A 56917-nucleotide genomic window follows, 5' to 3' on the forward strand; every position below is an offset into this window, starting at 1 on the left:
TGTCGCCGGTCAGGCGGCTGATGAACGCGGCGATGCCGAGCAGCACGACGAAGGTGAGCACGCTTTGCGGCTCGCCGATGGTGAAGGTGTAGATCGGTGCGAGGAAGAAGAAGTTGAACGCCAGCGCTGCCATCACGCCCGCAGCCAGGCCCGGGCGCAGGCCATAGCGCCGCGCGGCGACGATCACCGGCAGCAAATAGATCAGGTCAGTCGCACCCACCCCGACCATTGGCAGCACGAGGCGGGCAAGCACGGTAGTGAGCGCGACCAGGCCGGCGACATAGAGATAGACGATCGGCCCTTCGTCATCGCCGCGCACGCGCTGCGGTCGACCGACAGCGACGTCTCCGGTGGCGGGGATGACGTGGACCGCGAGCCCCGCCGCCTCGCGCAGCATGGTGGTGACGACCGATCCGTGGCGCAGCTCGAACCACCAGCTGCGGCGTGACTTGCCGATCACCAGCTGCGTCGCGCGCATTGCTGCGACCTGTGCGCGCAGCCCGGCGATGACGTTTTCGGCCGGCACGGTGACGATCGTCGCGCCAAGCCCGGCAGCGAGCCGCAGCGTGGCGGCGAGGCGCGCCTTGGCGGCATCGTCGAACGTCTCCGCGCGCGGCGTTTCGATGAACACCGCGGTCCAGGGCGCGTGGAGCGCATCAGCGAGCCGCTTGGTGGTGCGCACCAGCGCTTCGCCGCCGGGCAGCTCGTTGAGCGCGACCAGCACGCGCTCGCCCGCGGCGAAGGTGCCGGGTGTGGCGCTCGCGTCGAGATGCTCGAGCATCTGGCGGTCGACGGTCTGCGCTGCGCGGCGCAGCGCCATTTCGCGCAGCGCGGAAAGATTGGCTTTGGAAAAGAAATGGCCAAGCGCGCGGGTCGCCTCGGCCGGGATATAGACCTTGCCGTCTTTCAGTCGCTCGATCAGCTCGTCGGGCGGGATGTCGACCACTTCGATCTCGGCATCCTCGAGCACGCTATCGGGCACGGTCTCGCGCACCCGGACATGAGTGAAGCTCGCGACCACGTCGTTGAGGCTCTCGACATGCTGGATGTTGAGCGTGGTGTAGACGTTGATGCCGGCATCGAGCAGCTCGTCGATATCCTGCCAGCGTTTCGGGTGACGGCTGCCATCGACATTGGAATGAGCGAGTTCATCGACCAAGGCGAGTTGCGGGCGGCGCTCGAGCACCGCGTCGATATCCATCTCGGTCAGCGCCTGGCCGCGATAGTTTATCGACCGGCGCGGGATCGTCTCGAGCGGCGTGACCAGCGCCTCGGTCTCGGCGCGGCCATGGGTTTCGACGATGGCGAGGACCACGTCCATGCCGGCCCGGGCCCGCGCCGCGCCTTCGCTCAGCATCTCATAGGTCTTGCCGACGCCGGGGGCGGCGCCGAGGAAAATCTTCAGCGCACCGCGCGCCTCGCGCTGCGCGGTGCGCAGCAACGCGTCGGGGGAGGGGCGGGTGGGGTCTTTCACCACCTTAGCCCTTCCCCGGCGAAGGCTGGAGCCCCAGTCGCGAAGCAGAAGTGATCGGGCGCTGCGTTCATTTCATCGGCGTTCCGCGGCTGGGCCCCGGCCTTCGTCGGGGAAGCAATAAATTGGCAGCAGGAAGCTAGGAGCATGTTGCCGCGAACGCCACGCCGCGCAGGCAATCTATATGGAATCTTAATGCGATCGCCGCGCATTCGCCCGCGCACCTTAATGCCCCCCGCGCCTATCTGCCTTGCCGAGCCGGCGAGTCCCACGCCGCAACAAAGGCAAATTCCATGACCGATCTTCTATGGCTCGGCGCGCTCGCCGGGCTGGTCGCGTTGACCCTGGCCTATGCCCGTCTGTGCGACGAGGCCTGAGCCGATGACGCTGCACCTCATGCTCGCCGCGGTCACTGCCGCCGGTCTCCTCCTTTATCTCGTGGCCGTACTCCTGCGGTCCGAGCGTTTCTGAACGGAACAGCGCCATGACGCTTCAGGGCTGGGGGCTGATCGCCCTTTTCATCATCATCCTATGGGCGCTGGCCAAGCCGGTCGGGCTATGGCTGTTCGCGCTCTATGAAGGGCGGCGCACGGTGCTGCACCGCGTGCTCGGGCCGGTCGAGACCGGCTTCTACAAGCTTGCCGGGATCGACCCTAACGCCGAGCAGAGCTGGCGGCGTTATGCCGTGCATATGCTGGCGTTCAACCTGGCGCTGCTGTTGCTGACCTATTTCGTGCTGCGATTCCAGGATCTGCTGCCGATGAACCCGCGCGGATATGCCGGGATCGCGCCCGACGGCGCGTGGAACATCGCGATCAGCTTCACCACCAACACCAACTGGCAATGGTATTCGGGCGAAGTCGCACTGTCGAACTTCAGCCAGATGTTCGGCCTGACGATCCATAATTTCCTGTCGGCATCGACCGGCATCGCGCTCGCCTTTGCCCTGTTCCGCGGCTTTGCGCGGCGCGAGGCGAAAGCGATCGGTAATTTCTGGGCCGATATGACGCGCGTCACGCTCTACCTGCTGCTGCCGATCTCGACCGTCTATGCGGTGTTCCTGATCGCCAGCGGCGTGCCGCAGACTTTTGCGCAGAGCGTCGATGCGACCACGCTGGAAGGCGTGAAGCAAGTCATCGCGCTGGGTCCGGTGGCGAGTCAGGAAGCGATCAAGATGCTCGGCACCAATGGTGGCGGCTTCTTCAACGCCAACTCCGCGCATCCGTTCGAAAACCCCACCGCACTGACCAACCTGGTGCAGATGCTGTCGATCTTCCTGATCGGCTTTGGCCTGACCTGGACCTTCGGCAAAGCGGTCGGCAATACGCGCCAGGGCTGGGCGATCCTCGCCGCGATGACTCTGTTGTTCCTTGCCGGCACCACGGTCGCTTATTGGCAGGAAGCGGCGGGCAACCCCGTGCTGCATCAGCTTGGCGTGGCCGGCGGAAACCTTGAGGGCAAGGAAGTGCGCTTCGGCATCGCCGCGTCCGCTCTGTTCGCCACCGTCACCACTGCCGCGTCGTGCGGTGCGGTCAATGCGATGCATGACAGCTTCACCGCGCTCGGCGGAATGATCCCGATGATCAACATGCAGCTGGGCGAGATCGTGATCGGCGGCGTTGGTGCCGGCATCTACGGCTTCCTGCTCTTCGCCATCCTCGCGGTGTTCGTCGCCGGGCTGATGGTCGGGCGAACGCCGGAATATGTCGGCAAGAAGATCGAGAGCAGAGAGGTCAAGCTCGCTGTGCTGGCCATCGCCGTGCTGCCGCTGATGATCCTGGGCGGTACCGCGATCGCCTCGGTGGTGACCGCCGGGCTGGCCGGGCCGCTCAACAAGGGGCCGCATGGCTTTTCGGAGATCCTCTATGCCTTCACCAGCGCGGTCGGAAACAATGGCTCCGCCTTTGCCGGCCTGTCGGCGAGCACGCCATTCTACAATGCGATGCTCGGTATCGCGATGTGGGTTGGGCGGTTCTTCATGATCGTGCCGATGCTGGCGATCGCCGGCAGTCTCGCCGCGAAGAAGGTCACGCCGCCGTCGTCGGGGTCGTTCCCGACCACCGGGCCGCTATGGGTCGGACTGCTTGTCGGCATCATCCTGATTCTGGGCGGTCTCACCTTCCTGCCGAGCCTCGCGCTCGGTCCTGTTGCCGATCATCTCGCGATGATCGGCGGCCACCTCTCCTGAGAGAAGCGACAACCATGTCCGCATCAACCTCCACCCCGCACTCCATCTTCACCGCGAAGCTGCTGGTCCCTGCGATCGGCGACTCGTTCAAGAAGCTCGATCCGCGCGCGCTGATCAAGAATCCGGTGATGTTCACAACCGCTACGGTCGCGACCCTGCTCACCGTGCTGCTGGTCACCGGTGGCGAGCCGCTCGGCACCTTCTTCCAGGTCCAGCTGATCATCTGGCTCTGGCTGACCGTGCTGTTCGGCACCTTTGCCGAGGCGCTGGCCGAAGGGCGCGGCCGGGCACAGGCCGCGTCGCTGCGTGCGACCAAGGCCGACCTCACCGCCAAGCGCCTGCTCGGCGTGGGCGAGACCTGGGGGCTGATCGCGGCGCATCGGCTCGAAAAGGGCGATGAGGTGCTGGTCGAGACCGGCGACCTGATCCCGGCTGACGGCGAAGTGATCTTCGGCGTCGCCAGCGTCAACGAGGCTGCGATCACCGGCGAAAGCGCGCCGGTGATCCGCGAGGCGGGCGGTGACCGCTCCGCCGTCACGGCGGGCACGCGGGTGCTCTCCGACAGCATCAAGGTACGCGTCACGGCCGAGCCGGGCCAGGGCTTTCTCGACCGCATGATCGCTCTCGTCGAGGGCGCCGAGCGGCAGAAGACACCGAACGAGATCGCGCTGACCATCCTGCTCGTCGGCCTGACGATCATCTTTCTGATCGCGGTCGGCACGATCCCCAGCTTCGCCAATTTCGCCGGGGGCCAGGTGCCGGTGGCGATCCTCGCTGCGCTGCTGATCACGCTGATCCCGACCACCATTGCCGCCTTGCTGTCGGCGATCGGCATCGCCGGGATGGATCGGCTGGTACGCTTCAACGTGCTCGCCAAGTCGGGCCGCGCTGTCGAGGCCGCAGGCGATATCGACGTGCTGCTGCTCGACAAGACCGGCACGATCACCATTGGCGACCGCCAGGCGAGCGAATTCTATCCGGTCGGTGGCACCAGCGTCGACACGCTGGCCGGCGCAGCACTGCTCGCCAGCTTTGCCGACGAGACGCCCGAAGGTCGCTCGATAGTCGTGCTCGCGCGCGGCAAATATGCCCAGCGGCTCGATGCGCTGCCCGAAGCGGCGACGATCATCCCGTTCACGGCGCAGACGCGCTTTTCCGGGGTGAAGTTCGGCGAGAGCGTGGTGCGCAAGGGCGCGGTCGATTCGATCCTGCGCGCCGATCCCGGCCTTGGCGACACGCCCGCCGCCAACGAACTGCGCCGCGTGACCGAAGAGATCGCACGCTCGGGGGCGACGCCACTGGCGGTATCTCGCGACGGCGTCCTGCTTGGTGCGATCGCGCTTAAGGACGTGGTCAAGGCGGGCATTCGCGAACGGTTCGGCGAACTGCGCCAGATGGGCATCCGCACGGTGATGATCACCGGCGACAACCCGCTGACTGCCGCCGCGATCGCCGCCGAGGCCGGGGTCGACGATTTCCTCGCCGAGGCGACGCCGGAGGACAAGCTCGCGCTGATCCGCAAGGAACAGCAGGGCGGGCGGCTGGTCGCGATGTGCGGCGACGGCACCAACGACGCGCCCGCACTGGCTCAGGCCGATGTCGGCGTAGCGATGAACACCGGCACCCAGGCTGCGCGCGAGGCCGGCAATATGGTCGATCTCGACAGCGATCCGACCAAGCTGATCGAGGTGGTGGGTCTCGGCAAGCAATTGCTGATGACGCGTGGTGCGCTGACCACTTTCTCGGTTGCCAATGATGTCGCGAAATATTTCGCGATCATCCCGGCGATGTTCGTCGCGCTTTATCCCGGGCTCGGCGTGCTCAATGTGATGGGCCTGGCCACGCCCGAAAGCGCGATCCTGTCGGCGATCATCTTCAACTCGCTGATCATCCCGCTGCTCGTGCCGCTCGCGCTGAAGGGCGTGACCTATCGGCCGATGCCGGCCGGGCCGCTGCTCGCGCGTAACCTCGCCGTCTACGGCCTGGGCGGTCTGATCGCGCCGTTCATCGGGATCAAGCTGATCGATCTCGCCGTCACCGCTCTCCACCTCGCCTGAGGATTCACGTCATGCTTACCGATATCAAAACCGCCTTGCGCCCCGCGCTTGCCTTGACCCTCGCCTTCGCGCTGTTGCTCGGGGTCGCCTATCCGCTGGCGCTGACCGGCATCGGCCAGGGGCTGTTCCCCGCCCAGGCCAATGGCAGCCTGATCACCGAGCAGGGCAAGGTGATCGGCTCGTCGCTGATCGGCCAGGGCTTTGCCAGTCCGCGCTATTTCCATGGCCGCCCGTCCGCCGCCGGCAAGGGGTATGACGCCAGTGCCTCGTCCGGATCGAACCTCGGCCCGGCAGCCCAGGCGCTCAGCGACCGCGTCACCGCTGACGTCGCTGCCACTCGAACTTCACCGGGGTCCTTGGTTCCCCCTGACCTGGTGACCACTTCCGCCTCGGGGCTCGACCCCCATATCAGCCCCGAGGCGGCTTTTTATCAGGTGGCCCGAGTGGCGCAGGCGCGGGGTCTCGACCCGGCCAAGGTTCGCGCCCTGGCGCAGGAGCGGGTGGAATATCCGCTGTTCGGTTTCCTCGGCGAACCGCGCGTCAATGTCCTCGAACTCAACCGCGCGCTCGACCGGACGCACGCAGGAGCCTAACAAGGGGGCATGTCGATCATGCCCAAGATCCTGATCGTCGAGGACGACACGCATATCCGCCGCCTGTTGCGTGTGGCGGTCGAGCGGATGGGATGGCAGGTCGGCGAGGCAGCGACGGCGCGCGAGGCGCTATCGCTGCTCGACATCGACAAGCCGGAGGTGGTGTTGCTCGATCTCGGCCTGCCCGACCGCGACGGGCTCGAGCTGATTCAGCTGATGAAGAAGCGCGGGGCGGCGGTCCTGGTCGTCTCCGCGCGCGACGAGACGGCGGAAAAGGTTGCGGCGCTTGACCTCGGCGCCGACGATTACCTGACCAAGCCATTCGACACCGACGAACTGCTCGCGCGCATCCGCACGGCGCTGCGCCACCACCGCCGCGACGAAGCCGAGCCGGTGCCGGTGCGGGCGGGCGATGTGACGATCGACCTGGCGATGCGCCGCATCGACCGCGCCGGGGAGGAAGTGCATCTCTCGCCCAAGGAATATGGCGTGCTCGCAGAACTGGCCAAGCGGCCGGGGCGGATCATCGGCCATAGCCAGTTGCTGCGCGAGATCTGGGGCGCGGCGCATGAAACCCAGGTCGATTATCTGCGTATCGTGATCCGCAACCTGCGGCTCAAGCTGGAGGCGGACCCGGCGGCGCCGCGGCTGATCGTCAACGAGCCGGGGGTTGGGTATCGGCTGATCGTCAGAGAGTGAGGCTGGATCAAGATCCCGTGCCGAAGCTTCCAGCCCCGTGGAAGATCGGATTACAGTCGTGCGATTTGATGCGCCCAAGCGCCTTCGCAAACCAACCTTAGCGCGTTTCCAATGTTGTACGGCGCAACACCGCCGACAATAATCTGTGATGTGAGGCCAACTTCATTACCCGGCGAGCAGTGCATGGCGAGCATCTCAATACTGCCTGACGGCAAAAGGTCCACGTCAATGACGATTGAATTTTGATGAAAATCTAAAAAATCTCTTGCGCCGATTTCTTCGAGATAATCCATTTTCTCGTGATTTAATAACGGCTCCTGCCAGTTATTGACAAGAAGGTCCAAAATAATATTTCCAATATAGTCGTCAGATACTTGTCCAGATACGCATTCGCGTGGCCCATATTTGGAGCCGGTACTTCCATTTGATGGATTATGCCTCTGGATCAGAAAATCCAGCCTGTTATACTGATAAATGAGCAGTGCTCGGTTATGGGCGTTGTGGTCTTCGCTCATCCAGCAGCCTTTGGTTGAGATCAAATCCTGAAAAGACCACCTTCTTGTTCGAATGACTCGGCGTTCGCAATGCGCAATGGCAGGCGCAGCGGCCTTAGCTTGTTTCTGGCCGATATAGCTCACACTCGCGCCCCGGGTGGCAATGAGCGATCTTTCCACAACAACGGTGCCGGCTTGCGAGCACCTGTTCCCGGCCAGTTGCAGCCATCGACGCCAACTGCGATGCTCACGCTATGAAAGAAGTCATAGTCGATTGCTCCGGTATTATATCATCCGATGAGCTTTGGCAGCGCTACATCGACGCCGCGCAGCCCGAAAACGCGTCAATGTTTGGGCGCAATCTCGATGCTTTTGGGGATGCGGTTGAAGGCAGGGGGCCGGGCTGGCCCGGTGAAATAATGCTTACTTTCAAGCACTCCGAGCAATTGCGGCCTTTGCGAATGCGAGGCGGGAACGGCTCATTCCTCGACGCTCTCAAGGGCATCGCAGATCGATCATCGGTGGTTAAAATAGATTTTGCTTAGGAATGCCAACAGCGATGAGCATCGGCCAAAGCACCCAATCGGATAACTGCCCATGAATACCATCCACAACATCGTCATCCTCACCGGCGCGGGCATCTCCGCCGAGAGCGGCATCGCCACCTTTCGCGGGCCGGGCGGATTGTGGGAAGGGCACCGGGTCGAGGATGTGTGCACACCCGAGGCGCTGGCGCACGATCCGGAGCTGGTCCACCGCTTCTACGACTTGCGCCGCGCGGCGCTGGATGATGTCGTGCCCAATGCCGCGCATGACGCGCTGGCGCGGCTCGATCGGGAATGGCCGGGCGAGTTGTTGATCGTCACGCAGAATGTCGACGATTTGCATGAGCGTGCCGGGGCGACGCGCATGTTGCATATGCATGGCGAGCTGAATTCGGCGCTGTGCGCGGCGTGCGATGCGCGGGCTGAGTGGCGCGAAAGCCTGCCGCCGGGGTCGGTGTGCACCGCGTGCGGGACGGCGGCGCTTCGGCCCGACATCGTGTTCTTCGGGGAGATGCCGTATCGGATGGAGGTGATCGAGCGCGCCTTGTCGCGCGCCGATCTGTTCGTGTCGATCGGCACCTCAGGCGCAGTCTATCCCGCCGCCGGGTTCGTGCAGACCGCGCGCTACCATGGGGCGAAGACGCTGGAGCTCAATCTGGAGCCATCGGCGGGGAGCGTCTATTTCAACGAGGTTCGCATGGGCGCTGCCGGCGTGCTGGTGCCGGAATGGGTCGGGGAAATGCTGGGCTCCTAAATCCTCCCCGGCACGGGGAGGGGGACCGCACGCTTCTTCAGCGTGTGGTGGAGGAGGTTCTCCTCAAGCACAACGCTGCCGGCCTACCCCCTCCATCAGCTGCGCTGATCCCCCTCCCCGTGCCGGGGAGGAGTGAAGGATCAATCGACCCAGTCGAGACCCATGTCGCGATAGACTTCGCGCTCTTCATCCCAGCCCGGCTTCACCTTCACATGAAGGTAGAGATGCACCGGGCGGCCCATGATCGCGGCGAGCTCAGTGCGTGACCGCGCGCCGATTTCCTTGATCCGCGATCCGCCCTTGCCGAGGATGATCGCGCGTTGGGTCGGGCGCTCGACCAGGATCTGCTGGTGGATCTCGACCGACCCGTCCTCGCGCTCCTTATACTGCTCGGTCTCCACCGCGCTGGCATAGGGGAGCTCGGCATGGAGCTGGAGATAGAGCTGTTCGCGCGTGACCTCGGACGCCAGACTGCGCTCGGTCGCGTCGGACACCTGGTCCTCCGGGAAATGCCATGGTCCTTCGGGCATCGCTTTCGCCAGATGCGCCTTCAGTTCGACCAGCCCGTCGCCGGTCGTCGCGCTGACGAAGAAGGTCTCGGCGAAATCGACTTGCGCGTTGAGCTTCTCCGCGTGAAGCAGCAGCTTGGCCTTGTCGGCAAGATCGACCTTGTTGAGGATCAGGTATTTCGGCTCACTGCGATCCTTGATCGACTCCGCGATATCGGTGACCTTCGCGCCGAGACCGCCCTTGGCGTCGACCACCAGCGCAAGCACATCGGCGCCCTCGGTCCCGCCCCACGCGGCCGAGACCATCGCGCGGTCGAGCCGACGTTTGGGTTCGAAGATGCCGGGCGTATCGACCAGCAGCAGCTGCGTCTCGCCATCGATCGCGACACCCATCAGCCGCACGCGCGTGGTCTGCGCCTTGGGACTGACGATCGCGACCTTCTGCCCGACCAGCGCATTGACGAGAGTGGACTTGCCTGCGTTAGGTGCGCCGACAACGGCGACGAGGCCGCATTTTTGGGTGGTTTCAGTCATTTTGCCTCGGTGAGTGGCGAACATGCCCTTCGACAGGCTCAGGGCGAATGGAGGAAGCTACTCCAGTTCCAAATCCCGTTCGCCCTGAGCCTGTCGAAGGGCTTCTCTCGTCCTGATGATTGCGTGCGAGTATAGAAAGTCGGCCCCAATCACCAGCAATCAGCGCTTCCTTCTTGGCGCGGGTCCAGCCCTTGATACGGCGTTCGGCTTCCAGCGCCTCGATGCGGGAGGGGAAGTCCTGGCTCCAGACCAGCGTCACGGGCCTTCGCTTTTGAGTGTAGCCCGCGATCAGGCCATTTTGGTGATGGCCAATGCGGTGCTCGAGATTATCGGTATGGCCAGCGTAATAGCTGCCATCGGAACACCGGAGGAGATAGGCCCAGAAGGTCATCTCGTTGGGCGATGGCGGCGCTTTTGCCCTTCGACAGGCTCAGGGCGAACGGCTGTTGCGCTGGAGTTCATATTCCCACCTCCGTTCGCCCTGAGCCTGTCGAAGGGCACGGCACCAACGCTCACCCCAGCTTCGTCAGCAACGCCGCCGCCGCCGCCGTTTCCGCCTCCTGCTTCGAACTGCCCTCGGCGGTCGCCTCCGCCAGCGTGCCGATCGACGCCTTCACCGTAAAGCGCGGCGCATGGTGCGGGCCGGACCGGTCGACCACTTCATAGGTGGGCGTGCGGCGGTTATGCGCCGCTGCCCATTCCTGCAGCGCGGATTTGGGGTGCTGCGGCGCCGACCCTTGCGTCTTGACCCGTTCGCCCCAGCCGCTGCGGATCGCCGCGCGCGCCACATCGAGCCCGCCGTCGAGATAGAGCGCGCCGATCAGCGCCTCCATCACGTCGCCCAGCACATTGTCGCTGTCGGTCGCGCCGTCGTCGCGCGCCTGCTTGCCGAGCTTGAGATGACCCGCGACGCCAAGTCCGCGCGCGACATCGGCGCACACCGCGCCGGTGACCAGCGCGTTGAGCCGCTTCGACAGCGCCCCTTCGGGCTCGGCCGGAAACAGCGTGAAGAGCCACTCGGCCATGACCAGGCCGAGCACGCGGTCGCCGAGAAATTCCAGCCGCTCGTAATTCGCCGCGGCCTGGCTGCCATGAGTCAGCGCGCGCTCGAACGGGGCGAGATCGGCCGGACGATGGTCGAAAGTGGCGGCGATCCAGTCCTTCAGCTCATCGGCCGGACCGGCGCTCAAAAGCCTTCCCCGATACGGCTCCACCGTGCCGCGGTGAACCAGGTCCAGGGAAGGATCCAGCTGGCCGAACCATCGGTCGAGAAGAAGCTGACCACCGCCTTGCCTTCGATCCGTTCCATCGGAACCATGCCCATGCCCTGCGGCGGTTCGAACCGGCTGTCGCCGCTATCGTCGCGATTGTCGCCCATCACGAAAACATGGCCGGCCGGTACCGAATAGATCGATGTTTCATCGGCGACCGGCCTCTCGCCGCGATCGAGCACGAAATACGCTTTCCCGCCGGGCAGCGTTTCGCGGAAGCGCTGATAGCGGCAGATCGGCTTGCCGGCGGCATCGACCTGCTGAAACTCGGGCGGGCATTCCAGGCCCGAATAATTGGGCGTGAGCGGGATGGTGAAATCCGCGACGCGCTCCTTGGGGATCGCGGTGCCATTCAGGATGACCTGGCCGTTGCGCATCTGAATCATGTCGCCGGGCAGGCCGATGACCCGCTTGATCACGTCATTGGCATGGCCGTTCTGGTCGGGCGGCCCGCGAAACACCACGACATCGCCGCGCGTCGGATCGCGGCCAAAGATGCGCCCGGGGATCAGCGGCACGCTGAGGGGCAGCGAGTGGCGCGAATAGCCGTAATTCCATTTCGAGATGAACAGATAATCGCCGATGTACAGCCGCGGCAGCATCGATTGCGACGGGATGCTGAACGGCGAGAAGATGAAGCTGCGGAACAGCAGCACGACCACTGCGAGCTTCAGCAGGAAGATTGCCGTATCGGCTGCCTCCGACCGGGGCTTTTTCGGCTTGGAGTCCGGAGTCGCCGCAGCGGGCGGGGTATCGGTATCGGTCATTGGCGCGGTTTGCGGTGGCGCGGGCAAGGCGTCAAGCTGGCGGTTGGGTTGTGAAGTGAGTAAGGCGCACCACATCGACACGACTGGCGACAGCAAATATTGAGGTACCCATGCCCGCAGCCGACTGGACCAAGATTGAGGCACTTCCCGCGATCCCGCTGAAAAGCCTGTTCGCCGATGACCGGGGCCGGGTGAAACGCTTCTCCGCCGACGTCGCGGGCATTCATTTCGACTGGTCGAAAACGCATCTGACCGCAGAGGCGGTGAGCGCATTCGAGGCTGTGGCCAAGGCGCAGGGGCTGGGGGCCAAGCGCGAGGCGCTGTTCGCCGGTGAGGAAATCAACGTCACCGAGGGCCGCGCGGCCGAGCACACCGCCGAGCGCGGCGAAGGCAAGCCGGAAAGCGTCACCCGTGCGCGGGCGCTCCATGCCCGGATGCGCGCGCTGATCGACGCGATCGAGGGCGAGGCGCTCGGGCCGATCCGCCACATCCTGCACGTCGGTATCGGCGGATCCGCGCTGGGGCCGGACCTGCTGGTCGACGCGCTTGGCCGCGAGGCGGGGCGCTATGACGTCGCGATCGTCTCCAATGTCGACGGCGTCGCGCTGGAAGAGGCGTTCGCGAAATTCGATCCGGCGGCGACCCTGCTGGTCATCGCGTCGAAGACCTTCACCACCACCGAAACCATGCTCAACGCGCAAAGCGTGCTGCTCTGGATGACCGAGCACGGGGTCGAGGATATTTACGGCCGCATCGTCGCACTGACTGCCGACCCCGACAAGGCGCTGGAATGGGGCGTGGACGAGACGCGCATCCTGCCGTTCAGCGAATCGGTCGGCGGGCGCTATTCGCTCTGGTCGTCGATCGGCTTTCCTGCCGCGCTGGCGCTGGGCTGGGATAGCTTCGAGGAACTGCTTGAGGGCGCGGCCGAGATGGACCGGCATTTCCGCCTGACCGCACTGCATGAGAACGCACCCGCGCTCGCCGCCTTTGCGGATCTCTATTACACGCAAGTACGCCATGCCGAGACACGCGCGACCTTCGCCTATGACGAAAGGCTGCGGCTGCTGCCCTCCTATCTCCAGCAGCTCGAGATGGAATCGAACGGCAAGGGCGTGACCACCGACGGCAAACCGCTCGGCCGGCCAAGCGCCGCGATCACCTGGGGCGGGGTCGGCACTGACGCGCAGCATGCCGTGTTCCAGTTGCTTCATCAGGGTACGCATCTCGTGCCGGTCGAATTCGTCGCGGTGATCGAGGCGGGCGACACGCTGGCCGACGATCATCACCGCCAGTTGCTGCTCAACGCCTTTGCTCAGGGTGCCGCGCTGATGGCGGGCAAGCAGGTCAAGGATCCGGCGCGCAGCTATTCCGGCGACCGGCCGTCATCGACGATCCTGCTCGACGATCTCGACGCGCGCAGCCTGGGGGCGCTGATCGCTTTCTACGAGCACCGTGTGTTCGTGAATGCGATCCTGCTCGGCATCAATCCGTTCGACCAGTTCGGCGTCGAGCTGGGCAAGGAAATGGCCAAGGCGGCGATCGCCGGCGGGCAAAGCTTCGATGCCTCGACCGATGACCTGATCAAGCGGGCATTCGGGTAGCAACCTATAACTTCCGTTCGCCCTGAGCTTGTCGAAGGGCCGTTCTTTTTTCCGGAAGCGAGAGAAGAAGAGCGGTGCTTCGACAAGCTCAGCACGAACGGTTTTCTTTTGACGAGGTAAAGAATGACCGCTCCCAAATACGGCTATGACCTGTTCGTCATCGGTGCAGGATCGGGCGGGGTGCGCGCGGCGCGCGTGTCCGCGGCGCACGGCGCAAAGGTCGCGGTGGCGGAGGAATATCGGGTCGGCGGCACCTGCGTCATTCGCGGCTGCGTCCCGAAGAAGCTGCTGATCTACGGTGCGCATTTCGCCGAGGATCTGGCCGATGCGCGCCGCTTCGGCTGGAATGTGCCGGATTGTGACTTCGAATGGCCGGTGCTGCGCGACAATGTGCTGGAGGAGGTCGACCGGATCAACGCCGCCTATACCGCGACGCTGGAGAACCACGGTGTCGAGATCATCGCCGAGCGCGCGGTCATCACTGGCCCCAACAGCCTGAAGCTCGCCGGCGGGCGAGAGGTCACCGCGAAGATCATCCTCGTCGCGACCGGCGCGACGCCGTCGGTGCCCGATTGTCCGGGGCATGAGCACGGCATCACCTCGAACGAGGCATTCCATCTCGACGCGGTGCCGAAACGCATCCTGATCGCGGGCGCGGGCTATATCGCCAATGAATTCGCCGGCATCTTTCATCAGCTCGGCGCACACGTCATCCTGATCAACCGCACTGACGTGATCCTGCGCGGCTATGACGAATCGATCCGCGACCGGCTGCTGCAGATCTCGATGATGAAGGGGATCGAGTTCCGCTTCCATGCCGCGTTCGAGGGCATCAAGAAGGAAAAGAATGGCTGCCTGACGGTCAGCATGTCGAACCATGAGCCGGTCACGGTCGACGCGGTGATGTTCGCCACCGGACGCGATCCCAATACCAAGGGCCTGGGCCTGGACAGCGCGGGCGTCGAGATCGACGCCAAGGGCGCGATCAAGGTCGATGCGGACAACCGCTCGACCTGCCCGAGCATCTATGCGGTCGGCGACGTCACCAACCGCGTGCAGCTGACCCCGGTCGCGATCCGCGAGGGTCAGGCGTTCGCCGACACGATCTTCGGCAACAAGCCGACCCGCGTCGATTATGACTGCATTCCCTCGGCGGTGTTCAGCCATCCGCCCATGGCCGGCGTCGGCATGACCGAGAGCCAGGCGAAGACCAAGCTTGGCTCGTGCAAAGTCTATACCTCGGATTTCCGGCCGATGAAGAATGTGCTGGCCGGCCGCAACGAGCGCGCTCTCTACAAGATGGTCTGCGACAGCGAGACGGGGAAAGTGCTCGGCCTGCATATGATCGGGCCGGATGCGCCGGAAATCCTGCAGGCGGCGGCGGTCGCGGTGAAGGCGGGCCTGACCAAGGACGCGTTCGACCAGACCGTGGCGCTGCATCCGTCGATGGCGGAAGAGCTGGTGTTGATGCGCTGAGCGTTCGCTGACAGCGCCGGGCATAGAAAAGGCCGCCGTACCAGAGGGTACGGCGGCCTTTTTTGCGTGATATTCGGATCAGAAGGTGAAGCGCGCGCCGACCCGGATGAGATACAGCGAGCGACGCACTTCAAGCGACTTCGCGTTCGGCTCGATATAGCCGGAATAGCGGTACTGGGCGCAGGTCTGGTTTGATGTCGTGTTGGCCGTGGGATAATTGCCAGTGCCTCCCGGTATGGGTGAACCTGGGGCTGCACCAGTCGGGACCGCCCCCGCAAGGCACTGCACACGCACAACATCTTCCACATATGGGAAGACAGCCTGACGGAAGCCGCCCCAATTCTTGTTCAGCAGGTTGGGCAGGTTCTCGATATCGGCGAACACCGAAATGCGCGATTTGCCGAGGAAAGTCGGGATCTGCTGCTCAAGATGCAGATCGAGACGGGTATAGGCTCGCGACCTTGCAATGTTGCGCGGCGCGATCTGCCCGCGGAAGTTTTTCAGATTGGTGTTGCTGATCAGCTTCTCAAGGGCTGCCTGGGTGGCTGGTGAATCATAGCTGACGATCGCATCGGTACCGCTGGTCGGCACATAGAGCAGGAAACGGTCGTCACGACCGGTGACGCCGAACACGGCGCTCCGCGTTGCGCTACCCGCGTCTTCCATCGTGAAGCTGTACGGACGGCCCGCCTGGGTTTCGCCGAACAGCTGGATGATGGTCTTGTAATCGCCGAAGAAGGCGTGGTTGAGACCAACGCCATATTTGAACGACCACTTCACCTGGTCATTGGCAATGCCGTAGGCGGCGCCGCGGCCATCCAGGAACGCGCCATTGCCATAGTTCGAACCGGCGGTCGACGACGTTGCCGGCGCCTGATCCTTCACGTCCTGCCAGGTATAGGCGAGGCTGAGGTTGAGCCCCCAGTCGAAGTTCTTCTCGACGCGGGCGACGCCGATATGGCTACGACCCTTTGAGGAATTGGTGAGAAGAATGTCGGTATTGGTGTCGCTTCCGACCAGCGGACCATAGCGGGTACGGCCGTCCGGCAGCTTGCCGATCGCCACCGAGCGGATGTCGGTGAAAAATACCGAGGCATTTGTCTTGCTGAAATAATAGTCCGCACCGAAGCGCCAGCCGCCGCCCAGGAAGTCGCGCGGCGTCCAGTCCAGCGACAATGTCGCCTTGGTGACGTTGGGCACGTCGAAGCTGGGATCGAGTGCGCTGATGTTGGCAAGGCCATTTGGACCGGTATTGGTGATCTGGTCCTGCAGTGCTGCCGGAATGGATGTACCGGTAACGCCGTTGAGGATCGATTGGGCCAGCGGGGCCGGAATGCTCGTGCCGTTCCGCTGATAGCCCGTCGTGCAGGTTGAGCTGATCGCGCAGCGCTGGACCGTAATCGAGTTGATCGAGACCCCGCCGACACCGGCGCCCGCACTCGAATAGCTGTTCGACAGATAAACGTCGGGTGTGCCGCCGCCGAAGATGCCGACGCCGCCGCGCAGCTTCACGTCGTCGATGGGCTCCCAGTCGAAGCCGACACGCGGCTGGAACAGGCCGAGACCCTTGATCGTCTTGGTGTTCGAGAAGCCATAGCGTGAGGTGAAGCCCGGATTGAGCGGCACCGGCGTCGGCGCATCGAACAGGTCATAGCGGACGCCGAAGTTCACGTTCAGGCGATCGGTGACCGCGACATTGTCCTGAATGCCGAAGGTGAACTGGCGATACTTGAAATTCGCGGCCGCAGGACCGGTGTCCCCGGTCGCGGTGTTTTGATAAGTCACGGCACTGGCATTGCGCGCCTGGAAGTCGGCGAGCGAATCGAAATAATAATTGCCGAGGGTGTTCTGCAGGAACAGGTTGTAGATCCGCACCTCGTTCATCTCGCCCATCAGGCGCAGGTCATGACTGCCGAGCTTGAGACGCGCAACGAGCGAGCCGCCATAAGTGTCGGTGTAGAATTCGTTCGCCTGGGTCGAATTCTCGGTGCCGAGCACCAGGATGGGGTTGTTGGAACCGCACGTCGTCAGCGTGTCGTTGCTCCCACCGCCGGCATTGTTGGTTGGATCAGTGCAGACGCGCAGCTGGGCAAGCGGTGCGCCGCCCGCCGGACGGGTCCGCTCGTAGCTCTTGTAAAGGAAGCGCGCCTCGGTCGAGAAATTGCTGCTCCAGTTGGAGTTGAGCTGGGCGATGCCGGCGCGCAGCAACTCGGTGCCGCCATAGCTGTTCGATTCGAGGCCGAAGCTCGGCGTTGAGGAACTTGTGCTGACATTGCCCTGAAATTGGGTCGAATCATAAGCGTTGATGAACGACAGCGACAGGCGATGATTGTCGTTGACGTTCCAGGTGAGCTTGGCGACGATCTTTTCGTCCTTGTCCTTCGACAGGTCGAGAATGCCGCCAGCCTTATAGCCATTGAACGCGCTCTCCGCGGCCTGCTGGACTGACGTGATCTGCCCTGCGGTCAGCCCGGGGATGATCGAGAGAGCAGGCGAGAAGGGTTTGCCTTCGGTGTTGCGCTCGCCGGAGATCATGAAGAACAATTTGTCCTTGATGATCGGACCCGACAGCGTGGCGCCATAGGTCTCGCTCTTATAGTTCAAATTGGTATCGGTGCTGCCGATCTTTTCGCCCGACAGGCCGTCGGTGTTCTGCGAATAGAAACCCGTGCCGTGGAACTGGTTGGAGCCGGACAGCAGAACGGCATCCACCGCGCCGCCGAGGAAGTTGCCCTGGCGAACGTCATATGGCGCGACCGAGACTGAAAACTGGGCGATCGAGTCGATCGGCACCGGGCCGCGGCGGGTGGGGTTCGCGTCGGGATTCAGGCCGAAATTGTCGCTGACGATCACGCCGTCGATCGAGAAACGATTGAAGCGCGGATTGACGCCGGCAAAGGAAATTGAACGGCCGCCGCCCGCGGTGTCTTCAATGCGGGCAAACGGGTCACGCCGCATCAGATCGCGAATGTCGCGATTGACCGAAGCGGCAGCGGCAATCTGCTCGCGCCCCAGCACGGTCTGCGGACCGTCGGACAGGGACCCGGCGCCGCGCACCGAAGAGGCGGTGACGACGATGTCCGTGGCATTGTCGGCGGCGATCTCCACCGGAATGACATAAGGCTGGCCGACGACGGTGAAGATGTCGGTGATCGTCGCGTTGCCCGACGCGCTGGTCACTTCGACGCTATAGGGACCGCCTGGCTGCAGCCCAGACAGGCTGAACGCGCCCTCGGTCGTGGTCGTGGCGGTCGCGCGCGAGCCGTTGGTCGTGTTGACCACGACGACATCGGCATTGGCGACGGGTGCGCCGTCCTGCGTAACAGTGCCGCGAATCGTCGAAGTGGTTTCCTGCGCCATGGCGGCGGCAGGAGCGAGCAGCGCAATAGCTGCCACGCCCATGAAAAGGTTATTACGCATGAATTTTCCCCTTTGAGCGTTTCGCTCTTAGTTACCGGCGCGACGTCCGTCGTTGCGGCCCCCTGCACCAATAGTATTTCGGTTAAATGACACGGGCTGAGTCCGCCAGACCCCTCAATCAGTGAATCATGGTGCGTTGCAAAAAAGCATCACATGAATCCATGATGAACTTATTGTGCGGCGGCGACGATCTCCGCCCATCCGGCTTCATCGACGACCTGAATCCCCAGTTCTGCGGCCTTTTTCAGCTTGGATCCTGCGCCCGGGCCCGCAATGACCAGGTCGGTCTTGGCCGAAACCGATCCGGCGACCCGCGCGCCGAGTGCTTCGGCCTGAGCCTTGGCTTCGTCGCGGCTGATGGTTTCGAGGCTGCCGGTGAACACCAGAGTCTTGCCGCTGACCTGTGATTCGCGGACGTTGGAGACATAAGCGGCGGGGGAGACTTCGGAAAGCAGGTCGGCCCACGCCTCGCGATTATGCTCCTCGGCGAAGAAATCGACCAGCGCCTCGGCGACCACCGGGCCGACGCCCTCGACCGATTCGAGTTCCGTGCGCGCCTCGGGATCGCCGGCGACGGCGGCGATGCGCTCGACCGTGCCGAACGCCTTGACCAGATCGCGCGCGGTGACAGCACCGATATGGCGGATGCCGAGCCCGAACAGGAAGCGCGCCGGATCGGGCGTGCGCTTGGCCTCGATCGCGGCAAGCAGATTGGTCGCCCAGACGCGGCCGTCCTTCTTGCGCGCGAGCAATTGCTCTTCGGTCAGGCGGAAGATGTCGGCCGGGCTGTGGATCAGCCCGTCATGGAAGAAATCCTCGATCTGCTTCAGACCGAGCCCTTCGATATCGAGTGCTGCACGGCCGACGAAATGGCGCAGCCGTTCGATGCGCTGCGCCGGGCAGATCAGCCCGCCGGTGCAACGGATATCGACTTCGCCTTCCTCGCGCACCGCGTCGGACTGGCATTCGGGACAGACGGTCGGGAAGGGCCAGGCGCCGCGGCTTTCGTCGCGCGACAGATTCTCGACGATCTGCGGAATGACGTCGCCGGCGCGCTGCAGCACGACGCGGTCGCCGGGCCACACATTGAGCCGGGCGATCTCATCGGCATTGTGCAGCGTCGCATTGGTCACCACCACGCCGCCGACCGTCACCGGGGTCAGCCGCGCGACCGGGGTCAGCTTGCCGGTGCGGCCGACCTGGATGTCGATCCGCTCGAGCAGGGTCTGGGCGCGTTCGGCGGGGAATTTATGCGCGATCGCCCAGCGCGGCGCGCGGGCGACCGCGCCGAGCCGCGTCTGCCAGTCGAGCCGGTCGACTTTGTAGACCACGCCGTCGATATCGAACGGCATGTCCGCACGGCCGGCCTCGATACCACGATAGACGGCGAGTGCGTCGTCGACCGATTCGACGCGGGTGAAGGCGTCAGCGACCGGGATGTTCCAGCTGCGGATTGCCGCGACCACCTCGGTCTGGGTCCCTCCCGGCACGCTGCTGGTCTCGCCCCAGCCATGGGCGAGGAAACGCAACGGGCGCGAGGCGGTCACGCCCGGATCCTTCTGGCGCAGCGATCCGGCGGCGGCGTTGCGCGGGTTGGCGAATTGCCGCGCTTTCGATGCGTCGCCGGCCGCTTCGGCCTCGGCCAGCAACCGTGCGTTCAGCGCAGCGAAGGCGGCCTTGTCCATATAGACTTCGCCGCGCACCTCGAAGAGATCGGGCGCGGACGCGGGCAGGGTGGCGGGAATATCGCCGATCGTGCGGACATTCTCGGTCACATCCTCGCCGACCTGGCCGTCGCCGCGCGTCAAGGCGTGGACCAGCGTGCGCTTCTCGTAGCGCAGCGAACAGGACAGGCCGTCGATCTTGGGTTCGGCGGTCAGCGCGACCGGCGTGCCTTCGGGGAGCAGCAGGAAGCGGCGAACGCGGGCGATGAACTCGACGATGTCCTCATCGGCAAAGCCATTTTCCAGGCTCATCATCGGCCGGGCATGCGCGACCTTGGCCAGATGGCCGGCAGGCGCGGCGCCGACCTGGACGCTTGGCGAATCGGCCCGGATCAGATGAGGAAAGGCTTTTTCGATCGCGCCGTTGCGGCGCACCAGCGCGTCATAATCGGCGTCCGAAATCTCCGGCGCGTCATCGGTATGATAGAGCGCATTGTGGTGCGCGATCTCTTCGGCGAGCCGGGCCAGTTCGGCGGCGGCGGTTTCGTCGGTGTCGGGCAAATCGGCTGATGGGGGCGCGGTCATGCACCAGCGCTACCGGAGGTGGGGGCTGCCCATCAACCCCGTTCGTGCTGAGCTTGTCGAAGCACCGTGTTCAACGATCGACGATGGCCGAAGGTGAACGGCGCTTCGACAAGCTCAGCGCGAACGGTCATGATTTTTGGGAGCCGAGCTAATCGTCGTCTTCGCCGGCCAGCGCCTTGGCCTCTTCGTTGACGGAGCGGCGTTCGGCGGTCTTTTCCGCGCGGGTCGCCATTTCGTCCCAAGCTTTCGCGGCACGCAGCCAGCGCGAGCGGACATTGTCGAGGGTCGCGGAATCGGCGTCGGCCTCAGCCTGACGGGCGCGATCGCGATAGAACAGTGCGGTGGTATTCGTGGGATATCTCCTCGGGTTCCGGGTGAAAGCGCGCGGGCGCCGGACGAATCCGGCGCCCGCGTGTCAATCACGCAGAAGCGAGGTTCACAGCGGACATCTTGCCGCGACGATCCTGCTCGAGCTCGTACGAAACGCGCTGCTCTTTATCGAGCGTGCGCATGCCGGCTGCTTCAACGGCACTGATGTGGACAAAGGCGTCGTTCCCGCCACCTTCAGGCGCGATGAAGCCATAGCCCTTGTCGGCGTTGAAGAATTTTACGGTGCCGATCGGCATAGGTATTTCCTTGGGTAGACGGAGCCGGGAAGAAAAACCGAAAGCACCGTCCGGCCCCGGCCGGTGCATTTCGAAGGCGTTCGCGTCAATCGACCGATGGGGCGAAGACGTTGCGAAATGGATGTTGGCCAAGTGGCGTTTCGAGGTCCAACGGTCAGCTCCGAAGCTTAAAACAAGCGGGAGCGCGAAGGTCTCTCAGTCGTGCGATGCTTGTGGGCAATTTCGCGCGATGACCGAGCTATAACATGGTTTTACGGATTTGTCGCATCGTTTAACTCCGGCCCTATTATCGCCTTGTCGCCGCCCAATACCGGTGTGTCGCGCAATCGGGATGGTGTCCCGAGATGGCTGCGTCAACGCGGCGCAGACGAGTCGCTTCGAGCCAAGCTGACCCACGACTCCCATTCGCCCTGAGCTTGTCGAAGGGCCGTTCTTCTCTGGCGTAGCGAAGAAGGGCGGTGCTTCGACAAGCTCGGCACGAACGGGTTTAGGATGATTCCACCTACGCCGAGGTCGCTCGGATTTCCTTAATATCTGAAATATAACGATATTATATCCAACCGCCAAAAATGGCGGCGCGCGCAAGATATGACACGTCCGGTGTCCCATATCTCCCCTCGCGCTTACCCGCAGCCGTGCTATCGGCGACGATTCAAGTGTCGCACAGGATCGGGCATGTCATTACCTGAGCGCAGAGATTGACGCATTCCTGATGTCGGAAACGGAATTGCTGCGGTGCTGCCAGGACAATGGTCATGCACTCCACGCGATCTCCACATTTTTGTGAAACATCTTCAGGCGGCATTAAGTCACGTGATTGGCGAAGGAGTTTGGTGGGCTGTGGAAAACGCGTTGATTCTGATCGTCGAGGACGAACCCGAGATCGCGCGAATCCTGCAATCCTATCTGGAGCGTGACGGTTTCCGCACCGTGTGCGCCGGTGACGGCGACATTGCGCTGACTCATCTCAAGACGCTGCGGCCCGACCTCGTCCTGCTCGATATCGGCCTGCCGCGGCGCGACGGCTTCTCGGTGCTCACCGAAATTCGCGGCCGGGACAATACGCCGGTGATCATGACCACGGCACGGGCGGAGGATCTCGACAAGCTGTCGGCCCTGCGCATTGGCGCGGACGATTATGTGGTGAAGCCGTTCAACCCGATGGAGGTCGTGGCGCGGGTCAAGGCGGTGCTGCGCCGAACGCGCGGAGAGGATTTCGGGCAGCCCCTGTTGCGCGTCGATACGCTTGAGGTGGATACGGAGAACTACAAGGCCTCGGTCGCACGGGACGGCGACCGCATCGTCCTCGATCTCACCTTGACGGAGTATCGGCTGCTCGCTCATCTCGCCCGCACGCCGCGACGCGTATTCACGCGCGGGGATCTGGTCGACGCCTGCCTGCCCGAAAGCAATGCGCTGGAACGCACCGTCGACAGCCATGTCAGCAATCTTCGCCGCAAGCTCGACCGGGCCGGTGCGCCTGGATTGTGCGTGGTGGTGCGGGGCGTGGGATACAGGCTGATGGCATCATGACCGGGGGTCCGATCCGCCGCCGGCGTTGGCGGCGCTGGCCGCTGTCGCGTCAGATTGCGATCGTCCTGGCGGGCGCCGTGCTGATGAATGCCCTCCTGTTCGTGGGGACGATGACCGTTTTCGTCTCAATCGAAGAGCAGCGTATCGAGCGGACGCTCTCGCCGGCGGCGATCCGTGCGCTCCGGGCGTCGGAGGCGAGCCGCCTGCCGCGGACCGAGGATCTGGCGGCCTATCTTCACGAAACCCATGGTATGGAAGACCTTGTCGATGAACGGATCAACACCGCGCTCGCCCTTTTCACGCTGGTCGCGGCGACCGCGGGATTCGCACTCGGCTATGTCCTGCTCGGCCGTCTTGGCCGGGGGCTCAACAATGTCGCCCATGCCGCACGGCGCGTCGCCGAGGGCGATCTGTCGGCTCAGGCATCCGCGCCGAAATGGGCCTCGCGCGAGGAATATCAGCTCGCGTCCGATTTCAATGCGATGTCGCGGTCGCTGCAACGGGCGGAGCGCGAGCTGGCCGAAAGCACCGCTGCCGTGGCGCACGAACTGCGCACGCCGCTGACCATCTTGCGAGGGCGCCTGCAGGGCATAGAGGATGGCGTCTTCCCCGGCGGGGTGGAGGAAATGCGCGGCCTGCTGTTTCAGGTCGAAGGGCTTGGCCGTCTGATCGACGATCTCCAGACGCTCAATCTCGCCAAATCAAATCGCATGCTGCTCGACCTGGCGACGATCGACCTGTCGGAACAGGTCGAGCATGTGCTTGCCGTGGTCAGGCCGGATCTGGAGGCGGCGGGCCTTGATCCTGTCCTCGATCTGGTTCCCGTCATGGTGGTGGCCGATGGCGGCCGGCTGCGCCAGGCGATCAGCGCGGTGCTCAACAATGCCCAGCGCTATGCCGCGCAGAGCGGCGTGCTGCGCATCCATACCAGGATCGATGGCGAGGACGGCGTGCTGGAGATCGTCGATCATGGCCCGGGCCTGCCGCCCGGGACCAGCGAGCGCGCCTTTGACCGTTTCTGGCGCGCCGAAGGATCGCGCGCGCGCCATAGCGGCGGCACCGGGCTTGGCCTCGCGATCGTGCGCGTCATCGTCGAAGCGCATGGCGGGAGCGCGACACTGGAAAGCCATGACGGCGGCGGCACGGTCTTCACCATGCGGCTGCCGCGCGCGGGCCGCTCCACATGATCTCCATACGATACCGATCCAACCTCCACAGTTGCGCTGGATATCCCTGTCCATCGGCCGGCGTGTGTTTCGGCCGCACTGTCATCAGGGAGATACATGATGAAGAAGACGCTTTCGCTCCTGGCCATTGCGGCACTCGCATTGCCGATCGCTGCCCAGGCTCAGGAGCAGGGTGAGGCATCGCCGTTCAACGGCGCGCATGCCACGGTCGAAATCGGCCGCACCAGCACCAAGGCGCGTCAGACTGGCGCTCCGGCATCGAACCGCGGCGAGAGCAAGGCCGGCCTGGCCAAGATCCGCGGCGCGATCGGCTATGACGCGGCGCTGGGGTCCCACTTCCTGATCGGCGCGGAAGCCGGCATCGGCACGGGCGGGCGCTCGGTCAAGCAGCGCTCGATCCTGGGCGGCACCTACCGTTTCCGGCCCGGGATCACCTATGATCTCACCGCGCGCGCGGGTGTCATGCCGGTGAAGAGCCTGCTGATCTACGGGCGCGGCGGCTATCGCTGGATGCGCAACAAGGAAGAGATCACCGGCCAGGCGATCGGCAATGGCGTGTACAAACATACCGATGGCGGCTGGACCTATGGCGGCGGTGTCGAGCTTGCCCTGAGCTCGTCCTTCTCGCTGCGCGGCGAGTATAACCGGACCAATTTCGACAAGAATCTGCATCAGAACCGGCTGTCGCTGGGCGGATCGTTCCGCTTCTGACGGTGGCAATGAAACCCGGTGCGCAGTGCTGCGCGCCGGGTTTCATGCCGTCTCCATCAACCGGTCCGCTGACTTATCGCTTCGAAGATGCGGCTTCATGTTCGGGGTCGGTCACGCCAATCGATTTGAGCCGGGCGATCATGTCGTCGCCATGTGCGCCCAGCCGATAGGCGCCCATCCAATAAAGCTTGGCGGACGCCTCATCCTTGCGGTCGTGCGCCAGGTCGCCCAGCACGGTCAGTGCGATCTCGTTGGGCTGGATCTCGAACGACCGCTTGGCATCGGCAAACGCCTCGCTCGTCTTGCCGAGATTGCGACGCGCCAACGCACGGCCTGCCAGAGCGGCCCAGGATTTTCCGTTGATCGCCAGCGATCGGTCGAACTCGCGTTCGCCGGCCCATGAATGGGCCACATTGATATAGGAAAAGCCGAGGTTCGCGTGCCAATTGGCATTGTCCGGATCCAGCGCCACCGCAACCTGCCGATCCAGCGTCGCTGCTTTCTCATCCTGTGCGCTGAGCCAGGCGGTCGAACGAACCGTCAGCATTTCGGCTTTCGCCGCGTTCGACGGCGCCGCAAGAAACGCCGCGGTGCAAGTCGCGATCAGTCCGGGTTGGTCGAAGGCGGTCGAGTCTTGGGCCGCCAGGCACGCCTTGCCGGGATCGGGTCGCGTACCCTGCGACAATCGCGCGATTTTGGCGCGGGCCAGACTCACCTCATTCTTGAGAGCGGCATCGCCAGCCGCTTCGGCGATCGTCTGGGCTTTGCCCAAATCGACCAGGGCATCGGAGAAGTGGCCAAGCCATGGCAGGGTGTTCGCGCGGGCGAGCAGCGCAGCCGCATCGTCCGGAGTCAGGGTCATCACTCGATCGCGGTCGGCCACCGCGCCGGTGAAGTCACCGAGTTTCGCTCTCGAAAAAGCGCGTTCGCGATAAAGCTCGACTGTATCCACGCCCAGTTTCGCCTGCGCATCGAGATCGTCCAACGCCCCGCGGTAATCGCCCAACTCGTTGCGGGTATAGGCCCGTTCAGAGCGCGCGCGCCGGTTGGATGGATCCGCGGCCACCGCCTTGTCGAGATCGGTCAATGCGCCAATGGCGTCCTTATCCTCATTGCGGATATAGGCACGTCGGGCGAGTAGCTTGGCCCTTTCCGACGCATTGCCGGCATCGGCGATCGCCTTATCGCAGGCATTCGCCTCGGGTGATCCGGCGATGATCGTTTCGGGGAGCGAGCAAGGCACCGATTGCGCCTGACCGGCCATTCCCAGCAAGGTCAGGGCGATGCTGCTCCACATGGTCATGCCGTCTCCAGCAACCGTTCCGCCTGCGCCCGGGCTTCATCGGTGATTGTTGAGCCGGAGAGCATCCGGGCGATTTCCTCGCGCCGTGCCGCGTCGTCGAGCGCTATCACGCCGGTGCGCGTGACGATGCCGTCATGGCTTTTGGCGATGAGCAGATGGTGGCCACCGCGCGCGGCGACTTGCGGGCTGTGCGTCACGACGAGCAACTGTGTGCCGCCTGCCAGCCGGGCGAGCCGCTCGCCGATCGCGCTCGCCACTGCGCCGCCGACGCCGCGGTCGATCTCGTCGAAGATCATCGTCGCCGCGCCGCCCTCTTCGGCCAGCGCGACCTTCAGCGCGAGGATGAAGCGCGACAGTTCGCCGCCGCTGGCGATCTTGGTCAGCGCGGCGAACGGCGCGCCCGGGTTGGTGGAGATTTCGAACTCGACCCGGTCCTTGCCGGCTGCGCCCCAGCTGTCGGCGCCAAGTGGCGCGATGGCGGTGCGGAACCGCGCCGCGTCAAGCTTCAGGGGCGCGAGTTCGCCCTTCACCGCCGCATCGAGCCGCGCCGCCGCTTCGGTGCGCAGCGCGGTGAGAGTCCCGGCCTCCGCATCATAGGTCTTCGCCGCCTCGGCCAGGGCGCGCTCCAGCGCCGCGATGCCCGCGCCGCCGCTTTCGATCCGTTCCAGCCTGACGGCCAGCTCTTCGGTCAACGCGGCGAGATCGTCGGGCTGTACCCGGTGCTTGCGCGCCAATGCACGCAAGTCGAACAGCCGCGTCTCGTCCTCTTCCAGCTGCGCCGGGTCGAACGCCAGCGCGGCCGCCGCTTCATCGACCTTGTCCTGCGCCTCGGCCCCTTCGATGATCGCGCGGTCGATCGCCGCCAGCGCCTCGCCCAGCGCTTCATGATCTTCGCCGACGCGCTCGAGGATACGGGCGGCCTGGCGCAACCGGGCCAGCCCGCCGTCCGACCCTTCGAGCAGGTCGGCAATCGCCTGAAGATCGCCGGCGATCTTCTCGCCGCGCTGCATGCCGGCGCGGCGGGTGGCGAGAATCTCTTCCTCGCCGGTTTCGGGCGCGAAGGCAGTCAGCTCGGCGACGGCATGTTCGAGCCATTCGCGGTCGCGTTCCTGCACGTCGAGTTCGGCGCGTGCGGTGCCCAGTTCACTCTCCGCCGCGCGCCAGACGCGGTGCGCGCGCGCGGTGGGGCCGGTATCGATCCGTCCGAACGCATCGAGCAGCGCACGGTGGCCGGCGGGCGCGAGCAGGCCGCGATCGTCATGCTGGCCATGGATCTCGACCAGATGTGCGCCAAGCTCGCGGAGCAGACCGGCAGAGGCGGGCTGGTCGTTGATGAAGGCGCGGCTGCCGCCATCCGCCTTGACGATACGGCGGATGATCAGTGCTTCGCCGGGATCGATGTCGAGGCCGTTTTCAGCGAGCAACGCCGCGATCGGGCCGTCGCGGTGCGGTGCGTCGAAGCTTGCGGTGACCACGGATTGCGCGGTGCCGTGTCGCACCAGCGCGGTATCGCCACGCGCGCCGAGGGCGAGCCCCAGCGCATCGAGCAGGATCGATTTGCCTGCGCCGGTCTCTCCGGTAAGCACGCCGAGCCCGCCATGAAACTCCAGGTCGAGTGCCTCGATCAGCACGACGTCACGGATGGAGAGCGCGGTCAGCATGGTTCCGTGCCGCCCTTAGCCGAGATTCCGGTGTTCTGGAATTGTTCTTTGCGCGACCGGCCGCGACACCGGTCGTGCGGTGTCAGTTGCCGCTCGGGCTGCTGTTGGACGAGGCGGGAGCCTTTTCGTCCTTTGGCGCAACCGCGTTGGACCCGGGCAGGGTCGGCTTCGCGCCGGGCGTGCCCAGCGGAATAATCTCCTCGCCCTTTGCGATCGGCGTCATCGCGACGGCGGGGTGATCGCCGATCAGCTTGTACGCGCGTTCATACCAGTCGGTCCCGGGATAGTTCGCGCCAAGCACCGCGGCGGACTTTTTCGCTTCATCGGGCACGCCGAGCGCGAGATAGGTTTCGGTCAGCCGCATCAGCGCTTCGGGTGTGTGGGTGGTCGTCTGGTAATCGTCGATCACCTTGCGGAAGCGCAATGTGGCGCCGAGCCACTGACCGCGCGATTCGTAGAAGCGCCCGATCTCCATTTCCTTGCCGGCAAGGTGATCGCGGACCAGATCGATCTTGAGCCGCGCGTCGGAGGCATAGCGCGTATTGGGATAGCGCCGCGTCAGCTCGCCGAGCGAATCGAGTGCCTGCTGCGTGATCTTCTGGTCGCGGGTCACGTCGCTGATCTGCTCGTAATAGCCGAGCGCGATCAGATAATAGGCATAAGGCGCGTCGCGGTTGCCGGGATGGACCGACAGGAAACGCTGCGACGACTGGATCGAGCTGGTGTAATCCTTGCTCAGATAATTGCTGAACGAACTCATCAGCTGCGCGCGTCGCGCCCAGACCGAATAGGGATGCTGGCGCTCGACTTCGTCGAACAGCGCCGCGGCTTCCTTGTAGCGGCCCTGGTCGAGCCGTTTCTTCGCAGCGGAATAAAGCGTGCCCACGTCGCGCGCGACATAGGGAACGTCGTTCTTGCCGCGATTGCGGGCGCAACCGGCGATCGGAAGCGCCAGCGCGGCGATGAGCGCAAGCGCTAGCGGACGGGACATTGAGATACGCATCGCGGATACCCTTAGCCCAGCCCGCGGCGCGCTCACAATGTTTTTTGGCGTAAGGCATGGCGGGATCGCGTGGCGTGATTTGTGCGTTGCAGCTATGCCAGTTCGGCACACCGGAAGGATTCGACACATGACTGCGACCTTGCTCACCACGCGCCGGGTGGAAAAGCCGTGGGGCCGCCATACACTGTGGCCGGGTTTCCCCGATCCGGCCGCCACCGACGCGCCGATCGGCGAAGTGTGGTTCGAGGCGCCGGATCCCGAAGGGGCCGACCTGCTGGTCAAATATCTCTTCACCTCCGAAAAACTGTCGGTGCAGGTCCATCCCGACGACGCGCAGGCCCGGGCGCGTGGGCTGCCGCGCGGCAAGGACGAATGCTGGGTCGTGCTCGCCGCCGAACCCGATTCGACGATCGCGCTCGGCACGCTGGCGCCGATATCGAAGGAAGAATTGCGGCAATCCGCGCTCGATGGCTCAATCGAGCACAAGCTCGACTGGAAACCGGTCAAGGCGGGCGACTTCTTCTATTCGCCAAGCGGCACGATCCACGCGATCGGCGCCGGCATCACGGTGATCGAGACGCAGCAGAATTCCGACACGACCTATCGCCTGTATGATTATGGCCGGCCGCGCGAACTGCATCTTGATGACGGCGTCGCGGTGTCCGACGCGGCGCCCTATGTCGCGCCGGGCGCGCCGGGCCGGGTGGCGGACGACCGCATCATCCTGGTCGAAGGGCCGAAATTCGTACTCGAGCGCTGGCCCGGCGGCACGCGCTCGGTCGACTTGCCGGCGGGCGTGTCGGGCTGGTTCATCCCGGTGACCGGCGAGGGGACGGCCGACGATGTCGCGTGGCAGGCGGGCGAGTGCCTGATGCTGGAGGGGACGACGCAGATCGTCGCGTCGGCCGGGAGCGACCTGCTGTTCGCCTATCCCGGCGACAAAAGGATCTGACCGGCGCGAAGGGCCAAAGTAACCTTCGCGCGGTATAGCGGCATCCGCCATGCTCCGCGTCCTGACCCTCTCGACCCTGTTTCCCGATGCCTCGCGCCCCAATTTCGGCGTGTTCGTCGAACGCCAGACCCTGGGTCTCGCCGCGCATCCCGAGGTCGCGCTGCGCCTGGTCGCGCCGGTCGGCCTGCCGCCCTGGCCGCTTGCCGCGCTGGCGCATTACCGGCCGCTTGCCGCGCTGCCGGGGCGCGAGCTGTGGAAAGGGCTGGACACCTGTCGCCCGAGATTCACGACGATCCCCGGCACCGGCGCGCGCTTCCATGTCGCAGCGCTGGTGCGCCGGCTGACGCCGCTGCTCACCGCGATACGCCGCGATTTCCCTTTCGACGTGATCGATGCCGAATTCTTCTTTCCCGACGGTCCCGCCGCCGTGGCGCTCGGCCGGCATTTCGGCGTGCCGGTGTCGATCAAGGCGCGCGGGGCGGACGTGCATCATTGGGGCACAGCGCCCGCGACCGCCGGCCAGGTGGTCGCCGCGGGACAACAGGCTCAGGGCATGCTGGCCGTGTCGCAGGCGATGAAGGCCGATATGGTCGCGCTCGGCCTGCCGGCGGAACGGATCCGCGTGCACAGCACCGGGGTCGATCTGAACCGCTTCGCACCGCGCGAGCGGGATGAAGCGAAGGCGGCGCTCGGAATTGCCGGCCCGCTGGTCGTGTCGCTCGGCGCGCTGATCCCGCGCAAGGGGCATGACATCGTGCTGCGCGCGGTCGCCTCGCTGCCCGGCGTCTCGCTGCTCATTGCGGGCGAAGGGCCCGAACGAGCCGCGCTGGAGGCGGAGATCGTACAGGCCGGGGTCGGCGACCGGGTCCGGCTGCTCGGTAGCGTGCCGCATGCCGATCTGCCGGCCCTGCTTGCCGCCGCCGATGTCATGGCGCTCGCTTCGTCGTCGGAGGGGCTCGCCAATGCCTGGGTCGAGGCGCTCGCCTGCGGCACGCCGATCGCGATTACCGATGCCGGTGGTGCGGGCGAAGTGGTGACGACGCCGGCCGCCGGCCGCATCGTGCCGCGTGACGCCGTCGCCTTCGCCGCCGCGATCGCTGACCTGCTGGCCACCCCGCCGCCACGCGATGAAACGCGAAACGCGGCGGCGCGCTTCACCTGGGAAGCGAACACCGCCGCGCTGCACGATCATCTATCAGAGCTGGTAGCTCATTTCCGCGTCTTCCACGGAATGCCGCGCCACTCCGCCGCCTGACGATCGGCGAGCGTCACCAGGTCGCCCATCTCGACCGGCATGTCGATCAGGTGCAGGCCCCAGTCCTTGAGCAGCTGCCCGCCGACCACGACATCGCCGACGATCGTGTCGGTGCGCGGATCCTTCGGATCGGCATTCACCGTCACCGCGAGATAGTCAAAGCCGTCCTTCGACACGCACTCGGCCGAGATCAGGCCGGGCACTTTCACGAAACTGGTGGTGACCGGTGCACCGCCAGTGCTCCAGGGGCCCATCGTCTCGCTGCCGAAACCGGCGCCCTTCGCGCCGAGAATGGCATTGGTCACGGCCTTGCCGCCGGCCAGCGCCGCCGGGTTGGTGCAGCCGACCGACTGGCCGGGGGTCGCGACCTTGCCGAAGCGGCTGCCGGTGGCCGGCGGCGAGTCGGCGCGGAAGGTGACGTAACTGACGATGCAGCGATATTGCCCGTCGGCGCGGCACAGCGGCATCTTCTTGAAGTCGCCGCCGACCACCTGGCCGGTCGGCACCGCGACATTGGTGCCGATCAGCATCGCCGAGATGACGTTCTTCATCACCATCGGCCTGGTCTCGATTTCCCTCGCGATCAGCTCCTTGAGGATGCCGGCGCCCTGGCTATGACCGATCAGCACCACGCCGCGGCCATTATTGTCGCGCGCGAGATAATCGTCCCACGCCGCCTTCACATCGGCATAGGCCATGGCGCGGTCCATCGCGATCGGCTTGCCCTGCATCAGCGCCTGCAGCGCGGTCAGCGTGACCTGGCGATAGAGCGGCGCATAGACCCGGCATTTCTGGGTGAAGCGTGCGGCCTGGAATGTCGCGACATTCTTCTCCTCGGTGCCCGCGGTCATGTCGCTGTTGGGCGACGGATCGAGCGACACGGTGGGATAGACATAGAAACAGTCGAACGGGATCTGCAGGTCGGGCTTGAACTTCTCGATCTTCTGCTTGCCGTCGGCACGGATCACCGTGACGTCCTGATTGGCGGCGCAGGCATCGGCCCGGCCCGGGCGGCACAGCCAGCTTGCATCCTGCTTGTAATCGGGTGCCGGCGAGGGGCTGGCCGGTGCGGGCGGCGGCGCATTGACCAATGCCGGCGGCGCGTTTCCGGGCGTTGGCGGCGGTGAAGTGGTCTGGGCGGCGGCGGGCGTTGCGATCAGGGCAAGCAGTAGCGCGGTGGACTTCATCATTCCCTCCCTTGTTCGCGATAATCTAGCGCGGTCGGCGCGCTCGCGTCGAGAGGGTGCGTGCGACGTTCGCGGGCTTGGAGTCTGTTTGAAAATGCGCTGAGGCGCATTTAGGCGGTACCGGCCCACTCCCCCTCCCGGCCACCCACAGAGTATCCTAAATGGGTGGCCGGGAGGGGGAGTGGGCCGGTACCGCCTTGAAACTCGCTCTTCCGCGAGTTTCCAAACAGGCCGTCAGGCGAGCGGATAGAGCGCAGCGCCGATCCAGCGGCCCTCGCCGCGCAGCACTGCCCAGGCGCGGGCGGCGGCGCGGCTGTCCATCGCCTCGATGCCAAGGCCCCGTGCCTCGATCGCCCGGACCAGAGCGACGGGCGGACGGATCAGTGACGGGCCGGTCCCGAGCAGCAGGAATTCGGGCGTCGGATCAAGCGCGAGCAGCGGTTCCAGATCGGCGATGGTCAGCGCGGCGACCGCCGGCGGCGCCCAGCCATCGGCGCGCACCGGGGTGATCAGCAGCGCGGCATAGACGCCGTCGTCGATCTTGAAGCCGCCGGCCGAAAAGCCCGAAATCATCGGGCCATCGGTTTTGGCCTTTTCCATCTTCATTCAGACGCGGTCTTTGGGGCCGACCCGCTCCGCGGTCTGGGGCGCCGCCGGCGCGTCGGGCTTGTTCGGGTCGGCGCGCAGGCCAAGCGAGATCAGCAGCGACGACGAGACATAGATCGACGAATAGGTACCGACGAAAATGCCGAGGATCATCGCCGCGGTGAAGCCGCGCAGCACATGGCCGCCAAAGGCAAGCAGCGCGCCGAGCGCGAGCAGGATGGTCAGCGAGGTCATCACGGTCCGCGGCAGCGTTTCGTTGACCGACAGATCGATGATGCCGGGCATGTCCATCTTGCGATAGCGGCGCATATTCTCGCGGATACGGTCGTCGATGACGATCTTGTCGTTGATCGAATAGCCGATAATGGTCAGCACCGCCGCGACGATGTTGAGGTCGAAGTCGAGCTGGGTGAGCGCGAAGAAGCCCAATGTCATGAGCAGATCGTGGACGATCGCGACCACGGTCGACACGCCGAATTGCCATTCGAAACGGAAGATCGCGAACAGGCCGATGCCGAGCACCGCCAGCACCACGGCAAGCACGCCGTTGCGGATCAGCTCGTCCGATACCTTGCCCGACACGGTCGAATAGCGCGAGAATTTGGCGCCGGGGAATTCAGCCGCCAGCGCGGCCTCGACCTTCTTGACCACTGCGTTGGTCGCGCCCTCATCGGCGCTTGCCACCACCGGCAGGCGAATGGTCAGCGTGCGGGGGTCGCCGAATTGCTGCAGCGTCGCATCGCCGACACCGAGCCGGTCGACCGCCTCGCGCACCTTGTTGAGATCGGGATCGGTGGCGAATTTTTCCTCGATCATCAGGCCGCCGACAAAATCGACGCCGAAGTTCAGGCCCTTGGCCCAGACCAGTCCGACCGCAGCAAGCGACAGTGCCATGGTCAGCGCGAACGCCCATTTGCGTAAGGATACGAACGGCAGGTTCGTATTGTCGGGAACGAGTTTCAGCAGGCGCATGGTATTTCGCCGATCAAATATTGATGTCGGTGGGGCGGTTCTTGCGCAGCCACAGCGCGACCATCATTCGCGTGAAGGTGACGGCGGTGAACACCGAGGTAGCGATGCCGATCAGCAGCACGACCGCGAAACCCTTCACCGGGCCCGAGCCGAGCAGCAGCATGATGATGCCCGAGATGGCGTGAGTCACGTTGGCCTCGAAGATCGTCCGGCTCGCTTCCTTATAGCCGAGCTCGACTGCCTGGACGACGTTGCGCCCGCGCCGTCGTTCCTCGCGGATGCGTTCGTTGATCAGCACGTTGGCGTCGACCGCGGTGCCGATGGTCAGCACGAAGCCGGCGATGCCGGGCAGGGTCAGCGTGCCGTTGAGCAAGGCCAGCACCCCGACGATGACGATCACGTTGATCACCACGGCGAGGTTGGCGTAGACGCCGAACCGACCATAGGTCAGCAGCATGAACACGACCACCGCGGTGACCGCGATGACCGAGGCGAGAATGCCGGCGCGGATCGATTCCTTGCCGAGATCGGGGCCGACGGTCGATTCCTCGACCACTTTCAGCGCCACCGGCAGCTTGCCCGAGCGCAGCGCAATGGCGAGCTGCGTGGCGGAATCGACCGTGAAGCTGCCCGAGATGCTCGCGGTGCCGCCCAGGATCGGTTCATTGATGTTGGGGGCGGAGATCACCTTGTCGTCGAGAATGATCGCAAAGGGCTTGCCGACATTGGCCTGAGTCAGATTGGCGAAGCGCTTGCCGCCCTGGCTGTCGAAGGTGATGACGACTTCGGGTTCGTTGGTCTGCTGGTTGAACGACTGGCGCGCATCGGTCAGCTGATCGCCCATGATGGTCGGCGAACGCCTGACCGCAATGACCGGCCCGCCTTGCGGGTTGTTCGGATAGGGCAGGATGATGCTGCCGATCGGCGCATTGCCCTTGGCGATCTGCGCCGGATCGGCGGTCAGGTCGACCAGCTTGAATTCGAGCTCGGCGGTCTCGCCGAGCAGCTTCTTCAACGCGTCGGGGTTCTGCAGGCCGGGGACCTGCACGACGATGCGGTTGCTGCCCTGGCGCACGATGGTCGGCTCACGCGTGCCGAGTTCGTCGATGCGCTTGCGCACCACTTCGGTCGCATCGCCCATTGCCTGCTCGACCGCGGCCTTCAGTCCCGCATCGGTCGGCTTCATCACGATCCGGCTGGCATCGACGACGTTCAGGTCCCAGTCGCGCTGGCCGGTCATGCCGACACCGGCAGTGAGCTTGTTGAGCACTTCGCGCGCGGCGTCGAGCTTGGTCACGTCGCGCAGCATGAAGCTCAGCGTGCCGTCACGCGTCGAGATGTCGCCGATCTCGATTCGCGGCGTGGCGCGGCGCAGCTCGGTCGCGACCTGCTCGCGCATCAGCTCGATACGCTTTGTGGCGATGTCCTTGGTGTCCGCTTCGAGCAGCAGATAGGAACCGCCGGCGAGATCGAGACCGAGATTGATCCGCGGGTGCGGGAACCTGCCCCAGGAGTTGGTGGTGCTTTCGGGAAGAAAGCTCGGAACGGCGAGCAGCATCAGCGCCACCAGAAAGGCGACGATCGACGTTACTTTCCAGCGCGGAAAATCCAGCATGGGGTCAGTCGTTCGCCGGCTTGGCGGCGCCGGGGCTGGTGATGTCGGTGAGCGTCGCCTTGACCACGCGGACCTTGACCGTCGGGGCGATCTCGACCTCGACGAAGCGATCCTCGACCTTGGTCACCTTGCCCAGGATGCCCCCGGCGGTGACCACCGAATCGCCCTTCTTGACCGCCTCGACCGATGCCTGAAGCGCCTTCATGCGGCGTTGCTGCGGGCGGATCATCAGGAAATAGAACACGATGAAGACGAGAAACAGCGGCGCGAGGCTGAGGAATGAGCCGATGCCGCTATTGGCGGCGGCGCCGGCGGTCTGGGCATAGGCGGAGGGGATGAACATTGGTCTACCTGAATCGCGGGATGGCGGGACGGAGGCCCCACGCTACAAGGGCCGGGCGCTATCATCATCACCCGGGACACGCAACATTCGTGGTGCCCGGCGACACAGGCGCTTGCATCCTGCGCCTCAGGCGCATAGACGCGCTCGCCTCGGTCGGGGCGTAGCGCAGCCTGGTAGCGCATCACACTGGGGGTGTGGGGGTCGCAGGTTCGAATCCTGTCGCCCCGACCAAGAATTCCATATCCATCGGAATTGCCGGCACCGAAATTGCCGGCCGGCCCCGTCGGGGCCGAAGCGCTCTGCGCGCGGGGAGTCTCCCTGTTATCCTCAATTAACAGGGAGAATAACAGGGAGCGGCAGTTTTTTTGCCCGTTTCGAGCCGATTTTCTGAAGAAAATAGCTTTGTTTTTCAAAGTCATGATGATGATTCTCCCTGTTATTGCGGAACAGGGAGAATGGCGACGGTAACAGGGAGCGGTTTTGCCCGGAACAGGGAGTGATCCGGCGCGGAACAGGGAGCGTCGATTCAACTGCTGAGTGGCGCCGGCTTCAGGGCTGTGAGTCTTCATGGGACGAGTGCTGCCATGGCCAGCCCTATTGTTGAATCAGTCGTGGGGCGAGGGCGCGGAGAAATGCGGGTCGAAGTTGGGTCGTTGAAGGGGGCAAGTAAACTGTCGCCGTAATTTCATGATTGGGCGTGCTTTACACCTCTGCGACATGCTGTGAGCGGCCCAGCCCATCGGAAGGGAGGCTCCACCCCCTGAAGCCGTTTTCTATCAAAAACTGCCCAAGCTCCTGACCCAAAAAGAACCGTTGAAGCCGCCAATCATACCAAAGCGCCTTGCCGGATATTATGGATTTTCTGACAGCGATCCTCGTCTTGCTGTCGAAATTGCTGCGATAATAATACCAGCCGGGGTGCTGATCGGGCTTCGGACGATATTCATGAACGTCCGCACAATGCTCAAGCGCAATGGCATCGACCCGGTTGCATATGTGCATAAGCCAGCGCGATGTATCGACCGTCCCGTCGCCCAGCAGCACTTCCATGGGAAAGAATTGGTGAACGCCGGGTTCAAATCGTTCCACAGCCTCCCTGAAGCGTGAACTCGCACCGGCGGGGGGCGAATAGTCGGGGAGCGGGCCAACCGAGTGGACAACCGACGTGACCAGCGGAACCGCGGGCGATTCCGGATATGGGATGCCAGATGGTCCGCCGAATTGCCAGACATGGTCGGGATGTTCGGGCGGCAGCGCTTCCAGCGGCTGGCGCTGCTTTGCCCGGACGGTTTTCAGCCAATCCTTTGATCGGTCATCCCATTCGAGGGTCGGGCAATCTTCGATAAGAATATTGTCGCATCGTAGCCAGGCCATCATTCGTCTCCGTCAGGCGCGAGGCGCCGCGCAATGTCCAAGTGCAAAGCCGACATTGCTCACAGCGGCACACCCGCTAATACTGGCTCATGCTTACAGGTCTTCGCTTGAGGATGTTCGCAATAGCAGTGGTCGCGCTGATCATGGTCGTCGTGCCTGTCTGGGGCCTGCTTGTTCCTCATAGGCCCATTGATAATCTCCTAACCCTGGACGGATGCTATGAGGGTGAGGGCCTGCCCGATTTTATGCCCACCGCGCCATTGGAGCCTGCGGATTATCAACGGAAGCATGATTGACCGTGACGGACGCGAGATATCGAAAATCCGCTTGGGCGGCAGGGGGAGCAACGAAACGCTCATCGCCTTCTCGCCGGGCATATTTGTGGGTGGAAAGCCGGCGACTGTGATGGCTGGCGATACCGTGACGGGCAAAGCCTATGTCAGCGGCCGCCGTGTCACCATCGTCCTGGCAGACGCGCCGCGGCAAATGTTGCTCAGGACGACTTGCAGCTAACCGCCATGGAAGATGGACTGCACTTCGAATCATGGTGACAGTTTACTTAAATTGACAACCTGGCCAGCGGTTCGGGGGGTGAAATGGACCGAGAATTGGGGTTAAGTAAACTGTCACCGGAATACCGGTTTATGAGTTTGCGACCCAATTCATCCCGTGTCCCGTAATCACCAGGCTCAAACCCCGCCAGGAGAGTGGCGGGCGGTCGGCTCGTGATGGCCGGGCCGCGCGACTCGCGTCAGCGCATGATCGCGCGCGAGATGCTCGGGCAACGCGACGCCCCAGGCGAGACCAAGCCGTTGCAGGAGCGTGATGAAAACATAGCCCCAGTCGCTCTGGCCGGGATAGAGGCCGATCCGCGCCGACCCGGGAAAGGCATGGTGGTTGTTGTGCCACGCCTCGCCCATGGTGGGGATGGCGGCCCAGGGCACATCATGCGCCTGCACGCCGGCATCGTTGACCAGCCAGCTCTGCGGCCCCGTGCGATGGGCGAGATGTCCCACAAACCAATGCCCGGTGACCGAGGCGCTGACCCGCACGCAGACGCCCCAGACGACCCAGCTCCAGCCCCCGGCGACAAACAGGATCAGCGCGATCGGAAGCTGCTGCGCCATCCAGCTGGCCTCGAGAAACCGATAAAAGCGGTCGCGCCCGACATCCCCCAGATCATAGGCCGGCGGCCGCGCCAGAATGAGCCGGCAATGGAGCTGCCACCATGCGTCAATCAGCATTGGCCGCCGATGCGCCAGATAGTCGTGGCAATCCGGCTGGCGCTGCGCCCAGTCGCGCAGATCGTGCGTCCGGATCATCCAGAACGGCCCGCTCATCCCGACACAGGTGCCGGCCCAGACAAGGCCGCGTTCCAGCCAGAGCGGGCACTCGAAACTGCGGTGGATGAGCCGCCGGTGAAAGCCGACGCTGTGCCCGAGAAGCAACGTGCCGCCTGTCAACACCATGAAAACGAGCAGCGCGCTGAGGCTGAACAAGCGCGGCGCGAACAGCATTGAGGCCGCCAGCATGCCGCCATTCCACAGCGAATGGATCGGGTCCCAGCGAACCACGCCCTCAACCGGATCGCATCCCGGCACGTCGATCAGCGTGTTGACCTCGCATCGGTCGGAGTCGGGGCGGTCGGAGTCGGGGCGGTCGGAGTCGGGGCGGCCGGAGTGGGAGCGTGGGCCGGAGTGGGGGCGTTGATCAAAGTCGGGGCGGTGGGACTCGAGCATGATCGAAAGCTCCAAGGTAATTAGCTTATGGCTTAATTAGCCACCATGCCCCTTGTCAAGCAGTTAGCTTATCCCTTAAATGATCCACATGCAGAAAGTTTTCGAAGCGCTTGCCTCCACGCCCCGCCGCAAGATCCTCGCGTACCTCGCGCACACGGAACTCAACGCCGGGGAGATCGCCTCGCGGTTCGAGATGTCGAAGCCGGCGGTGTCGCAGCATCTGTCGGTTCTGGAAAATGCCGGCCTGGTGAAGAGCGAGAAGCGCGGGCAGTTCGTTTATTATCAGCTGGTGCCCGACAATCTCGTCAACACGCTCAGCTCTTATGCGCAGGAAGTCTGCCCCGTGTCCCGGCCGCTCAAGGCCGAAAGCGCAAAGATTGCGCGGGAACGCGGGGAACCGGAGGAATAACTGCGATTGATGCGCGTGATCTCGTGGTCTCACTTTGAGGGGGATACTCTTTGAAACGGAACTTCCAGTTCGATGGCGTATCGGTCGTGAAGTGGGGTGACAGGCTCATTGACCTGCATAATGCTTACGATCTTGAGGCCTTTGGAACGGACCTGAGCGGAAGCGGGGTCAAACTGGCTTTCAAGCGGAACGCCCACGCCTTCCGCCCGGATAGTTTGCCATCGGAGGTGACGCTAAATTGTAGCGGCAACGTTCGTGTGGCTTTCAACGATCTCTGCGCAATCGCGGCACCCATCGACAAAGAGGGTATCGAAATTGCGTATTTCGACGAGGGATGTGACTGGCTCTCATTCCTTGACGAGCAAATAGCCCGGCGACAGGAGCCGCAAGGCCTCCACATCAGCTTCATCAATGGTTTCGCCGTCCGCATATTTTGCGACGAGGCTTTGCTCGCCTTTCAGTGACACGATCGCGAGTTATGGCGGTGGCAATTACGACATTGCATGATGATCCCGGGCCGCACCATTTGGCCGCAATGCGTGTGCCCGGCGAGCAACAACGGAATTGAACAGATTGATCGTCATTCCTGTTGCCACCGTAATGCCGGAGGACCCGGCTTGACCGGTCCAGGACGGGCGGCTAAAGCGCGCCACATGAACCTGTTTCGCGCCCTGATCTCGTCTTCCAGTATCTCTTTGCGATACTGACGGAACGACGATCTGCGTCACCCGTCTTTGGAGGGTGACGCGCTAAGGAGCGCAACTAGTCTCGAAAACTAGGACGTACACCGAAAGGTGCGGGGTTCGACTCCTCCGCCCTCCGCCATATCGGAGCGTGAACCAGCAAGGCGCTGGCTCCGCCTGCTAAGCGAGAGGGGCCTTTCACGGCCTGGGGTTCAATCCCTCCGCGCTCCGCCAATCCAGATGGACCTCTAGCCCAATTGGCAGGAGGCGGATGCCTTAGAAGCATGACAGTCTCGGTTCGAATCCGAGGGGGTCCACCACGGGAAGGGAAAGGCGTTCGGATACGCCAGCCGGTCTGTAACTCCGGTCCTTCGGGGAGTGGTTCGAGTCCACACCTTCCCACCATTGCCGGGGTAGCCCAATGGTAGAGGCAGGCGTTCCTCCGCGTCTCTGCGCGAACACTCTTGCTCCATGGCCCGATTCAAACCGCGCTCGCCCCGCGCTAACGCGGCACGCATGGAAATCGCCCTTCAAGCCCCCCGGCGCGGAAATTCCGCGCCCCGCACGCTGACCCCGAGCGCGGCATAATGCGCGCCGATCTCCGCTTCGAAACCGGCCGGGACGATCAATATGTCGATCCGCTCGATCGGCGCGATGACGAAGGGCGATGCGGCGCCGATTTTCTCCGACGATGCCATGACCACCAGCTCCGCGGACGCCTCGGCGATGGCGCGCTTCATCGCGGCCTCTTCCGCGTCGCCGGTGGTCAGGCCGGCGGCCGGATGAACCCCCGTCACGCCCATGAAGAACATGTCGGGCCGGACTTCCCGGATCGCCTGCAGCGCGGCGACGCCGACGCTGACCATCGAATGTTTGAACAGTCTGCCGCCGATCAGCAGCACATCGACGGCATGATCGGCCAGGGCGCCGGCGACCAGCGGGCTATGGGTGACGATGGTTGCGCTCAATCCCGGATCGAGATGCCTGACCAACTGCAGGGCGGTGATGCCGCCATCGACGAACACGGTCTGGCCGGGCAGGATCAGCGACGCGGCAAAGCGCCCGATCGCCGCTTTCTCATCGGGCGCGATCGACAGCCGCGTGGTGAGGGTCCCGGTCGCGGGGGACGCCGGCAAGGCGCCGCCATGGACCCGTTGCAGCAACCCCTCGGCGGCAAGCTCGCGCAAGTCGCGCCGGATCGTGTCTTCCGACAGCGCCAGGTCGGCCGCCACGCTTTTTGCCACGATCCGTCCCTCCTGTCGGAGCAGGGAGAGCAGGTGCCGCTTGCGTTGCTCGGTCAGCATTATTGTCACGACCTTTCTTGACTCTGCACGAAATTGCACGAAAGTACGCGAATGTCACTGAGCAATCGACTCCGCATTCATGAGGTCACCACGCTGTCGGATGACTGGTATGTCCTGAAGAAAACTAGGTTCGAATGGCAACGCGCCGACGGCATTTGGCAGACGATGAGCCGCGAGACCTATGATCGCGGCAATGGCGCGGTGCTGCTGCCCTATGATCCGGTTCGCCGCACCGTGCTGCTGACCCGGCAATTCCGTTACCCCGCTTATGTCAACGGCTGCGACGACCTGCTGATCGAGGCGGCCGCCGGCCTGCTCGACGAGGCATCGCCGGAGGAGCGCATCCGCGCCGAGGTCGAGGAAGAGCTTGGCCTGACGCTCGGCGCGACCCGGGCGATCTTCAGCTGCTATATGAGCCCCGGGTCGGTCACCGAACGGCTCTATTTCTTCATTGCCGAATATGATCCGATGATGCGCACCGGGCGGGGCGGCGGCAATGCGTCGGAAGGCGAGGACATCGAGGTCCTCGAACTCGGCATCGACGCGGCGCTCGGGATGATTTCGACCGGGGCGATCCAGGACGGCAAGACGATCATGCTGCTGCACTATGCTGCGCTCAACCTGCTGCCGTCACGGGGAGGCGTCGCATGATGGTGCTGGTCGCGGGGCCGTATCGCAGTGGTACGGATGACGACCCGGCCCGGATGGCGGCCAATCTCGAGCGGCTGGAAAGCGTGACGCTGGCGCTGTTCGACGCGGGGCATTTGCCGGTCATCGGCGAATGGATCGCCTTACCGCTGATGCGGCGTGCCGGATCGCTCGCGGTCGGGGATGAGATCTATCGGCGCTATGCCTATCCGGTGGCGCACCGCTTGCTCGAACAGTGCCAGGCGGTCGTTCGGCTGGCCGGCGCGTCCAAAGGCGCTGACGAGGATGTGCGGCGGGCGGGCGAACTGGGCATTCCCGTCTATACGGATGTGCGGGAATTGCTGGGTTGACCGCTTGCGGAGGGTCACACGGGCCGTTCTTACCCGCGCGATCAGTGGATGGTCAGGCCAATATCGGCAAGAGACGTCCAGGGTTTGCGCTATGATCGCTGCGGTTCCGCCGTTCCGGTCTGCCAGGGCAGCCTGACCGCATCTTGAAGTTGGTCTGACCAATATATATGGCGGAGCCGCGACCGTGAAAACGCGGCGAGTCAGGGAGAAGCAAAATGACCATGACGCTACATCGAACCTGGCGTTATCCACCTCATCCTGCCCGCTATCAACCTGTCGAGCCGATCCGCCCATGACGACATTACAGCTTCACCCCGACCGCCTGTTCCCGGCCGATCCGCGCACCCGCGACATTGCCCGCAGCCTGTTCGATGGCATCCGCGACCTGCCGATCGTCAGCCCGCATGGCCATACCGACCCGGCCTGGTTCGCGGATAACGCGCCGTTCCCCGACCCGGCGAACCTGCTGATCGTCCCCGACCATTATGTGCTGCGCATGGTGATGAGCCAGGGCGTGCCGCTTGAGGCGCTGGGCGTGCCGACGCTTGACGGCGCCCCGTTCGAAACCGATCCGCGCGCGATCTGGCGATTGTTCGCGCAGCATTATCCGCTGTTCCGCGGCACGCCGTCGCGGTTGTGGCTCGACTATGTCTTTGCCGAGGTGTTCGGCATCGATGTGCGGCTGGCGGCGGCGACCGCCGATCATTATTACGACGTGATCGCCGCCGCGCTGGCGACCGAAGCGTTCCGTCCCCGTGCGCTGTTCGAGCGGTTCGGGATCGAGGTCATCGCGACCACCGAAGGCGCGCTCGACACGCTCGACCATCACCGCGCGATCCGCGACAGCGGCTGGTCCGGCCGTGTCGTCACTGCCTATCGCCCCGATGCGGTGACCGATCCCGACGCCGCCGGTTTCACGGCGAACCTCGAGCGGTTCGGCGAACTGGCCGGTGAGGATGTGGCTAGCTTTGCCGGTTATCTGCGCGCACACCAGGCGCGCCGCGCTTTCTTCCGCTCGATGGGCGCGACCTCGACTGACCATGGTCATCCCAGCGCCGTCACCGCCGATCTGAGCGCGGCCGATGCCGAGGCGCTGTACCAGAAAGCGCGTGCCGGCCGTGCGACCGCGGCCGAGGCCGAGCTGTTCCGCGGCCAGATGCTCACCGAAATGGCGCGGATGAGCATTGAGGACGGCATGGTGATGCAGCTTCATCCCGGCGTGCATCGCAGCCACAATCCGCATGTGCTGGCGCGCTTCGGGCGCGACAAGGGCGGCGACATCCCGCTCGCCGGATCGTTTGTCGATGCGCTGAAGCCGCTGCTCGACGCGCATGGCTCGGACCCGCGCCTGACCCTGATCCTCTTCACGCTCGACGAAACCACCTATTCGCGCGAACTCGCTCCGCTTGCCGGCCATTATCCCGCCCTGCGCATTGGCCCGCCCTGGTGGTTCCATGACAGCCCGGAAGGAATGCGCCGCTTCCGCGAACAGACCACCGAGACCGCCGGCTTCTATAATGGCGTCGGCTTCAACGACGACACCCGCGCGTTCCTGTCGATCCCGGCGCGGCACGATGTCGCGCGGCGGATGGATTGCGGTTTCCTGGCGCAGCTCGTCGCCGAACACCGGCTCGATGAGGATGAAGCGCATGAGGTGGCGCGCGCGCTGACCTACGACCTGGTCAAGCAGACCTATAAATTGTGATGCGCCTCTCCGTTGCCACCCTGTCCGGCCTGCCCGGCGATATCGACCGGCCGCGTTATGACCGTGCCGGGATCGGGACTGGCGTCGTCCATCTCGGCATCGGCGCCTTTCACCGCGCGCATCAGGCGGTGTTTTTCGAGCATGCCCTGAACGCCGGCGACCTGCGCTGGGGCGTGACCGGTGCGTCGCTGCGCTCGCCTGCGGTGCATGAGGCACTGGCGCCGCAGGACGGGCTTTACTCAGTTGTCACCCGCGACGGGGCGGCGGAGCGGGTGCAGGTGGTCGGGGCCGTGCGCGACGTGCTGGTCGCGCCGCGGGATCCGGCGGCGCTGGTGGCGAGGCTTGCTGCGCGCGATACGCATATCGTCACGCTGACCGTCACCGAGAAAGGCTATGCCTCCAGCGCGGCTGACTCTGCCGCCGGCTATCTCGCCGCTGCCCTTGCCGAGCGCCGGTCGACCGGCGTCGATCCCTTCACCGCCATCTCGTGCGACAATCTCTCCGACAATGGCGGTCGCCTGAAACAGGCCGTGCTGGCGGCCGCGCGGCAGAGCGATCCGGCGCTGGCCGACTGGATCGAGCACCAAGTCGCCTTTCCCTCGTCGATGGTCGATCGCATCGTGCCCGCGACGGATGAGGACGATATCGCGCGCCTCGCCGGGCGGATCGGGGTCGAGGACCGCGCGATGGTCAAGACCGAGCCGTTCCGTCAATGGGTGATCGAGGATCGCTTCAGCGGCCCGCGCCCCGATCTCGCAGCGGCGGGCGTGCAGCTCACCGCCGATGTCGCGCCGTGGGAGGAAGCCAAGCTCCGCCTGCTTAACGGGTCGCATTCGGCGATCGCCTATCTTGGCGGCCTGGCCGGGATCGACTTCGTGCATGAAGTGATCGCACTGCCCGCCGCGCGCGCGTTCGTCGCGGCGCTGATGGACGAAACGGCGGCAACGCTGACACCGCCGCCGGGACTTGACGTTCCCGCCTATCGCGCGGCGCTGCTCGCTCGTTTCGCCAACCCGGCGCTGCAGCATCGTACGCGCCAGATCGCGATGGACGGATCGCAGAAACTGCCGCAGCGGCTGCTCGCACCGATCATCGCGCGGCTCGATCGCGGGCTTGCGGCGCCGGCGCTGACTCTGGCGGTTGCGGCATGGATGGCCTGGACTGGCGGGCGCAATGATCTGGGTGCGGCGCATGCGGTGGAGGACCCGCTGGCATCGGTGGTCGCCGATGCGCTGGGCAAAGCGACCGCCCCGGAGGATCGGGTCGCGGCGCTCCTGTCGCTCAGCCAGATATTCCCGGTGCGTCTTGCCGGCGATCAGTCCTTTCGACAGGCGCTGATCGACGATCTGGCGCTGCTGCAGGAGCAGGGCGCGCGCGCCGCCTTTGCGCGGTTCACGGGGCGGTAGAGTGTAGTTTCGAGCTGAGTTGATCCAACGCCCTTCCGTTCGCCCCGAGCCTGTCGAAGGGCCGTTCTTTCTTCGAAGAAAGGGCAGGGCTTCGACAAGCTCAGCCCGAACGAACGGGGGAGGTGATTCCGCCCAAGCTTAAGTCGCGCTGGCTCGCGATTCATTCAGGGCATACGCGTGACCTGGATATGCACCGCCTGCCACTGCCCCTTGATGCGATGGAACGTATCGGAGAAGCGGAAGCGGCTGACGAATGGCTTGCCGCCGGAAATGCCCTTCAGCGCCGTCTCGGCACCGACGATTGCGGTATTCGGACCGAGCATCGTCACTGTTCGGTCGACCAGGACGACCGGCTCGAAGCTGTCGCCGGCTCCCGTCCATCCGGCGATGAAATCACGCTTGCCGAGCCTTTTTCCCGACCCGTCGATGAAGATCAGGTCATCGGCCACCATCCCGGTCAGCGCCGCACCGTCCTTGGCAAGTTGCGCCTTGTCGAAGGAATCCGCAAAGGCGATCAGCGTGCCGGTGGCCGGCGGCCCGTCCGGCGCGGCGGCGACCGGCGAGGCCACTGCCAGGGCGAGCATCGATATCAGCAATTTCATCATTCGCTTGTTTCCCTGATCACCGTCGCAGCATCAGTCCGCCCGCCTGAAATCGGAAATCCAGTTCACTTCCCAGGTCTTGCCGCCATCGCCGGAGAAAGACTGCTCGATCCTGAAGCTCTTGTCGACCACCGGCGAGAAAATGAAGCGCACGAAGATCTGGCGGTCGCCGAGCGCATCCTGATTGTAGAATTCGCCGTGTCCGCTGGCATCGAACCCGCCGATCATCGCCGGCGTGATCGCGCCGTCCCTGGCGTTGGCCCAGCTGATCTTCCACTGGCGCGACGCCGGGTCGTAGAGCCTGAGGCTCAGTCCCTGGATTTTCCCCCCCGGCCCCGACACGTTCAGCTCGCCGAGATTGGCATTGCCGTCCCACACCTTCCGCACGGTGGAGAGGCCGTCATACTCAACCCATTCCGACGATCCGGTCAGTGGTCGCAGGCGGCGCGAGATATGCGCGGTCCAGGCGCCGAATTCGAAATCGAAATCGCGCGCGCCGTCGCGCAACATGGGCATCGCCTGGCCGGCGGGCCGCCCGGCCGGGGTCGGCGACTGGGCAGGGACGGGCACAGGCTGAACGGCGATCACGCCGGCGACCAGCATCCGGATGACGGCGTTCATGGCAATTCTCCCTGCCACCGGCTCAGTTGAAGCTGCTGAAGACATGGTCGCGCTTGGCGGTCTCGTGGCACGCGGCGCAGATCTTGACCGCTTGGTCGCCGGTGACGCTGATCTTGGTGCGGCTGTCGCCGTCGAATTCGACGAAGCGCCAGCCGCCGCGCCGTTTCTCCATCACATCGACCAGTTTGCGGCCGGTCGGGTCGATCGTGCCGGGGCCGGCCTTCACATCGTGAACGTCGAACACCAGGACTGAGCCGAGCGGGAAGGTGCCGGTACGATAACCGGTCAGCGCGCGGTCATTGGCATAGATATAATGGATGCCGCCATAACGCGGAAAGCCGGGATTGCCCTCGCCGATATAAGCGCTCGAAATATGCTGCCAGCTGCGAAAGCCGGTGGGATAGGCAATTTCGGGTTCATGCGAAGAGTTCGCCGCTGCGACGGTCGCGACGGCGGCAAGCGCGATGATGCCGAGATATTTCATGGCCATAGGTGTGCGGCATGGGATGGCCGGCGACAACAGCCACTTGCCGCCGATTTGACCCGACCACTTTGCGATGATCGGACAGCGTCCGCGGTGATCCGCATCAAAGTGGACTGATATAAATCCCCGGAGGTGGAGCTTGCTGGCGGCAATGGCCGGCCCGAAACCCGGCGCCTAATCGGGAAGGTGTCTCAGCCATGGCGAACTCAGGAACGCGGAAAGCTCCAGGCGTGACCGGACCGGGTTCGACCGCAAGCGCCGGGATGGTGTCCGAACACCGCAATGCGATGGGCCTGGCATGACCGGATGGCCGCGACTGTTCCTGTGCTGCGTGACGGCCGGCCTGTATCCGGTCGCAGCGACGGCGCAGGATGTGCCGGCCGAGCCGGTGACCCTGGCCTCGGAACGCCAGCCGCTCGATCAGGCCTGGTGGACTGGCCCGATGCTGGCCAATTCGGCGGCGGCATTGCCGCGCGGGCATGCGCTGATCGAAACCTATGTCTTCGACCGGATCACCACCACATCGCACGGATTCGGGTCGCTCACCTATCTGCTCTACGGCGTGACCGATACGCTGACCATGGGCGCGAAACCGACCTTTGGCTTCAACACGATCAAGAATGGCCGCAACGGCTCGGGCGTCGCGATGGGCGATCTCACGCTGTCGGCGCAGTACCGGCTGACCGCGTTCGATGCCGAACGCTCGATCCCGGCGATCGCGCTGTCGGTGCAATATTCACTGCCGACCGGAAAGCATGACCGGCTCGGCGACCGCCCGGCCGACGGGCTGGGCAGCGGCGCCCACACCACCACTGTGTCGCTTTATGCGCAGCATTATTTCTGGCTGCCGAACGGGCGTATTTTCCGCGCGCGGCTCAACGCCTCGACCGCCTTTTCCGATCAGGCAAAGCTGACCGATATCAGCGTCTATGGTACGCGGGATGGCTTTCGCGGTCATGCCCGGCCAGGCCAGTCGTTCAGTCTCGGCCTGTCCGGCGAGTACAGCCTGACGCGCAGCTGGGTGCTGGCGCTCGATCTGATCTACAGTCACGACAATCCGACCCGCGTGCGAGGCATCGACATTCGCGATGCCGGTAGCCCGGTTCGCTACCGCTCCGGATCAGCCGATGGGTTCGCGATCGCGCCGGCGATCGAATATAGCTGGAGGCCCAATCTCGGCGTGCTGCTGGGCACGCGCTTCGTACCCAAGGGGCATAACGTCACCGCGTCGATCACCCCGGCACTGGCGATCAATTACGTCTATTGATCCGCGGCTTCGCGCATCGCGTGGTGCACCAGCGCCATCGCGCGGCGGATTGTCGGCTCGTCCATCGATCCGAGGCCGAACACCAGCCCGGCCTTGCCCGTGGCCCCGAGGTAATACCGCCGCAGGCTACGGATCTGGACATTGCGCCGCAACAGCGTCGCGGCCACTGCGTCCACGTCGATCGCGCCGTTGGAGATCGCCGTGACATGCTGGCCATAGGAGGATTCCACAGGCTCGAGCCATTCGGCGAAATCCGCGCGCAGCAGGTCGAGCAGCAATTGCCGGCGATCGCCATAGATGCGCCGCATCCGGCCGATGTGCCGCGTCAGATGGCCGCCCGCGATAAAGCCGGTCATCGCCGCCTGGGCAGGCAGCGAGCAGGGGCCGTCGATGCAGATCTTCGCCGTCACCAGCGCATCCTTCGCCCAGGCGGGCGGCAGGACGAAGCCAAGCCGGATATTGGGCAAGGCCGATTTGGAAAAGGTGCCGACATAGAAGACGACATCGTCCTCATCGGCGCTTTTCAGCGCCCTGATCGGCCCGCCCTTGGCGCGGAACTCGCCGTCATAATCATCCTCGATGATGATCGCGCCACGCGCGCGCGCAAACCGGATCAGCGCCGCGCGGCGCTCCTTTGACAGAGTCGATCCGAGCGGGAACTGGTGCGACGGGCTGACGCAGATGATGTCGACATCATCCGGCAGCGCCTCGACGATCATGCCGTCGCCATCGACTTCGATCGGGCATAGCCTGGCGCCGGCCGCGGCGAAGGGAATGCGGGTCGGCGAATAACCGGGATCCTCGACCGCGACGACGGTCCGGCCCGGATCGACCAGGATTCGCGCCAGCAGGTCGAACGCTTGTTGCGTCCCGCTGGTGACGACCAGCTCATCGGCATGGCAGGCGATCGCGCGCATCACCGATAAATGCATCGACACCGCCGAGCGCAGATCGGGGTCGCCCTGCGGATGGCCATAATTGAACGGCGCGCGCTCGAACGCGCGGACCTTTTGCGCCGAGACGCGGCGCCAGACGGCGAAAGGGAAATGCTCCAGATCGACTAGGCCGGGGCGGAAATCGAAGCGCTCGGGATAGCGCGTCACATCTGCCGCTTCGGCGGTGCCGTCGTCGAAAAAGCCGAACGCCGAGGTGACGTCGGGCCGGAACCAGAAGGGATTGAGGCGATGGTCGGCCCCCCCGTCCGGTGGGCGTGCGGCGTGCGCGGCCGGCAAGCGATCGGCGACATAGGTGCCCGACCCATGCCGCGCGGTCAGATATCCTTCGCCGAGCAGCTGATCATAGACTGCGACGATCGTGGTGCGCGCCATGCCGAACAGTGCGGCTGATCTGCGGCTCGACGGCAACTGGCTGCCCGGTTTCAACCGTCCGTCGAGGATCGCGGCCTTCAGTTGATCGTGCAGGTGACGCGACCGGTGCGGCGCGTCCGCCGCTCCCATATCCAGTTCGACCTCGAAAATCGCCACACCTTCACCCCGATTTCACCGTGCCGAACGCGTGGGCAGTCAACGCCATGGGGCGAGGAAATTCAATGCCGCATCGTCGGTTGGCAAGCAGTGTGATGCGCGCGCTTTTCAGCATCGGGCTGCTTGCCTTCGGCCGGCAATTCGCCATTGTCCGCCAACCCAGCCGACGGAGTCAGCCCCTTGCGCATTCCCTTTGCCCTCGCTTTACTTCTCACCAGCGTGCCAGTCACCGCGCAGACTCAGGTGCCCGCACCCACCCCCGAGGGGCCATCGCGCACCTTTACCGGCAGCGACCTGTTCGGCCTGTCGATCGCCGCCGATCCGCAGATCAGCCCCGACGGCCGGACCATCGTCTATGTGCGGCGCTCGGGCGATGTGATGACCGATCGGATGCAGTCGTCGCTCTGGCTGATCGATGTCGCCACCGGCCGCCAGTCGCCCTTCGCGACGCAAGGCGGCAGCCCGCGCTGGTCGCCCGATGGCACGCGCATTGCCTATGCCGCGGCCGATGGCGATCGCGGCCAGTTGTTCGTCCGCTGGGTCGCGACAGGCGCCAGTGCGCGCGTGACCAGCCTGCCCGGTGATCCGGGCGCACTTGCCTGGTCGCCCGACGGCACCCGGCTCGCTTATACCGCGACCGTTGCGGGGGAGGGGACGAAGCTCGGCAGCGCACCGCCCAAGCCGGAAGGCGCCAAATGGGCTGAGCCGCTCGAAGTGATCGACCGCGTCACCTACCGCGCCGACGGGCCCGGCTATATCAAGCCCGGTTACGACCATGTCTTCGTCGTCGCGGCCGATGGCGGCGCGGCGCGCCAGCTGACCTTCGGCCGGTTCGATGATGGCGGGCCGCTGTCCTGGACGCCCGATGGCGGCACCTTGTTGTTCGCCGCGATCCGTGGACCAAAGGCAGAGCGCGAGGTGATGAATTCGGAGGTGATGGCGGTGGATGTCACGAGCGGCACGCTGCGCACCCTGACCAGCCGCGACGGTCCCGACGCCAGCCCCCGCATCTCGCCTGACGGTGCGCATGTCGCCTGGCTCGGCTTCGACGACACGCGGCGCAGCTATGAGAATACGCAGCTTTATATCGGCGACCGCAATGCCGCGTCGCCGCGTTCGCTCACCGCTTCGCTCGACCGCAGCATTGAGGATGCGGTGTGGGCCGCCGACGGCCGCAGCCTTTATGCCAGCTATGACGATCATGGGCAGCGCCGCGTTGCGCGGATCGGGGTCGACGGACGAGTCACGACCCTGGCCGACAATGTGTGGGGTGGGGGGCTCGACCGGCCCTATACCGGCGGCGACTTCTCGGTCTCGCGCGGCGGCACCATCGCCTATACCGGCGGCGATGCATCGGCGCCCGCCGATGTGTGGGTGACGGCCGGCGGCAAGCCGCGCCGCCTGACCAATCTCAACGCCGTGCTGACTGGCGCGAAGGCGCTGGCGCCGACCCGCAAGCTGAGCGTCACCGCGCCCGATGGCCGCGCGATCGATGCCTGGATCGCAACCCCGCCGGGCCGTACGCCGGGGCAGCGCGTGCCGCTGATCCTCGAAATCCATGGCGGGCCCAACAGCGCCTATGGCCCGGGCTTCGCGACCGACATGCAGCTCTATGCCGCGCATGGCTATGCCGTGCTCTGGACCAATCCGCGCGGATCGACCTCGTACGGCGCGGAGTTCGCCAATCTGATCGACAAGAATTACCCGTCGGCGGACTATGACGACCTGATGGCCGCGGTCGATGCGGCGATCGCCGACGGCACCGCTGATCCCGACAATCTGTTCGTCACCGGCGGGTCGGGCGGCGGGGTGCTGACCGCTTGGATCGTCGGCAAGAACAACCGCTTCAAAGCCGCCGCGACGCAGAAGCCGGTGATCAACTGGATCAGCGAGGCGCTGACCATGGACGCGACATTGTTCACCTCGCGCTACTGGTTCACCAAGCTGCCCTGGGAGGATCCGATGAGCTATTGGGCACGCTCACCGCTCAGCCTGGTCGGCAATGTGAAGACCCCGACCCTGGTGGTGGTCGGCAGCGAGGATTACCGCACGCCGGTCAGCGAGTCCGAGCAATATTATGCCGCGCTGCAAATTGCCGGCGTACCGACAGCCCTGGTCAAGGTGCCCGGCGCCGGTCATGGCAGCATTGCCGCCCGGCCGTCCCAGTCCGCGGCCAAGGCCTCGGCGATCCTCGCCTGGTTCGACCGCTATCGCAAAGCGGCCCCCGCGACGGCAGCGCAGTAAGCCGGGTCGGCATGGGCGGTGGCAAATGCCGTCGCCCCTTGCGGGAGAGCGCCGCTCCGGTCAGACTTGGCCGCTTCGACGATGACGAGGTGGCGATGTCCGAGACCATAACCGTGAATTCGTCCCCGGCGGCCGAGGGCAGGCGCTACGTCACCCTGCCGGCCCGGCCGGAGCCGCTGCGCGTCGCGGTCGATGAGACCGCGATCGTCGTGATCGACATGCAGAACGCCTATGCCTCGCCCGGCGGCTATGTCGATCTCGCCGGGTTCGACATTTCCGGCGCGGCGGGCGCGATCGAGCGGGTCGCGGCGGTGCTGGATACGGCGCGCAAGGCCGGGGTGCAGATCGTCTATCTGCAAAATGGCTGGGATTCGGATTATGCCGAGGCCGGCGGTCCTGGTTCGCCCAACTGGCACAAGTCCAACGCGCTGAAGACGATGCGCGCCCGGCCCGAACTGCACGGGCAATTGCTTGCCCGTGGCGGCTGGGACTATGAGATCGTCGATGCGCTGACTCCGCAGCCGGGCGATCTGCGCGTGCACAAGACGCGCTATTCCGCCTTCTTCAATTCGCAGCTCGACAGCACGCTGCGCGCCCGCGGCATCCGCAACATTGTCTTTGTCGGCATCGCCACCAATGTCTGCGTCGAAAGCACGCTGCGCGACGGTTTCCACCTCGAATATTTCGGTGTGATGCTGGAGGATGCGACGCATCATCTCGGCCCGGAATTTCTCCAGGCCGCGACGGTCTACAATGTCGAGAAATTCTTCGGCTGGGTGTCGACCGTGCCCGATTTTTGCGGGACGTTCGGGCAGATTGCCGACAGCGACTCTAGCCCCGACCCCACCCCCCGTTCGCCCTGAGCTTGTCGAAGGGCCGTTCTTTCTTCCTCATTCCGTTGCAGGAAGGACGGTGCTTCGACAAGCTCGGCACGAACGGACACAGGAAGATCCAGATATGCCTTTCACCCCGATCAACCCGCCGCAATTCCCCACCCCGATCGCGCCCTATTCGGCCGGCGCGAAAGCCGGAAACACCATCTATGTCTCCGGCGTGCTCGCGCTTGGCGAAGGCGGCACGGTGCTGCATGTCGGCGATGCCGCGGCACAGACGCGCCATATCCTCGACGTCATCACGATCACGCTGGAAGCCGGCGGGGCGACGCTTGAGGACGTGGCGATGAACCATATTTTCCTCAAGGACCTGGCCGATTATGCCGCCTTCAATGCGGTCTATGCGGAATATTTTCCGGGTGCGAAGCCGGCGCGCTACTGCATCCGGTGCGATCTGGTGAAGCCCGATTGCCTGGTCGAGATCGCCAGCGTGGCGCATATCGCCTGATGCCCGAAGCCGCGGGTCTTTATTACGAAACGCACGGGGCGACTGGCGCGCCGCCGCTCATCCTGTCATCGGGCATGGGCGGATCGGCGAGTTACTGGCGCCCGAATACCGCTGCGCTGGCCGAGCATTTTCACGTCATCGCCTATGACCATCGCGGCACCGGCCGGTCGGACCGAACGGTCACGCCGCGCATCGAAAGCATCGGCAACGATATGCTGGCGCTGATGGACGCGCTGCAACTGCCGAGCGCATCGATCGTCGGGCACGCCATTGGCGGCATGGGTGGCCTCACCTTGGCGCTCGATGCGCCGGAGCGGGTCGAGCGGCTGGTGGTGGTCAATGGCTGGGGCCGGCCCGATCCCTATACGGCGCGCTGCTTTGACGCGCGGCTGAGCCTGCTGCGCCACGGCGGCGTGCGTGATTATGTCCATGCGCAGCCGATCTTCCTCTATCCGCCGCAATGGATCTCCGATCATCATGCGACGCTGGAGGCGGAGGAGGCGGCGCATATCGCGGCTTTCCCCGCCGAGATGGTCGAACAGCGCATCCTTGAAGCGGTGCGCTTCGATGTGATGGACCGTCTGGCGGATCTGGTCGTGCCGACGCTGTTGCTCGCCAGCGGCGATGACGGGCTGGTGCCGCCGGGCTGTTCCCGATCGCTCGCGGACGCCATTCCCGAGGCCCGGCTCGCGACGATGAAATGGGGCGGTCACGCCTGCAACGTCACCGATCCCGATACTTTCAACGCACTCGTTGTCGATTTTCTGAGGAGCTAAGCCATGCAGGTCGGAATCTTCGTCCCCATCAATAATAATGGCTGGCTGATCAGCGAGAACGCGCCGCAATATATGCCGAGCTTCGATCTCAACAAGCAGATCGCCCAGAGCGCGGAGAAGCACGGGCTCGATTTCCTGCTCTCGATGATCAAGCTGCGCGGCTTTGGCGGCAAGACCGAGTTCTGGGAATATGGCCTGGAGAGCTTCACGCTGATGGCCGGGCTCGCCGCGGTGACCGAGAAGATCAAGATTTACGCGACCTGCCCGACCCTGGTCATCCCGCCCGCTTTTGCCGCGCGGATGTGCAACACGATCGATTCGATCAGCCATGGGCGCTTCGGTCTGAACCTGATCACCGGGTGGCAACGGCCCGAATATAGCCAAATGGGTTTGTGGCCGGGTGATGAGCATTTCCGCAACCGCTATCAGATGCTCGACGAATATGCGCAGATTCTCCGAGAGTTATGGGAAACCGGGCGGAGTGACCTGAAGGGGCAATATTACCAGATGGACGATTGCCTCGTTCGCCCCAAGCCTGAAGGCGATATGAAGATCATTTGCGCGGGCAGCTCGGACGAGGGGCTCGCCTTCTCGGCCAAATGGGCGGACTACGCTTTCTGCCTTGGCAAGGGTGTCAACACGCCGACCGCTTTCTCCTCGAACAATGCCCGCCTCGCTGCGGCGACCGCCAAGACCGGGCGCGATGTGTCGATTTTCGTGCTGGTGATGATCATCGCCGACGAAACCGACGAAGCGGCGATGGCGAAATGGAAAAGCTATAATGACGGCGTCGATATCGACGCGATTTCCTGGCTTGCCGAACAGGGCGCGGCGGACAAGCACAACGCCTCGACCAATGTCCGCCAGCTCGCTGCGCCGGAAGGGGCGGTCAACATCAACATGGGCACATTGGTCGGCAGCTATGCGAGCGTCGCGCGAATGCTCGACGAAATGGCGGAGGTACCCAATACCGGCGGCGTGCTGCTCACCTTTGACGATTTCGTTGAAGGGGTGGAGGCATTCGGCACGCGGATCCAGCCGCTGATGAAGAGCCGTAACGTGGGGTAGGAGGCATCATCGTCGTCACCCCGGAACAAGTCCGGGGTGACGGAGTGGATTTGAGGCGCTGCAACGAGACTGCTTCGAAGGCAGTCGGATGATTACGTCAGGGAAAACAACCGATGTCGATCTGGCTCAAGATACTGATCGTCATCGCCGTGATCGGGCTGAGCCTCGGCCTGATCCTGTTCTTCGCCTCACCACCCGCCGTGCTCAATTTCCTCAATTCCCACACCCCCGGCGACAGCAACGCCGAAAAGGTCGCAAGCGGCGTCGCCTATGGCGCGGAACCGGCGCAGAAGCTCGATGTCTGGGCGCCGAAGGACCGTGGCGACGCGACCCCACTGCCGGTCGTGATCTTCTATTATGGCGGCGGCTGGGTGAAGGGATCTCGCGGCGAATATGGCTTTGCCGGCCGCGCCTTTGCCGCACAGGGCTTTATCGCGGTCGTCCCGGATTATCGGCTGGTGCCGGGCGTGCACTTCCCGGTGTTCGTTCAGGATAGTGCGCTGGCGATCAAATGGGTGCGCGACAATATCGCGCGCTATGGCGGCGATCCGCGGCGGATCACTTTGTCGGGGCATTCGGCCGGTGCCTATAACGCGGCGATACTGGCGCTTGACCGGCACTGGCTGGCCGATATCGGCGTCGATCCCGGCATCGTCCGCGCCGCCGCGCTGCTTGCCGGGCCCTATGACTTCTATCCGTTCGACAAGCCACGTAGCATCGCCGCGATGAGCCAATGGCCGCGCCCGCTGGAAACTCAGCCGATCCAGTTCGCCCGCGCCGATGCGCCGCCCTTATGGCTTGCGGCGGGCACTGCCGATGACGTGGTGCGGCCTTACAATGCCGAAAACCTGGCCAAGAAGCTGCAAGGGCTGGGCGCGCCGGTGACGCTCAGGCTCTATCCCGGCAAGAGTCACAATGACCTGGTCATGGGCCTGTCCAAACCATTTCGCGGCCGCGCGCCGACGCTGCAGGAAAGCAGCGAGTTTCTGAAGGCGAATTCGCGGTAGCGGCGTCGTTTCGCCCGGACGCGATGGTCCGGAACGATTCTTCGGAAAATGATTCAATATCGAGACCGGTTCATGGCAGCACAGTGCCAGGCGAAACGCTGTCCGGCGTTTCGTCCGCTCTTTCTCATGACTGGAAATCTGCAATGCCGGTGCTGGCTGTTCCGATGAAAACAGCCAGCACCGCTGGCTGTTATGCTGGCTGATAACTGGCTGTTATTCGATAACAGCCAGTTCTGCACAAGCTGCTGAAAATGAAATGGAATCCTGCCGCAAAATGCGACTTAACAGCCAGCAAAAAAACATTTCGCGATAACAGCCAGGAACAGCCAACGAAGCGGTGCAATGGATGTGGAGCGCCGTCCGACGGGTCGGCTATCGACCTAGTTTGCCGCCGCCAGCTTGCTCGTGTCGATCGCCGCCACGGCCGCCTTCAGTGTCGCAATGTCGGTGACATTGCCCTCGGCGGTGACCAGGAAGCGGCTCTCAGCCATGGTTTCATATTTGCCGCGCTTCTCGGTGGTGTCCCATTTCTCGGTCACCATCGCGCCGCCGACCATCTCGGTCTTTTCGTAGCCGGTGGAGGTCTGCTTGCTCGACTGGACGTTCAATGCGCCGCCCAGTGTCGCGAGCGATCCGAGTGCCGCCATGTCGGCGACCGACAAGGTGAAATTTTGGTCGCCCGCACTGTACTTGCCCTCGGCCCGGCTGCCGCCGATGCCGGCCGCGCCGCCGCTGGTCGATTCCGTGTCGCCGCGTGCGAAGCCGGCGACCGATGCCGGGAGCAGCGCTTGCAACGTGGCCGCCGGCACCGCATTGGTCT

52 protein-coding genes and 4 tRNA genes (1 of these 56 cut by a window edge) are annotated in these 56917 nt (G+C 64.4%); 31 read left to right on the forward strand and 25 right to left on the reverse strand.

All coding sequences use genetic code 11. The features are described 5' to 3' along the window. Positions 1 to 1477 (reverse strand): DUF4118 domain-containing protein (locus ACRECS_RS16355; protein ID WP_431584017.1); only part of this gene is annotated, 1477 nt, incomplete at its 3' end. A gap of 390 nt (positions 1478 to 1867) precedes the next feature. Between ACRECS_RS16355 and ACRECS_RS16360 the strand changes: the two genes are divergently transcribed. The 5 genes from ACRECS_RS16360 to ACRECS_RS16380 are packed head-to-tail and all read left to right on the forward strand — an operon-like array spanning position 1868 to position 7008. After that, a complete protein-coding gene (locus ACRECS_RS16360; RefSeq protein WP_431584082.1) occupies positions 1868 to 1942 on the forward strand; it encodes a potassium-transporting ATPase subunit F in 75 nt (24 codons plus the stop codon). Between the two features lie 13 nt (positions 1943 to 1955). Continuing rightward, positions 1956 to 3659: a potassium-transporting ATPase subunit KdpA gene (gene kdpA / locus ACRECS_RS16365; protein ID WP_431584018.1), complete on the forward strand. Its 1704-nt coding sequence runs from the start codon at positions 1956 to 1958 to the stop codon at positions 3657 to 3659. A gap of 14 nt (positions 3660 to 3673) precedes the next feature. Then, positions 3674 to 5716, forward strand: coding sequence for a potassium-transporting ATPase subunit KdpB (gene kdpB / locus ACRECS_RS16370; RefSeq protein WP_431584019.1), 2043 nt, complete (start codon positions 3674 to 3676; stop codon positions 5714 to 5716). A gap of 11 nt (positions 5717 to 5727) precedes the next feature. After that, positions 5728 to 6309 carry a potassium-transporting ATPase subunit KdpC gene (gene kdpC, locus ACRECS_RS16375; RefSeq protein ID WP_431584020.1) on the forward strand — a complete coding sequence of 194 codons (582 nt, stop codon included), beginning with the start codon at positions 5728 to 5730 and terminating at the stop codon, positions 6307 to 6309. A gap of 9 nt (positions 6310 to 6318) precedes the next feature. Further along, a complete protein-coding gene (locus ACRECS_RS16380; protein WP_431584021.1) occupies positions 6319 to 7008 on the forward strand; it encodes a response regulator in 690 nt (229 codons plus the stop codon). 50 nt (positions 7009 to 7058) lie between these two features. Here ACRECS_RS16380 and ACRECS_RS16385 read toward each other — a convergent pair whose 3' ends face one another. Next, positions 7059 to 7646: a hypothetical protein gene (locus ACRECS_RS16385; protein ID WP_431584022.1), complete on the reverse strand. Its 588-nt coding sequence runs from the start codon at positions 7644 to 7646 to the stop codon at positions 7059 to 7061. Between the two features lie 110 nt (positions 7647 to 7756). Here ACRECS_RS16385 and ACRECS_RS16390 point away from each other — a divergent pair, with 110 nt between their 5' ends. Together ACRECS_RS16390 and ACRECS_RS16395 are read left to right on the forward strand one after the other, a co-directional pair. Further along, on the forward strand, positions 7757 to 8047 hold the full coding sequence (locus ACRECS_RS16390; RefSeq protein ID WP_431584023.1) for a barstar family protein: 291 nt from the start codon (positions 7757 to 7759) through the stop codon (positions 8045 to 8047). A 52-nt stretch (positions 8048 to 8099) separates the two neighbouring features. Then, positions 8100 to 8801: an NAD-dependent deacylase gene (locus ACRECS_RS16395; RefSeq protein ID WP_431584024.1), complete on the forward strand. Its 702-nt coding sequence runs from the start codon at positions 8100 to 8102 to the stop codon at positions 8799 to 8801. A gap of 140 nt (positions 8802 to 8941) precedes the next feature. On the opposite strand, the gene era is transcribed toward ACRECS_RS16395, so the two are convergent. The 4 genes from era to lepB all read right to left on the reverse strand — a co-directional run bounded on the left by era (position 8942) and on the right by lepB (position 11882). Then, the gene (era, locus tag ACRECS_RS16400) at positions 8942 to 9844 is read right to left on the reverse strand and encodes a GTPase Era (protein WP_431584025.1); all 903 of its coding nucleotides are present in this window, start codon (positions 9842 to 9844) and stop codon (positions 8942 to 8944) included. Next, complete coding sequence (locus ACRECS_RS16405) at positions 9837 to 10235, reverse strand: GIY-YIG nuclease family protein (RefSeq protein ID WP_431584026.1); 399 nt, start codon at positions 10233 to 10235, stop codon at positions 9837 to 9839. The genes era and ACRECS_RS16405 overlap by 8 nt, the downstream gene beginning before the upstream one ends. A gap of 121 nt (positions 10236 to 10356) precedes the next feature. Then, positions 10357 to 11034 carry a ribonuclease III gene (gene rnc / locus ACRECS_RS16410; protein ID WP_431584027.1) on the reverse strand — a complete coding sequence of 226 codons (678 nt, stop codon included), beginning with the start codon at positions 11032 to 11034 and terminating at the stop codon, positions 10357 to 10359. Beyond that, positions 11031 to 11882 (reverse strand): signal peptidase I, encoded by an 852-nt coding sequence (gene lepB / locus ACRECS_RS16415; protein ID WP_431584028.1) that lies wholly within the window; start codon positions 11880 to 11882, stop codon positions 11031 to 11033. Before lepB ends, rnc begins: the two co-directional genes overlap by 4 nt. 110 nt (positions 11883 to 11992) lie before the next feature. Between lepB and pgi the strand changes: the two genes are divergently transcribed. Both pgi and gorA read left to right on the forward strand, forming a co-directional pair. After that, positions 11993 to 13486: a glucose-6-phosphate isomerase gene (pgi, locus tag ACRECS_RS16420; RefSeq protein ID WP_431584029.1), complete on the forward strand. Its 1494-nt coding sequence runs from the start codon at positions 11993 to 11995 to the stop codon at positions 13484 to 13486. A 123-nt stretch (positions 13487 to 13609) separates the two neighbouring features. Next, positions 13610 to 14962 (forward strand): glutathione-disulfide reductase, encoded by a 1353-nt coding sequence (gene gorA, locus ACRECS_RS16425; protein WP_431584030.1) that lies wholly within the window; start codon positions 13610 to 13612, stop codon positions 14960 to 14962. 78 nt (positions 14963 to 15040) lie between these two features. On the opposite strand, the gene ACRECS_RS16430 is transcribed toward gorA, so the two are convergent. The 3 genes from ACRECS_RS16430 to ACRECS_RS16440 all read right to left on the reverse strand — a co-directional run bounded on the left by ACRECS_RS16430 (position 15041) and on the right by ACRECS_RS16440 (position 21257). Then, entirely contained in the window at positions 15041 to 18382 is a 3342-nt protein-coding gene (locus tag ACRECS_RS16430; RefSeq protein WP_431584031.1) for a TonB-dependent receptor plug domain-containing protein, read from the reverse strand. Positions 18383 to 18552: 170 nt separating this feature from the next. Next, positions 18553 to 20631 carry an NAD-dependent DNA ligase LigA gene (gene ligA, locus ACRECS_RS16435; protein ID WP_431584032.1) on the reverse strand — a complete coding sequence of 693 codons (2079 nt, stop codon included), beginning with the start codon at positions 20629 to 20631 and terminating at the stop codon, positions 18553 to 18555. Between the two features lie 419 nt (positions 20632 to 21050). After that, positions 21051 to 21257, reverse strand: coding sequence for a cold-shock protein (locus ACRECS_RS16440; protein ID WP_034159288.1), 207 nt, complete (start codon positions 21255 to 21257; stop codon positions 21051 to 21053). An 840-nt stretch (positions 21258 to 22097) separates the two neighbouring features. Here ACRECS_RS16440 and ACRECS_RS16445 point away from each other — a divergent pair. The 3 genes from ACRECS_RS16445 (at position 22098) to ACRECS_RS16455 (ending at position 24688) form a co-directional block, all read left to right on the forward strand. Beyond that, the gene (locus ACRECS_RS16445; RefSeq protein WP_431584033.1) at positions 22098 to 22790 is read left to right on the forward strand and encodes a response regulator; all 693 of its coding nucleotides are present in this window, start codon (positions 22098 to 22100) and stop codon (positions 22788 to 22790) included. Continuing rightward, positions 22787 to 23977 (forward strand): ATP-binding protein, encoded by a 1191-nt coding sequence (locus ACRECS_RS16450; RefSeq protein ID WP_431584034.1) that lies wholly within the window; start codon positions 22787 to 22789, stop codon positions 23975 to 23977. Before ACRECS_RS16445 ends, ACRECS_RS16450 begins: the two co-directional genes overlap by 4 nt. Before the next feature lie 99 nt (positions 23978 to 24076). Continuing rightward, the gene (locus ACRECS_RS16455; protein WP_431584035.1) at positions 24077 to 24688 is read left to right on the forward strand and encodes an outer membrane protein; all 612 of its coding nucleotides are present in this window, start codon (positions 24077 to 24079) and stop codon (positions 24686 to 24688) included. A 73-nt stretch (positions 24689 to 24761) separates the two neighbouring features. Here the strand turns inward: ACRECS_RS16455 and ACRECS_RS16460 are convergent, their stop codons facing one another. The 3 genes from ACRECS_RS16460 to ACRECS_RS16470 form a co-directional block, all read right to left on the reverse strand. Beyond that, a complete protein-coding gene (locus tag ACRECS_RS16460) occupies positions 24762 to 25991 on the reverse strand; it encodes a hypothetical protein (protein WP_431584036.1) in 1230 nt (409 codons plus the stop codon). Then, a complete protein-coding gene (gene recN, locus ACRECS_RS16465) occupies positions 25988 to 27652 on the reverse strand; it encodes a DNA repair protein RecN (protein ID WP_431584037.1) in 1665 nt (554 codons plus the stop codon). Before recN ends, ACRECS_RS16460 begins: the two co-directional genes overlap by 4 nt. Positions 27653 to 27734: 82 nt before the next feature. Continuing rightward, the gene (locus ACRECS_RS16470) at positions 27735 to 28655 is read right to left on the reverse strand and encodes an outer membrane protein assembly factor BamD (protein ID WP_431584038.1); all 921 of its coding nucleotides are present in this window, start codon (positions 28653 to 28655) and stop codon (positions 27735 to 27737) included. Between the two features lie 127 nt (positions 28656 to 28782). Here ACRECS_RS16470 and ACRECS_RS16475 point away from each other — a divergent pair, with 127 nt between their 5' ends. Together ACRECS_RS16475 and ACRECS_RS16480 are read left to right on the forward strand one after the other, a co-directional pair. After that, positions 28783 to 29607, forward strand: a complete 825-nt coding sequence (locus ACRECS_RS16475) for a class I mannose-6-phosphate isomerase (RefSeq protein ID WP_431584039.1) — start codon at positions 28783 to 28785, stop codon at positions 29605 to 29607. A gap of 49 nt (positions 29608 to 29656) precedes the next feature. After that, entirely contained in the window at positions 29657 to 30862 is a 1206-nt protein-coding gene (locus tag ACRECS_RS16480) for a glycosyltransferase (RefSeq protein WP_431584040.1), read from the forward strand. Here ACRECS_RS16480 and ACRECS_RS16485 read toward each other — a convergent pair. The 5 genes from ACRECS_RS16485 to yajC form a co-directional block, all read right to left on the reverse strand. Continuing rightward, on the reverse strand, positions 30817 to 32049 hold the full coding sequence (locus ACRECS_RS16485; RefSeq protein ID WP_431584041.1) for a DUF3089 domain-containing protein: 1233 nt from the start codon (positions 32047 to 32049) through the stop codon (positions 30817 to 30819). The genes ACRECS_RS16480 and ACRECS_RS16485 overlap by 46 nt on opposite strands. Positions 32050 to 32283: 234 nt before the next feature. Further along, the gene (locus ACRECS_RS16490) at positions 32284 to 32655 is read right to left on the reverse strand and encodes an Mth938-like domain-containing protein (protein ID WP_431584042.1); all 372 of its coding nucleotides are present in this window, start codon (positions 32653 to 32655) and stop codon (positions 32284 to 32286) included. Further along, entirely contained in the window at positions 32656 to 33627 is a 972-nt protein-coding gene (gene secF, locus ACRECS_RS16495; RefSeq protein ID WP_431584043.1) for a protein translocase subunit SecF, read from the reverse strand. It abuts the gene before it with no gap. Positions 33628 to 33640: 13 nt separating this feature from the next. Then, the gene (gene secD / locus ACRECS_RS16500) at positions 33641 to 35242 is read right to left on the reverse strand and encodes a protein translocase subunit SecD (protein ID WP_431584044.1); all 1602 of its coding nucleotides are present in this window, start codon (positions 35240 to 35242) and stop codon (positions 33641 to 33643) included. Positions 35243 to 35246: 4 nt separating this feature from the next. Further along, positions 35247 to 35585, reverse strand: coding sequence for a preprotein translocase subunit YajC (yajC, locus tag ACRECS_RS16505; RefSeq protein WP_431584045.1), 339 nt, complete (start codon positions 35583 to 35585; stop codon positions 35247 to 35249). 154 nt (positions 35586 to 35739) lie between these two features. Here yajC and ACRECS_RS16510 point away from each other — a divergent pair. After that, positions 35740 to 35816: transfer RNA gene (locus ACRECS_RS16510), tRNA-Pro, on the forward strand. Between the two features lie 471 nt (positions 35817 to 36287). Here the strand turns inward: ACRECS_RS16510 and ACRECS_RS16515 are convergent. Next, entirely contained in the window at positions 36288 to 36962 is a 675-nt protein-coding gene (locus tag ACRECS_RS16515) for an imm11 family protein (protein ID WP_431584046.1), read from the reverse strand. A 686-nt stretch (positions 36963 to 37648) separates the two neighbouring features. Continuing rightward, positions 37649 to 38698, reverse strand: a complete 1050-nt coding sequence (locus ACRECS_RS16520) for an acyl-CoA desaturase (protein ID WP_431584047.1) — start codon at positions 38696 to 38698, stop codon at positions 37649 to 37651. Between the two features lie 88 nt (positions 38699 to 38786). Here ACRECS_RS16520 and ACRECS_RS16525 point away from each other — a divergent pair, with 88 nt between their 5' ends. From ACRECS_RS16525 to ACRECS_RS16545, 5 genes are all read left to right on the forward strand, one after another. Further along, entirely contained in the window at positions 38787 to 39107 is a 321-nt protein-coding gene (locus ACRECS_RS16525; RefSeq protein ID WP_431584048.1) for a metalloregulator ArsR/SmtB family transcription factor, read from the forward strand. A 50-nt stretch (positions 39108 to 39157) separates the two neighbouring features. After that, a complete protein-coding gene (locus ACRECS_RS16530; RefSeq protein WP_431584049.1) occupies positions 39158 to 39571 on the forward strand; it encodes a hypothetical protein in 414 nt (137 codons plus the stop codon). A gap of 272 nt (positions 39572 to 39843) precedes the next feature. Beyond that, positions 39844 to 39932: transfer RNA gene (locus tag ACRECS_RS16535), tRNA-Ser, on the forward strand. A 100-nt stretch (positions 39933 to 40032) separates the two neighbouring features. Continuing rightward, a tRNA-Leu gene (locus ACRECS_RS16540) sits at positions 40033 to 40110 on the forward strand. Position 40111: 1 nt separating this feature from the next. Next, a tRNA-Ser gene (locus ACRECS_RS16545) sits at positions 40112 to 40195 on the forward strand. 125 nt (positions 40196 to 40320) lie between these two features. On the opposite strand, the gene ACRECS_RS16550 is transcribed toward ACRECS_RS16545, so the two are convergent. Continuing rightward, a complete protein-coding gene (locus ACRECS_RS16550; RefSeq protein WP_431584083.1) occupies positions 40321 to 41094 on the reverse strand; it encodes a DeoR/GlpR family DNA-binding transcription regulator in 774 nt (257 codons plus the stop codon). Between the two features lie 51 nt (positions 41095 to 41145). Between ACRECS_RS16550 and ACRECS_RS16555 the strand changes: the two genes are divergently transcribed. From ACRECS_RS16555 to ACRECS_RS16570, 4 genes are all read left to right on the forward strand, one after another. After that, complete coding sequence (locus ACRECS_RS16555; RefSeq protein WP_431584050.1) at positions 41146 to 41745, forward strand: hypothetical protein; 600 nt, start codon at positions 41146 to 41148, stop codon at positions 41743 to 41745. Next, positions 41742 to 42092, forward strand: coding sequence for a hypothetical protein (locus ACRECS_RS16560; protein WP_431584051.1), 351 nt, complete (start codon positions 41742 to 41744; stop codon positions 42090 to 42092). Before ACRECS_RS16555 ends, ACRECS_RS16560 begins: the two co-directional genes overlap by 4 nt. A gap of 292 nt (positions 42093 to 42384) precedes the next feature. Next, positions 42385 to 43797: a glucuronate isomerase gene (uxaC, locus tag ACRECS_RS16565; protein ID WP_431584052.1), complete on the forward strand. Its 1413-nt coding sequence runs from the start codon at positions 42385 to 42387 to the stop codon at positions 43795 to 43797. Next, complete coding sequence (locus tag ACRECS_RS16570; RefSeq protein WP_431584053.1) at positions 43794 to 45203, forward strand: mannitol dehydrogenase family protein; 1410 nt, start codon at positions 43794 to 43796, stop codon at positions 45201 to 45203. The genes uxaC and ACRECS_RS16570 overlap by 4 nt, the downstream gene beginning before the upstream one ends. Positions 45204 to 45367: 164 nt before the next feature. Here the strand turns inward: ACRECS_RS16570 and ACRECS_RS16575 are convergent, their stop codons facing one another. The 3 genes from ACRECS_RS16575 to ACRECS_RS16585 are packed head-to-tail and all read right to left on the reverse strand — an operon-like array spanning position 45368 to position 46916. Continuing rightward, the gene (locus ACRECS_RS16575; RefSeq protein WP_431584054.1) at positions 45368 to 45808 is read right to left on the reverse strand and encodes a nuclear transport factor 2 family protein; all 441 of its coding nucleotides are present in this window, start codon (positions 45806 to 45808) and stop codon (positions 45368 to 45370) included. Between the two features lie 30 nt (positions 45809 to 45838). Next, positions 45839 to 46426 carry a hypothetical protein gene (locus tag ACRECS_RS16580; RefSeq protein ID WP_431584055.1) on the reverse strand — a complete coding sequence of 196 codons (588 nt, stop codon included), beginning with the start codon at positions 46424 to 46426 and terminating at the stop codon, positions 45839 to 45841. A 22-nt stretch (positions 46427 to 46448) separates the two neighbouring features. After that, a complete protein-coding gene (locus ACRECS_RS16585) occupies positions 46449 to 46916 on the reverse strand; it encodes a cytochrome P460 family protein (protein WP_431584056.1) in 468 nt (155 codons plus the stop codon). Positions 46917 to 47208: 292 nt separating this feature from the next. Between ACRECS_RS16585 and ACRECS_RS16590 the strand changes: the two genes are divergently transcribed. Beyond that, positions 47209 to 48177 carry a transporter gene (locus tag ACRECS_RS16590; RefSeq protein WP_431584057.1) on the forward strand — a complete coding sequence of 323 codons (969 nt, stop codon included), beginning with the start codon at positions 47209 to 47211 and terminating at the stop codon, positions 48175 to 48177. Here the strand turns inward: ACRECS_RS16590 and ACRECS_RS16595 are convergent. After that, a complete protein-coding gene (locus tag ACRECS_RS16595) occupies positions 48171 to 49661 on the reverse strand; it encodes a PLP-dependent aminotransferase family protein (RefSeq protein ID WP_431584058.1) in 1491 nt (496 codons plus the stop codon). The two genes, ACRECS_RS16590 and ACRECS_RS16595, sit on opposite strands and share 7 nt — an antisense overlap. Positions 49662 to 49841: 180 nt before the next feature. Here ACRECS_RS16595 and ACRECS_RS16600 point away from each other — a divergent pair, with 180 nt between their 5' ends. The 6 genes from ACRECS_RS16600 (at position 49842) to ACRECS_RS16625 (ending at position 56097) form a co-directional block, all read left to right on the forward strand. After that, complete coding sequence (locus tag ACRECS_RS16600) at positions 49842 to 51905, forward strand: prolyl oligopeptidase family serine peptidase (protein ID WP_431584059.1); 2064 nt, start codon at positions 49842 to 49844, stop codon at positions 51903 to 51905. A 95-nt stretch (positions 51906 to 52000) separates the two neighbouring features. Continuing rightward, positions 52001 to 52768, forward strand: coding sequence for a pyrimidine utilization protein B (gene rutB, locus ACRECS_RS16605; RefSeq protein ID WP_431584060.1), 768 nt, complete (start codon positions 52001 to 52003; stop codon positions 52766 to 52768). Between the two features lie 94 nt (positions 52769 to 52862). Continuing rightward, entirely contained in the window at positions 52863 to 53246 is a 384-nt protein-coding gene (rutC, locus tag ACRECS_RS16610; protein ID WP_431584061.1) for a pyrimidine utilization protein C, read from the forward strand. After that, on the forward strand, positions 53246 to 54022 hold the full coding sequence (rutD, locus tag ACRECS_RS16615) for a pyrimidine utilization protein D (RefSeq protein ID WP_431584062.1): 777 nt from the start codon (positions 53246 to 53248) through the stop codon (positions 54020 to 54022). Before rutC ends, rutD begins: the two co-directional genes overlap by 1 nt. A 3-nt stretch (positions 54023 to 54025) precedes the next feature. Beyond that, on the forward strand, positions 54026 to 55090 hold the full coding sequence (gene rutA / locus ACRECS_RS16620; protein WP_431584063.1) for a pyrimidine utilization protein A: 1065 nt from the start codon (positions 54026 to 54028) through the stop codon (positions 55088 to 55090). A gap of 113 nt (positions 55091 to 55203) precedes the next feature. Next, a complete protein-coding gene (locus ACRECS_RS16625) occupies positions 55204 to 56097 on the forward strand; it encodes an alpha/beta hydrolase (RefSeq protein WP_431584064.1) in 894 nt (297 codons plus the stop codon). 380 nt (positions 56098 to 56477) lie between these two features. On the opposite strand, the gene ACRECS_RS16630 is transcribed toward ACRECS_RS16625, so the two are convergent. After that, positions 56478 to 56917, reverse strand: the 3' end of a protein-coding gene (locus tag ACRECS_RS16630) for a Yip1 family protein (RefSeq protein WP_431584065.1). Its footprint extends 727 nt past the window's final position; the window shows 440 of its 1167 coding nt (coding positions 728–1167); its start codon lies beyond the right edge, outside the window; the stop codon is at positions 56478 to 56480.

The organism is Sphingomonas sp. (genome assembly GCF_050725575.1).
Lineage (GTDB): Bacteria > Pseudomonadota > Alphaproteobacteria > Sphingomonadales > Sphingomonadaceae > Sphingomonas.

Bases quoted from the DNA above. Each gene is read 5' to 3' on its own strand.
- ACRECS_RS16480 (WP_431584040.1), top strand. From the start codon at position 29,657: ATGCTCCGCGTCCTGACCCTCTCGACCCTGTTTCCCGATGCCTCGCGC.
- rutD (WP_431584062.1), top strand. From the start codon at position 53,246: ATGCCCGAAGCCGCGGGTCTTTATTACGAAACGCACGGGGCGACTGGC.
- secD (WP_431584044.1), bottom strand. From the start codon at position 35,242: ATGCTGGATTTTCCGCGCTGGAAAGTAACGTCGATCGTCGCCTTTCTG.
- secF (WP_431584043.1), bottom strand. From the start codon at position 33,627: ATGCGCCTGCTGAAACTCGTTCCCGACAATACGAACCTGCCGTTCGTA.
- ACRECS_RS16395 (WP_431584024.1), top strand. From the start codon at position 8,100: ATGAATACCATCCACAACATCGTCATCCTCACCGGCGCGGGCATCTCC.
- ACRECS_RS16490 (WP_431584042.1), bottom strand. From the start codon at position 32,655: ATGAAGATGGAAAAGGCCAAAACCGATGGCCCGATGATTTCGGGCTTT.
- ACRECS_RS16430 (WP_431584031.1), bottom strand. From the start codon at position 18,382: ATGCGTAATAACCTTTTCATGGGCGTGGCAGCTATTGCGCTGCTCGCT.
- ACRECS_RS16525 (WP_431584048.1), top strand. From the start codon at position 38,787: ATGCAGAAAGTTTTCGAAGCGCTTGCCTCCACGCCCCGCCGCAAGATC.
- lepB (WP_431584028.1), bottom strand. From the start codon at position 11,882: ATGACCGATACCGATACCCCGCCCGCTGCGGCGACTCCGGACTCCAAG.
- ACRECS_RS16405 (WP_431584026.1), bottom strand. From the start codon at position 10,235: ATGACCTTCTGGGCCTATCTCCTCCGGTGTTCCGATGGCAGCTATTAC.
- ACRECS_RS16550 (WP_431584083.1), bottom strand. From the start codon at position 41,094: ATGCTGACCGAGCAACGCAAGCGGCACCTGCTCTCCCTGCTCCGACAG.
- ACRECS_RS16560 (WP_431584051.1), top strand. From the start codon at position 41,742: ATGATGGTGCTGGTCGCGGGGCCGTATCGCAGTGGTACGGATGACGAC.
- rutA (WP_431584063.1), top strand. From the start codon at position 54,026: ATGCAGGTCGGAATCTTCGTCCCCATCAATAATAATGGCTGGCTGATC.
- ACRECS_RS16585 (WP_431584056.1), bottom strand. From the start codon at position 46,916: ATGGCCATGAAATATCTCGGCATCATCGCGCTTGCCGCCGTCGCGACC.
- yajC (WP_431584045.1), bottom strand. From the start codon at position 35,585: ATGTTCATCCCCTCCGCCTATGCCCAGACCGCCGGCGCCGCCGCCAAT.
- kdpA (WP_431584018.1), top strand. From the start codon at position 1,956: ATGACGCTTCAGGGCTGGGGGCTGATCGCCCTTTTCATCATCATCCTA.
- ACRECS_RS16390 (WP_431584023.1), top strand. From the start codon at position 7,757: ATGAAAGAAGTCATAGTCGATTGCTCCGGTATTATATCATCCGATGAG.
- ACRECS_RS16555 (WP_431584050.1), top strand. From the start codon at position 41,146: ATGTCACTGAGCAATCGACTCCGCATTCATGAGGTCACCACGCTGTCG.
- ACRECS_RS16380 (WP_431584021.1), top strand. From the start codon at position 6,319: ATGTCGATCATGCCCAAGATCCTGATCGTCGAGGACGACACGCATATC.
- ACRECS_RS16470 (WP_431584038.1), bottom strand. From the start codon at position 28,655: ATGCGTATCTCAATGTCCCGTCCGCTAGCGCTTGCGCTCATCGCCGCG.
- recN (WP_431584037.1), bottom strand. From the start codon at position 27,652: ATGCTGACCGCGCTCTCCATCCGTGACGTCGTGCTGATCGAGGCACTC.
- ACRECS_RS16520 (WP_431584047.1), bottom strand. From the start codon at position 38,698: ATGCTCGAGTCCCACCGCCCCGACTTTGATCAACGCCCCCACTCCGGC.
- ACRECS_RS16575 (WP_431584054.1), bottom strand. From the start codon at position 45,808: ATGATGAAATTGCTGATATCGATGCTCGCCCTGGCAGTGGCCTCGCCG.
- era (WP_431584025.1), bottom strand. From the start codon at position 9,844: ATGACTGAAACCACCCAAAAATGCGGCCTCGTCGCCGTTGTCGGCGCA.
- ACRECS_RS16475 (WP_431584039.1), top strand. From the start codon at position 28,783: ATGACTGCGACCTTGCTCACCACGCGCCGGGTGGAAAAGCCGTGGGGC.
- gorA (WP_431584030.1), top strand. From the start codon at position 13,610: ATGACCGCTCCCAAATACGGCTATGACCTGTTCGTCATCGGTGCAGGA.
- ACRECS_RS16440 (WP_034159288.1), bottom strand. From the start codon at position 21,257: ATGCCGATCGGCACCGTAAAATTCTTCAACGCCGACAAGGGCTATGGC.
- ACRECS_RS16580 (WP_431584055.1), bottom strand. From the start codon at position 46,426: ATGAACGCCGTCATCCGGATGCTGGTCGCCGGCGTGATCGCCGTTCAG.
- ACRECS_RS16460 (WP_431584036.1), bottom strand. From the start codon at position 25,991: ATGACCATGTGGAGCAGCATCGCCCTGACCTTGCTGGGAATGGCCGGT.
- ACRECS_RS16485 (WP_431584041.1), bottom strand. From the start codon at position 32,049: ATGAAGTCCACCGCGCTACTGCTTGCCCTGATCGCAACGCCCGCCGCC.
- ACRECS_RS16590 (WP_431584057.1), top strand. From the start codon at position 47,209: ATGACCGGATGGCCGCGACTGTTCCTGTGCTGCGTGACGGCCGGCCTG.
- uxaC (WP_431584052.1), top strand. From the start codon at position 42,385: ATGACGACATTACAGCTTCACCCCGACCGCCTGTTCCCGGCCGATCCG.
- ACRECS_RS16455 (WP_431584035.1), top strand. From the start codon at position 24,077: ATGAAGAAGACGCTTTCGCTCCTGGCCATTGCGGCACTCGCATTGCCG.
- rutC (WP_431584061.1), top strand. From the start codon at position 52,863: ATGCCTTTCACCCCGATCAACCCGCCGCAATTCCCCACCCCGATCGCG.
- ACRECS_RS16515 (WP_431584046.1), bottom strand. From the start codon at position 36,962: ATGATGGCCTGGCTACGATGCGACAATATTCTTATCGAAGATTGCCCG.
- pgi (WP_431584029.1), top strand. From the start codon at position 11,993: ATGCCCGCAGCCGACTGGACCAAGATTGAGGCACTTCCCGCGATCCCG.
- kdpB (WP_431584019.1), top strand. From the start codon at position 3,674: ATGTCCGCATCAACCTCCACCCCGCACTCCATCTTCACCGCGAAGCTG.
- rutB (WP_431584060.1), top strand. From the start codon at position 52,001: ATGTCCGAGACCATAACCGTGAATTCGTCCCCGGCGGCCGAGGGCAGG.
- ACRECS_RS16625 (WP_431584064.1), top strand. From the start codon at position 55,204: ATGTCGATCTGGCTCAAGATACTGATCGTCATCGCCGTGATCGGGCTG.
- ACRECS_RS16450 (WP_431584034.1), top strand. From the start codon at position 22,787: ATGACCGGGGGTCCGATCCGCCGCCGGCGTTGGCGGCGCTGGCCGCTG.
- ligA (WP_431584032.1), bottom strand. From the start codon at position 20,631: ATGACCGCGCCCCCATCAGCCGATTTGCCCGACACCGACGAAACCGCC.
- kdpC (WP_431584020.1), top strand. From the start codon at position 5,728: ATGCTTACCGATATCAAAACCGCCTTGCGCCCCGCGCTTGCCTTGACC.